Genomic DNA, 57,671 nt, shown 5'->3' on the forward strand with positions numbered 1-57,671 from the left:
GCGTACACAGCCAGGTGCATGGCGCTCTCGCTGGAAGGCGGGCCGCCCAGCAGCACACCCCCTGTGCCCGCGTCCATAAGGCAGCAGTCCGCCGCCGTGAGCCGCCCCTTGGCCGCGCCCGACCGGGTGATGCAGATGCGCCCGACCGGCGCGGCAACAGGCTTGGGGGCCGCCCCGCTTGCGGCGGCTTCATCTGCATCGGATATTTTTGCTCCGGGCTCTTTTCCTTCGGGCGTTTTTGCTCCGCACAGGACCGGGGCCGCTTCCGTCGGCGAGGATGCGACCGCCGCAGCGGGCAAAAGCAGGCTCACATTGCCGTTGCAGCCGCAGAGCAGGCCCAGCAGCCAGGCGTCCCGGCAGACCGCGCGCAGCTGCTCCACGGCGTAGTCCGGCAGACGGACAGGGTTTACGGCGGCGCTCATGCCCGGCCTTCTTGAAGGATGGTGCTGCAGCCCTGGCCGCAGTCTTCCCAGAGACGCTTTATCTTCCTGACAAATGCGTCGCCGATAACGCCCTCGTTGCCGGAACGGGCGTATTCCTTGTTCACAAGTTCCCGCGACAGGCGCAGGGCCCGCGCCACGGGGGCGTATGCCGGGTCTTCGCCCAAGATCACCTCATGGCTGCGGGTAACGTCCAGCACGCGGTAGCGCAGGGGCGTCCGACAGCTGCGGGCGCAGATGTTATAAAGATAGCCGTTCAGGCTGAACAGCCCCACCCCCCCATCTTCTTCCACAAAAAGCCGGCTGTGTTCACGCCCCTTGTCCAGCAGACGGAGGTCATAGTCCCTGGGGTTCGTGCCCTGGTGTTCCATCAACGGCGCGGCATAGTAATAGTACTGCGGAAAGCCCGCACACCGCATGCGCAGCCCGTAGTCCCCGTCCTCAGCGCCGTAAAGGCCGTAGTCCTCGCTCCAATATCCCAGGATGTCCGAAACGGCCCGCGGCACCATCAGGCACTGCCCACACAGATTGCTGACGCAAATGCCCAGCTCCCCGTCCTCACAGCGCAGATGCGGCTGCCTGCGCACCTCTTCCGGCGAAAACGACGGTCCCAGGGTAGACCGGGGCTCCACGCGCGCATAGAGGCGAAAAAGCCGGTCCAGCCAATCCGGGGCCGTAATGTGCATGTCGTTGTCAAACTTTATGTAGAACGGCGCGTCTACTGCCCGCCAGCCCAGATTGCAGGCGCAGGAAATGCCCATGTTGCGCGGCAACAGAAACAGATTGTGGATAAGCCCTTCGCGGTGCAGATCCAGCAGCCTGCGACGCAGTTCCGGTTCGCTGCCGTTGTCCACCACCGTAAGTACATAAGGGATGGACGTGCGGGTTTTGCCGCGCAGGTTCAGAATATTTTTCAGGGTCATGGCCGGACGGTTGTAAACCGGCATGGTGATGTTGCACTGTGTCGTCGTGCTCATGAACGCGCCCCTTTGCCCTCACACGGCCGTAAAGCGTTTTCATCTTGCCGGGCCGCCCGTCAGGGCCGCCGACGGAAAGGCGCTGCCGCGCCCCGCAAGCGGTTTTCAGGCCCCAGAGCCTGCGGCGGCAAAATGGTCAAACCCCTGCCCCAGAGCCTCTACCGGTTCGTTATTACAGAGAATGCGCCCCCCGGAGGTGACCACGCCAATGCTGGTCAGACCGGGGATGGCCGCGTGCAGGGCCGGGAGCATATCCGGCGCGCAGGAGCCCAGCAGGGCATAGTCCTCGCCGCCGTTCAGGGCCTCGTGCACGGGATTTCTGCCCGTTTGTGCGGCGTAGCGCACCACCTCCGGATGGAGCTGGCCCCGGGCCAAAACGATTTCCGCCCCCAGGCAGGCGCAGCGGTCTGTGCAGGTAACGCTCTGCTCGCCCGTGAGCCCCAGCAGACGCGGCAGATCGCGCAGCAAGCCGTCAGAAAGGTCCATAAGGGCCGGAGGCCGGGCGTTATAACCCGCCCGCGCCAGCATGAGCCCCGCGTCCACCTGCGGCCGGGGGCGCAGATGGGCAGCGCAGGCGGCTGGCCAGGCGTCGAGAGCGGCGCGGCCCTGAGCCTCCAGGGCCTGCAGGCCCGTGCGGGCCAGCCCCAGGCGGCCCACCACAAACAGGCTGTCCCCCGGCATGCTGCCCCCGCGCACCAGAAAGCCGCCCGGCTCCACGGCCTCGCCCCAGACCGTGACGGAAATGTGCAGCCGTTCGCAGCGGGAAAGGTCGCCACCGGCCAGCACCATCTGCCGTTCCTGGGCCAGCCCGGCCATGCCCGCAAAAAACGCGTCCAGCCAGGCCGCGTCCGCCCAGGCGGGCAGCCCCAGACACAGGCTGAAGCCCAAAGGTCGGCCGCCGCAGGCGGCTATGTCGCTCACGTTGGCGGCCAGGGCCTTGTAGCCTGTGTCCTCCGGCGTAAAATAAGCACGGCGGAAGTGGATGTCCTCCAGAAACAGATCGCTGCTCACACACAAGGGGCGCCCCGCCCGCAGGATGGCGCAGTCATCGCCGCGCCCCAGCAGCAGGGAAGGATGGGTGGCGGGAAAGTGGCGGGCCAGCAGGCCCAGAATGCCGTCTTCGGAAAGGGAGGCGTGCATCTCAACCCTCCAGCAGCAGATATTCGCGCAAAATAACCTTGAGGCCGAAACCGGGAAAATTGACCTGCACCTTGTCCGGCGGCAGTTCCTTCACGATCTTGCCGCGCCCGAAAATGCGGTGGCGGCAGTAGCAGAGCGCGCCTGCGGCCGCAGAAGCTGTCCCCGAAGCCTCCGGCGCGGCGGCAGGCTCCACGGACGTTGCCGCAGGCGCGGGCGCGCGCTCTTCCGGCGGCAGCTGGCAGTCGTCCCAGGCGGCGGCCGGAGGTTCGGCCCCGTGATTGCGCAGGCCCAAGGCCGCGGCCGGAGCCAACAGCCCCTCGCCGGAGGCCTTGCGCCCAAAACCCGCACCGCCGGCCTCACGGCGGCGCAGTACGCCGCCAAAGCCCTCTACCCATTCCTCCACCAGACCGGGGGCCAGCTCACGCACAAAAGGGCTGGGGCTGGCGTGCTGGTTGCCCCGCTCGGCCCGGCTGTACAGGGCGGCGGGCACGTAGAGGTCCAGACTCTGACGGGCGCGGGTGCAGGCCACGTACATCAGGCGGCGTTCTTCCTCAAAATCTTCGGGCCGGGCCAGGGCATGCCGGGAGGGGAAGCGGTCCTCCACCAAATCAATAATGAGCACGGCATTCCACTCCAGCCCCTTGGCCGAATGCACGGTGGAAAGGGTCACCCGCCCCTCGCCGTCGTCGCCCTCCTCTTCCGGCGATTCCAGGGCCAAATCCGCCACAAAGAGGTCCAGCTCCGTATAGGCTGAGGCCATCTGCACAATTTCTTCCAGGCCTTGTTGCCGCCGGGGCCAGTCTTCGGGGTACAGGGTCTCCAGCCGGGGCCGGTAGTGCTCCAGCACGGCGTTCAGCGTGGCCGCCGGGGTCTGGGGCGCGGCGCGCAGGCTGTCCACAAAGCGCATGTCCTCCAGCAGGGCGGGAAAGCGGGCAAAGGCTTTTTCCACATTCTTGGCGTCGCCGCGGGCCGTTGCCGTATAGAGCTTTTCCACGGTCTTGGGGCCGATGCCGTGGTGCTGGGCCGCCATCCTGGCAAAGGCGGGCAGGTCCAGAGGGTTGAGCAGCAGACGCACATAGGCCATGACGTCCTTGACGTGCGCGGCTTCAGTGTAGCGCAGCCCCCCGTACTTGCGAAAGGCCACCCCGGCCTGGTTCAAGGCCAGCTCCAGCTGATACGAATGGAAGCCCGCCCGGAACAGCACGGCAATCTCGTGGGGCAGATGCTCCTGCAGCAATTCTTCAATGCGCCGCACCACCAGCCGGGCCTGGCTCAGGTCGCTCAGGGGCGTGATCAGGCGCACGGGCGCGCCGCCCTGTCTGCGCGTAAACAGCTTTTTGCGGAAGGATTCCGCCGCGTGGGCCAGCAAGCTGTTGGCCACGTCCAGCACGGGCTTGGTGGAGCGGTAATTCTCTTCCAGGCGGATGACCCGCGCCCCTGGGAACAGCTTGGGAAAATCCAAAATATTACGCACATTGGCGCCGCGAAAGGCGTAAATGGACTGGGCCTCGTCGCCCACGGCCATGACGTTGCCGCTCTCCCCGGCCAGCAACCGCACCAGACGGGCCTGCACCAGGTTGGTATCCTGATACTCGTCCACCAGGATATGCCCGTAACGCTCGCGCAGGGCCGCGGCGGCCAGGGCGTTCTCCCGCAGCAGGGCTTCCAGCTCAAAAAGCAGGTCGTCGTAATCCAGCAGCCCCTTTTCCCGCCGGTAGGCCGTATAGGCCGTGTCCAGCAGCGCCAGGGATTCCGCGTGCGGCAGCAGATGAAAGGCCTCACGCCGCAGCACTTCGTCCAGGGGTTGTTCCTTGTTCCTGGCCTTGCTCAGCAGCCCCACAATACTCTGCGTTTTGGGGAAGGAGCGATCCCCCTTGCCCAGCCGCAGGGCCTCCTTGCACTGCTTTACGGCCGCGGTAATGTCCGCCGCGTCCATGACCGTAAAAGGCCGGTCGCCCAGCCAGGACGGCCGCCAGCGGCGCAAAACCCCGTAGGCAAAGGCGTGGAACGTGCCGCCCTGCACCCCGGCCAGCCCCTGCCCCAGCAGCAGCCCGGCCCGGTGCAGCATTTCCCGTGCGGCCTTGCGCGTAAAGGTAAGCAGCAACATGCTCTCCGGCGATACGCCCCGCTCCGCCAGCCAGGCCAGACGGTACACGATGGTGCGGGTCTTGCCGCTGCCCGCGCCCGCCACCACCAGGGTGGGGCCGTCGCCGCTGGTGGCCGCCGCGTACTGCGCCTCATTGAGGGCTTGTGCGTAATCAATCATGCGGGCACGGTAGCACAGGCGGCCCGCACAGGCCAGAGGCCGAAACCTGGGGAAAAAGAGGGATTTTGTGGAGGAAAGGGAACTGCAAAAAACTTTTTCCTCAAGCGACGCGAGCCTTTTTTGAGGAAAAGCCGACGGCAACCGCGGCAAAGCCTCCCCCAATACCCGGCATTGACACCCACCCCCGCAGCAGTGACAATCTTTCTTTGGCCTTTAATCAGGATTTGCCATGCGCTTTACGGAAGACGAACTGGTAGTGGGGGCGGGGGCCCGGCTCTCCCGCCGGCGGCGGCTGTACCTGGCGGTGCTGCTGGGCATGTTAGCGGCCTTCGGCCCCCTCTGCACCGATACCTATTTGCCCAGCCTGCCCGCCATGGGGGCGGACCTTTCCCTTTCTACGGCAGCCACCCAGCTCACCATCACGGCTTGTCTGCTGGGCATGGCCCTGGGCCAGCTCTTTGTGGGGCCCCTTTCCGACGGCACAGGCCGGCGCGGCCCCCTGCTCTGCGCCCTGGTCTTCTTTACCCTGGCCTCGGCCTGCTGTGTGGCGGCCCGGTCGGGGCACGGCTTCATTGCCCTGCGCTTTGCCCAGGGCCTGGGCGGGGCCGGCGGCATTGTGCTTTCCCGCGCCGTGGCCTGCGACCTGTTTCGCGGACCAGAGCTCACCAGCTTCATGAGCCTGCTCATGGCCGTCAACAGCGTGGCCCCCATTGCCGGGCCCGTGCTGGGCGGCGCGCTGGCCGGGCTGGGCGGTTGGCCCTGGGTGTTCATCTTTCTGACCGGCATGGGCGTGGCGCTGCTGCTCTTCTGCGCTTTCGGCCTGCCCGAAACCCTGCCCCCCAAGTTGCGCCGTCAGGGCGGCACCCGCGCCAGCCTGCAGGCCACCGCCGCTCTCTGCCGCGACCCGGCCTTCATGTGCTATGTGGGCATGCAGGGCTTTACCATGGGCGGCTTCTTCGGCTATGTGGCCGCCTCGCCCTTTGTTTTTCAGGGCATGTACGGCATCTCGCCCACGGGCTACAGCCTTATTTTCGGCGGCAACGCTCTGAGCGTCACCATCATGGCCCTGATCACGGGGCGGCTGGCGCGCAGCCGGGGCGAAATGCGCCTGCTCAACGTGGGCAACTGGCTGCGTCTGGTGGCCTGCCTGGCGGTCCTGGCCGTAACCCTGCTGCGGCCCGCCTCGCCTTTGCCCATCATGGCCAGCCTCTACGCCATGCTGGTGCTGCAGGGCATGACCATGCCTTGCGCCTTTACCCTGGCCATTGAGGCCCAGCGCGTGGGTGCGGGCACGGCTTCGGGGCTGCTGGGCGTGGCCATGTTTCTGGCCGGAGCCGCCTCTTCCCCCCTGGTGGGGCTGGGCGGCCCGGACACCGCTGTGCCCCTGGGCCTGATCTGCGCCGCCAGCGGCCTGCTGGCCCTGATCACGGGTCTTGCGGGCAACCGTCTGCTGGCGCGTCGCCGGGCGCAGGAAACGCCTGCACAGGAACAATCCGCGCTGCGCCCGCATTGACGCAAACGGCCCGCGCGTTTACAACCACAGACGGCCCCAACCCGCGCCGCGCCAGGACGCGACGCACACTGCGAGGAAACGCCATGCCCCAGGAACAGGAACAATTCCAAAAAACCGTGGACCAGGTGCTGGAAGCCGTCATGTTTGAAAACTGGCTGCGCTTCTATTTCATCAGTGAAAAGCCCGACGCCCCCGCCCATGAAGACGGCGAAGCGCCCCTGTTTATGGCCGTGCCGGTCAAAGGCATGGAGCGCATCAGTGAGCTCTACCCCCACCTGCTGCCCCTGGCCGACGCCATGAACGGCAAGGAAGTGGATTTTGAAACCTCGCGCCAGGCCGTCTGCCACTTTGTACTGGAACAGATGGACGGCAAGACCATACCGCGCGACACTGCAGGCATGATCTTCGGCAGCACGGCCTTTCAGGTGCGCCTGCAGCTCTTCAACGCCTGGGTGCAGATGCACGAAAGCCAGCTGGACCAGGCATTTCTGGACTTCGGCGCGTGGCGTAAGCTGTTTACGGAATGGACGGCCACCCCGGCAGCCCGGGAACTGGGCGAAAAACTCTCCATCTCCATCCAGTCCGGCGCGGCAACGCCCCCCAAAACCACCGTACAGTGATCCCGGCCCGGAGCAAGATTTTGTACACGTAGGGCCCCACAAGGCCGGGAGAACGCCTTGCCGGTTAAACAATTTTTACGGAGCGGCATACGGGCGTTATTAACAAAAGTTTGTAAAATCAATATATTAGAAAAAATCATCCGCGTATTTTTCTTGGCACGGCCATTGCAATAGAAAGAGTACCTTCCTTTCTTTTGCTGACAGCCTCCTCCAAACGAAACGGCCTGCCTCCCCAAGCGGGCCGTTTTTTTATCTCCAAACCACGGTGAACAGCATGCACGAGCATTTTCTGGCTTCGGAATATCCGCCCTGCCCGCCGGCACGCGCGGGCTTTCACATCATCCCCGTACCGCTGGAGCGCAGCGTTTCTTACGGCGGGGGCGCGGCCCAAGGCCCGGCGGCCCTGCTGGCCGCCTCACAGCAGCTGGAAGCCTGGGAAAGCGGCCTCGCGCCCGGCGAGACAGGTTTTTATACTGCCCCGCCCGTGGACTGCACCGGCCCGGTGGCAGAGGTGCTGGACCGCATTACGGCCGCCGTTGACACGGCTCTGGACTGTGGGGCCGTGCCCGTGCTGCTGGGCGGCGAGCACACGGTCACCCTGGGGGCCCTGCGCGCCCTGGCGACGCGGGCAAAACAACGCGGTGAGCCTTTGGGCGTGGTGCAGTTTGACGCCCACGCCGACCTGCGCCAGAGTTATGAGGGCGACCCCTATTCCCACGCCTGCGTCATGTACCGGGCTGCGGCGGACCTGGGCCTGCCCTTGGTCCAGTTTGCCGTGCGGGACTTTTGCCGCGAAGAGGCCGCCACGCGCGAGCGCCTGGGCGTGACGCACTACGACGCACGCTTCCTGGCCCGCGTGGGCCTGCCGGAAAAACCCTTTCCCGAAGGATTCCCCCACAATATCTACATCACCTTTGACCTGGACGGACTGGACTCCTCCCTCATGCCGGCCACGGGTACGCCCTCGCCCGGCGGCCTCAACTGGCGCGAGGCCCAGTTCATTCTGGAACGCTGCGTGGCGGGCCGCCGGGTGGCGGGCCTGGACGTGGTGGAGCTGGCCCCCATACCCGGCCTGCACCACGCGGATTTTACGGCGGCCAAGCTGACCCACCTGCTCATGGGCCTGGCCCAGGCCGCCAACGACCAACAACCTGCGGAGGCACGCTCATGAAAAATACGGCAGTCACCTTTCGAGAAGCCAAGGGCGGGGAAAAACTGGTCATGATCACGGCCTATGACTACAGCACGGCCAGGGTCATGGACGCCGCCGGGGTTAACGCCATCCTGGTGGGCGATTCCCTGGGCATGGTCATGCTGGGCTACGAAGACACCCTCTCCGTCACCCTGGACGACATGATCCGCCACTGCGCCGCCGTGGCCCGCGGCACACGCGAAGCCCTGGTGGTCTGCGACATGCCCTTCATGAGCTACCACACGGGCGTGGAAGAAGCGGTGCGCAACGCCGGCCGCCTCATGGTCGAAGGCCGCGCCCAGGCCGTCAAACTGGAAGGCGGGGCGGACTTCTGCCCCGAAGTGCGCGCCCTGGTGCGGGCCTCCATCCCGGTGGTGGGCCATCTGGGCCTCACCCCCCAGTCCGTCAACGCCTTCGGCGGCTACAAGGTACAGGGCAAAACCCCCCTGGCCGCCCAAAAACTCCTGGACGACGCCCGCGCCCTGCAGGACGCCGGGGCCTTCGCCCTGGTGCTCGAATGCGTTCCCGCCCCCCTGGCCGCCAAGATCACCCAGGCCCTGACCATCCCTACCATCGGCATTGGCGCGGGCGCGGACTGCGACGGCCAGGTGCTCGTCTGGCAGGACATGACCGGTATGACCCCCGGCAAACTCCCCCGCTTCGTCAAACGCTTCGGAGAGGTGGGCCAGGCCCTGCGCGGCGCTGTGGAAGCCTACGCCCGCGAAGTGCGCGCCGCGGCCTTCCCCGCTGAAGAACACGCCTATCCCCTGCCCGAAGGCGCCGAAAAGGCTTTTCGAAAGCTGAAGTAGACGGGGAAGAAGGGGGGGGGAAGGAAACTTTTGTGAACAAAAGTTTCCTTCCCCCCACACCCCCTATCCTTCAAAAAACTTTTTCCCTCCCGGCAATATGCCGGGCGTACCCTGAACGGGGTAACAAGGGTGACGTTAGAGAAATTTATTTTTTCAATATACTATTATCAGGGAATATTATCTCCTGGAAAAGCCTGCGTCCGGGCTGTGGGCGACGGCAACGGCACAAAATAGCCACCCCCGTTTTTTCGCCCTCTTCCCCACACAAAAATCCCGACCGCACGTCTGCAACCGCCTCCGGCCCGGCCGGAACATTTGCCATGCGAGGGCGGCTTTGGTATGCTTGACAGCTTGAAGGCATCTTTACACGGAGTACACATATGGCCAGAAAACCGGCCCTCAGTCCTGCGGACGCGCGCGCCGAGGCCTTAGGCACGGCGCTTTCCACTATTGAGCGCAAATACGGCAAGGGTGCGGTCATGAAGCTCTCCGACGAGGCTCATGTCAACATCCCTGTTATTCCCACGGGTTCCATCGGTCTGGACCTGGCCCTGGGGGTGGGAGGCATTCCGCGCGGGCGCATCACGGAGATCTTCGGCCCGGAATCTTCGGGCAAGACCACGCTTACCCTGCACATCATTGCCGAGTGTCAGAAGCAGGGCGGCACCTGCGCCTTTGTGGACGCGGAGCACGCCTTGGACGTGGGCTATGCCAAAAGGCTGGGCGTCAACACGGACGAGCTGCTCATTTCGCAGCCGGACTACGGCGAGCAGGCTTTGGACATTGCGGATATGCTGGTGCGTTCCGGCGCGGTGGATCTGGTGGTGGTGGACTCGGTGGCCGCGCTGATTCCCCAGGCGGAACTGGACGGCGACATGGGCGAAACGCAGGTGGGCGGTCACGCCCGGCTCATGTCCCACGCCATGCGGCGGCTTACGGGCACCATCCACAAGTCGCACACGTCGGTCATCTTCATCAACCAGATCCGCATGAAGATCGGCGTCACAGGCTACGGCAGCCCGGAGACCACCACCGGCGGCAACGCCCTCAAATTTTACGCTTCGGTGCGTATGGACATCCGCCGCATCCAGACCCTCAAGGACAAAGAAGAGTCTTTCGGTTCGCGCACCAAGGTCAAGGTGGTCAAAAACAAGGTGGCCCCGCCCTTCCGCAGCGCCATTTTCGACATTTTGTACGGTCAGGGCATTTCGCGTTCCGGCGAACTCATCGACCTGGGCATTGAGGCCAAGGTCATTGAGCAAAGTGGCTCCTGGTTTGCCTTTGGCGCGGAAAAGCTGGGCCAGGGACGTGAAAAGGTGCGCGCCCTGCTGGACGAAACCCCCGAACTGCGCAACCAGATTGAAGCCAAGGTCGTGGAGTTTCTGGGACTGCACCCGCAGGAAAGCCTTCCTGACGGCGAGGAGCTGGACGAAACGCCGCCCCCCGCCCCCGACTACGACTGATCAGGCCCTTAATTTCGGGCAGAGGACGCCGCGCCGGGGGCGCGGCGCGCCCTGCCGCGCGCAGCCTTGCACTACGGAGCCACTATGCTCACCGCCAAAGAAATCCGCCGCCGCTATCTGGAATTTTTTCAGCGTCACCAGCACGCCATTGTGCCCTCCGGGCCCATCATTCCACCCAACGACCCCACCCTGCTCTTTACCAATGCGGGCATGGTGCAGTTCAAAAAACTTTTTCTGGGCGAGGAAAAGCGCGACTACAGCCGCGCCACCACCTGTCAGAAATGCCTGCGCGTTTCCGGCAAGCACAATGACCTGGAAAACGTGGGCCGCACGGCGCGCCACCACACCTTTTTTGAAATGCTGGGCAACTTTTCCTTTGGCGACTACTTCAAACGCGAGGCCATTGCCTGGGCCTGGGAGTTTGTGACCAAAGAACTGGAACTGCCCAAGGAAAAACTCTGGGTCACGGTCTACCGCGAAGACGATGAGGCCGCCGCCCTGTGGGCCGAGCTGGCCGGTCTGCCGCAAGAACGCATTGTGCGCATGGGCGAGAAGGACAACTTCTGGACCATGGGCGATACGGGCCCTTGCGGCCCCTGCTCCGAAATCTATGTGGACCAGGGCGAAGAAATGTCCTGCGGCTCCCACTGCGGCATCGGCCAGTGCGACTGCGACCGTTTTCTGGAAATCTGGAACCTGGTCTTCACCCAGTTTGACCAGGCCGCCGACGGCACGCGCTCACCCCTGGCCCGGCCCAACATCGATACGGGCATGGGCCTGGAGCGCATGGCCGCCGTCGTGCAGGGCAAGCGCTCCAACTTCGACTGCGACCTGTTTCAGGAGATCATCCAGTACGCAGCGGGCCTGGCGGGCGTAAGCTACAGCTACAGCGCGCCGGACACCAACGACGTGGATACGGCCCTGCGCGTCATTGCCGACCACAGCCGCGCCGCAGCCTTTCTTATTGCCGGGGGCGTGCTGCCCTCCAATGAAAGCCGGGGCTATGTGCTGCGCCGTCTCATCCGCCGGGCTTTACGCTTTGCCACCCTCATGGGCGTGCACGAGCCCTTCATGTACAAAGTGGCCCGCAAGGTCACGGAGGTCATGGGCGACGCCTATCCCGAACTGACGGAACATGCCGATTTTATCGCCCGCGCCGTGTTTGAGGAAGAGCAGCGCTTTTCCCTCACGCTGCAGAAAGGCCTGGAGCTGCTGGACGAAGAGCTGGCCGCCCTCAAGGCCGCGGGCAAAACGCGCATCCCCGGCGACTTCTGCTTCAAACTCTACGACACTTATGGCTTCCCCCTGGACATTGTTACGGACGTGGCCGAAAAACGCGGCTTTACCGCCGACGCGGCGGGCTTTGAAACCCACATGGCCGCGCAGCGCGCCCGCGCCCGCGAGCACCAGAAAAAAGGCGGCCTGCTGGGCCAGGCCGGAGCGGGGGCCAATCCCTTCCAGCCTCTGCTGGACGCGGGCCTGACCAGCGCCTTTGTGGGCTACGAGCGTCTTACGGCCCAAAGCCCGGTCACGGACCTGCGCAACGCGGCGGGCGCGGCCGTGGACCTGCTGGGCGAGGGCGAAACAGGCTATGTGGTGACGGAAAGCACGCCCTTTTACGGCGAGGGCGGCGGGCAGGCCGGAGACGCGGGGCATCTGCGCTCCGCTTCAGGCGCAGCCACGGTGCGCACCACCCTCAAGCCCGCGCCCACCCTGTTGGTGCACGAAATTTATGTGGATTCGGGCGAACTACGCTTGGGCGACACGGTAGAACTGACCGTGGACGCCGACCAGCGCGCGTCCACGGCCCGCAACCACACCTGCACCCATTTGCTGCACGCGGCCCTGCGCCGGGTGCTGGGCAGCCACGTCAAGCAGGCGGGCTCCCTGGTGGACGGCACGCATCTGCGTTTTGACTTTTCCCACATTGCGGCCCTGACCCCTGAAGAGCTGGCTGCTGTAGAGCGCCAGGTCAACCGCGCCATTCTGGCGGACATGCCCGTCAGCACCAAAATCATGCCCGTGGCCGAAGCCATGGCCAGCGGAGCCATGGCCTTGTTCGGCGAAAAATACGGCGATGCCGTGCGCGTGCTGACCGTGGCCGACCCGACGGCAGACGCGCCGGAATCCGTGGAACTGTGCGGCGGCACGCACCTTTCCCGCACGGGCGAGGCCGGTTCCTTCCTGATTGTTTCCGAAAGCGGCGTGGCCGCCGGGGTGCGGCGCATTGAAGCCGTCACCGGCTGGAACGCCTATGCCCGCGCCGTGGAGCAGCGGGCCGAGCTGGCCTCCCTGGCCGACCTGCTCAAAGCCCGGCCGGGCCAGCTGGCCGAGCGGGTGCAAGCCCTGCACGGCGAAATCAAGAAGCTGCGCAAGGCTTCGGAAAAGGCCGCCCCGGCCACGGGCGCGGACCTGGTTTCGCAGGTCAAGGAAGTCAACGGCCGGCGTCTGCTGGCCGCCCGCCTGGACGGCGTGCCCATCAAGGCCCTGCGCGGCCTCATGGACGACGTGCGCGCCCGCCTGCCGGAAAAGGCCGTGGCCTGCCTGGCCACGGTAGAGGACGGCAAGGTGGGTCTGCTTGTCTATGTTTCCAAGGATCTGCACAACACATTTACGGCCCCGGCCCTGATCAAGGAAGTCGCGGCCCCGTGCGGCGGTTCGGGCGGCGGACGCCCGGACATGGCCCAGGCCGGCGGCACCAGGCCCGAAGGCCTGGAAGCCGCGTTCGCCCTGTTACACCAGCGCCTGCTGGACGCATGAGGACATATACGCCATGATCGGCATCTCCAAACTCTACTGCGGCCAGGTGGAACCCTCCGACGCCCTGCGCTACGGGCGGCAATCGGACAAGCTGCCCTCCCATCTGCTGCAATTTTCCAAGGATAAAAAACCCGTTGTGGTCTGGAACATGACCCAGCGCTGCAACCTCAAGTGCGTGCACTGCTATGCCAAGGCCGTGCCCGTGGACGGCGAGGACCAGATCAGCACCACCCAGGCCAAGGCCATGATCGACGATCTGGCCGCCTACGGCGCGCCGGTCATGCTTTTTTCCGGCGGTGAGCCCCTGGTGCGCAAAGACCTGGTGGAGCTGGCCAGCCACGCCACGGCCAAGGGCATGCGGGCGGTCATCTCCACCAACGGCACGCTCATCACCAAGGCCAAGGCCCGCGAACTCAAGTCCGTAGGGCTTTCCTATGTGGGCGTTTCGCTGGACGGCATGGAGCCCGTGCATGACAAGTTCCGCGCCGTGCCGGGGGCCTTTAAAAAGGCCCTGGAGGGCATTGCCAACTGTCAGGCCGAGGGCCTCAAAGTGGGCCTGCGCTTTACCATCAACAAGCGCAACGTGGCTGAAATTCCCGGCATCTTCCGCCTGCTGCGCGAACTGGAAGTGCCCCGCGCTTGCTTCTACCACCTGGTCTATTCCGGGCGCGGCTCAGACCTCATCAAGGAAGACCTGGACCACAGCGAAACCCGCCAGGTGCTGGACCTCATTATGGACGAAACCCGTGCCCTGTTTGACGCGGGCAAGCCCAAAGAAATCCTCACCGTGGACAACCACGCCGACGGCCCCTACGTCTGGATGCGCCTCAAGCGCGAAGACCCCAAACGCGCCGAGGATGTTTTTGAGCTTCTCCAGTACAATGAGGGCAACAACTCCGGCCGGGGCATCGGCTGTATCTCCTGGGACGGCAAGGTGCACGCCGACCAGTTCTGGCGGCAGCACGTCTTCGGCAATGTGCTGGAGCGCCCCTTCTCCCAGATCTGGGACGACCCCGACATTGAACTGCTGCACCAGCTCAAGGACAAAAAAACCCACGTCAAGGGCCGTTGCGCCAAGTGCCGCTATCTCAACATCTGCGGCGGCAACTTCCGCGCCCGCGCCGAAGCCTTCTACGGCGACATCTGGGCCCAGGATCCCGCCTGTTACCTTACGGACGAAGAAATAGGACTGTAAGGGCGCGTTATTGCGGGGAAGGAAGCGTCGGGGCCCGTGCAAAACGGCACGGCCCTGACGTTGCCTCCCCCATCCTGCAAAAAATCCTCTTTCCGCACAGCACAGGGGGCCCCCCCCGGCCGGACACAAAAGCCAGCGCCGGCGCCCCCGCCCGCCCCCAATGCCAGCGCCGCACGCCGTTCCCCCGGCCAGACGATCCAGAAACATGCCAGCCACGCCGCTTTGTCCCGCAGTTTTCGCGGGTCGGAACCGGCAGCAGGGTTTATGATACTCATCCATCTTTACGGTGTCCTGCTCTTCTTCTACGTGACCTTCCGGCTGATCCTGCCCGCGCCTTTGCCGCCCCGGGGCAAGGCTCTTGCCGCAACGCTTGCCCTGCTGGTCTCGCAGTACCATCTGTGTGTCCGTTTCCTGTCCGGTTCGCTCAGCTCGCCGGAGATGCCCTACTTTGTGCTGGCGGCCTTCAGTGCGGCCTTCATCGTCATGACCGTCATTTTCGCCCTCTTGCTGCTGCGCGACGGCCTGCGGCTGGGGCTCCTGCTTGTGCGCAAACTGACGTGCCGGCGCAGCACGCCCTTTTCGCCGGGCAGGCGGGCCGTTGCCCTGGCCGGTCTGGGGCTGACCGTGGGCGCTTACGGCTTTAAAGAGGCGTTGCGGATTCCGGCCGTCAAAACAACGGAAATTTTTTTGCGCCGCCTGCCCGCCGCGCTGCATGGCCTTGTGGTTGTGCAGCTTACGGACCTGCACGCCTCGGCCCTGCTGCACGCGCCCCGCGTGGCGGCCATTGTGGCGGCCGTCAACGCTCTGCGCCCGGACCTCATTGTCTGCACCGGCGACCTGGTGGACGGAACCACCACCAACAGGGACGCCGACGTGGCCCCGCTGGGGCTGCTGCGCGCCCGCTACGGGGTGTATGCCTGCGAGGGCAACCACGAATATTATGCCGACTATGCCGGCTGGATGCGGCATTTTGCCGCCCTGGGCCTGCCCCTCCTGCACAACGCTCATACGGTTGTGGACATTGGGGGAACCCCCCTGGTCATTGCGGGCCTCAATGACCCCATGGCCCCCCTCTTCGGCAGGCCCGGCCCGGACCTGGAAAAAGCCTTGGCCGGAGCTCCGGCCGGGGCCGCCACGCTGTTGCTGGCGCACCAGCCCGTAGGCGCGCGCGAAAACGCCGCCCACGGCATTGACCTGCAGATTTCCGGACACACGCACGGCGGGCAGATGCTGGGCTTTGACCAGATCGTCGCCGCCCGCAACGACGGATTTGTCCGCGGGCTCTATGATGTGGACGCCATGCGGCTTTTTGTCGGCCCCGGCGTGGGTCTGTGGGCGGGCTTTCCCGTAAGGCTCGGCGTGCCCGCCGAAATCAGCCGGCTTGTGCTGCGCACGGCCTGACCCGCCAAAAACCGGCGGGCAAAAACGGCGCAGCAGGACACGCGACACGTCTGCTTGCGCCGTCCCGCCCTTGACAGGGCGCTTTGCCCGCAGGACAATGGCAAAAACTTCTCCTTGGCGCGCCGCCGTTTTTAGCGCGCCCGGCGAACATAACAAGGAAGCACATCATGAACGCATTCCACAGGGGCCGCCGCCTGCGCTGGACCCCGGAGCTCCGCACCCTGGTCCGCGAAACTCCGCCCCTCCTGAGCGAAGACCTGATCATGCCCTATTTTGTGGTGGAAACCGCAGACGCGGGCCTGCGTAAAGAAATTCCCTCCATGCCCGGCCAGTACCAGCTCAGCCTGCAAGAGCTGGAAAAGCAGGTGGCCAAGGCCGTGGATACGGGCCTCACGGCCATGATCCTGTTCGGCATTCCGGCCGTTAAGGACGAACAGGCCAGCGGGGCCTATGCTGAAAACGGCATTGTGCAGCAGGCCGTGCGCCTGCTCAAACAGCGCTGGCCCAAGCTGCTGGTCATCACCGACGTCTGTCTCTGCGAATACATGAGCCACGGCCACTGCGGCGTGCTCATGCCCGACGGCGCGGTACTCAACGACGCCACCCTGCCCCTGCTGGCCAAAACCGCCGTGAGTCACGCCGAAGCCGGAGCCGACATGGTGGCCCCTTCGGACATGATGGACGGCCGCGTGGCCGCCATCCGCGAGGCCCTGGACCAGGGCGGTCTGACGGAAACGCCCGTCCTTTCCTACGCCGTCAAATACGCCTCGGCCTACTACGGCCCCTTCCGCGACGCGGCCGAAAGCGCCCCGGCCTGCGGCGACCGCAAGTCCTACCAGATGGACCCGGCCAACGCCCGCGAGGCCCTCATTGAAGCCCTGGCCGACCTGGAAGAAGGCGCGGACGCCCTGATCGTCAAGCCCGCCGGTCCGTACAGCGACATTATCCGCACGGTGCGCGACCACGTCAGCGTGCCCCTCTGCGCCTACCAGGTCAGCGGCGAATACTCCCTCATCCGCGCCGCCGGGCTTAACGGCTGGGTGGACGAACGCGCCGTCATGCTCGAATCCCTCACCGGCCTCAAGCGCGCAGGCGCGGACATGATCATCACCTATTTTACCGAAACCCTGCTCAAGGAAAGGCTGGTCCGCTGATGTCCCACCACTGCCCCCCCCCAGGCCTGAGCGGCAACCCCACCTGCGGCCTGCCCGATGTTGCGCCCCCCGCTGAGGAAGGGTCTGCGGCTTTGGCCGGGCATCCCGGCGGACACACTGCAGGCGGACATCCCGGAGCGCACAAGGGCGCGCACAAGGGCGGACCCGCCGCCCTGCCGGACGGCAGCCCCGTGTGCCGGCTCATTGCCTGGGAAGTGACCCGCTCCTGCAACCTGGCCTGTAAGCACTGCCGGGCCGAGGCCCATCCGGAGCCCTACCCCGGCGAACTTTCCACAGCCGAGGCCAAGGCCCTTATCGACACCTTCCCCCAGGTGGGCCGTCCCATCATCATCTTCACGGGCGGCGACCCCATGATGCGGGCCGACGTCTACGAGCTGGTAGCTTATGCCCACGCCAAGGGCCTGCCCTGCGCCTTTTCGCCCAACGGCACACTCATCACCCCGGAAACGGCGGCCAGAATCAAGGCCGCCGGGGTCAACCGCTGCTCTATCTCCATCGATGGACCGGACGCGGCCAGCCACGACAGCTTCCGCGGCGTACCCGGCGCTTTTGAAGCCAGCCTGCGGGGTATAGAATACCTCAAAGCCGCGGGCGTGCCCTTTCAGATCAACACCACCGTCACCCGCAACAACCTGAGCAGCTTCAAAAAAATCTTCGAGCTCTGTGAGCGCATCGGCGCGGCGGCCTGGCACATCTTTCTGCTGGTGCCCATGGGCCGCGCCTCTGGTCTGGCCGACCAGGTCATCTCGGCTCAGGAATACGAAGACGTGCTGCACTGGCTCTACGACTTCCGCAAAGGCACCAGCATGCACCTCAAGGCCACCTGCGCGCCGCACTACTACCGCATCATGCGCCAGCGCGCGCGGGAAGAAGGCCTCAGCGTCACGGCCGAAACCTTTGGCATGGACGCCCACACCCGCGGCTGTCTGGGCGGCACGGGTTTCTGCTTCATCAGCCATGTGGGCCAGGTGCAGCCCTGCGGCTACCTGGAACTCAACTGCGGCAACGTGCGCACAACGCCCTTTCCCGAAATCTGGCGCAGCAGCAAGTATTTTCTGCAGTTCCGCGACCAGTCCTGTTACAAGGGCAAATGCGGCGTGTGCGAGTATCACAAGGTCTGCGGCGGCTGCCGCGCCCGCGCTTACAGCATGGACAATGACCATATGGGCGAAGAGCCCCTCTGCACCTATATTCCGGCAAAACTGCGCCCCAAGGGAGAGAAAGCATGACCCAGGCCCGCGAAAAAGCCACGGATACGGCCACGCCCCAGGAGACCCTGGACCGCACGGACAGACAACTGCTGGACATTATCCAGACGGCCTTTCCCCTGGCTCCGCGTCCCTACGCCGTGCTGGGGGAGCAGCTGGGCATCAGCGAAGAGGAAGCCTTTACGCGGGTGCGCGCCCTCAAGGCCCGTAAGATCATCCGCCGCCTGGGGGCCAACTTTCAATCCGCCAGGCTGGGCTATGTTTCCACCCTCTGCGCCGCCAAAGTGCCGGAGGCGCGCATGGCCGCCTTTGTGGAGCGCGTCAATGCCGAACCAGGCGTCACCCACAACTACCAGCGCGAACACGCCTATAACATCTGGTTCACCCTCATCAGTCCCTCGCGGCAGGACGCCCAGGCTACCCTGGACGCCATCAGCCGCGACACGGGCGTGGACATCCTCAACCTGCCCGCCACCAAACTGTTCAAAATCCGCGTAGATTTCCGCATGGACACCTCTGCGGACGAGGCGTAACTACGCCCTGCGCCGCAGCTTTTTTCGCGGCCAAGGGCACGGCGGGCAGGAATCCGGTCAACCTGTTGTTATGCCTGCGGGTAAGGCAGTGCGCCTGCCCTGGGGAAAATGCACCACAAGTCTACGCCGCAATTTTTTCCGTACTGTCGCCATATTTTCACAAAGGAGGCCTATAAGCCGGGCAAAACACAAAAAACGGAGCCCGCGTGATGAACGACAGCGCCAGGATGAACAACCGGGAGCTGAGCTGGTTGTGCTTTAACGAACGCATCTTACAGGAAGCCCGCGATCCGGCCAATCCTCTGGTGCAGCGCTTACGATTTTTGGGGATATTTTCCAGCAATCAGGATGAATTTATCCGAGTGCGGCTGGCCGCGCTGGTGCGCTTATGCCGCGAAAGAGATCCGCGCCGCCCCCTGCTCATGGGTGGCCTCAGCCCACAAGAAGCCCTGCGCCGCGTCAACGAAAGGGCGGCACGGGGGCAGGCGGCCTTCAGCGCCACCTACGCGGAAGTGCTGGCAGCCCTGGCGCGCCAGGGCATTCGCGTACGGGACGAACACCAATTGACCACAGGGCAGGAAATTTTTTGCCGCGCCTACTTTGCCGATGTCATTAAACCCCAGTTGGTGCCCCTGATCCTCAACCGCCGCGCCCGCCTGCCTTTTTTGCAGGACAGCCACATCTACCACGCTGTCCGCATGGCCCCGGAAGGCAACAAAAAAGCGCGCTACGCCATTATCCGCATTCCCGTCAACGCCAGCTGCCCCCGCTTTGTGGAAATGCCCTCCCAGCCCGGCTGTCATGACATCATTTTTGTGGACGACATCGTCCGCCTATGTCTGAACAACATTTTTTTTATGTTCAGCTACGCAAAAATTTCCGCCTATACCTTCAAAGTAATGCGTGACGCCGAGCTTTCACTGGACGATGACGTATCTAAAAGCCTTATTGAAAAAATGGAAGAGGGCTTGGAACACCGTCTGCGCGGTCGACCCGTGCGCCTGATCTACGACCAGGCCATGCCCGCCGATTTGCTGGCGCTGCTGGCCTCTAAGCTCAATCTGAAGTCTGGAGAACTCAACCCCGGCGGCCGCTACCACATGATGCGCAGCCTGATGCATTTTCCGCAGGTGCGGCCGGACCTGGAAAGCAATGTGCCTCCGCCCCTGGCCCATCCGGATCTGACGCCTTTTTCAAGTATTTTAAAGGTAGTGAAAAAGAAAGATATCCTGCTGCACTTTCCCTACCACTCCTTCAACCACATGGTGGACTTTTTAGGAGAAGCGGCCATCGACCCCAAGGTGACGGACATCAGCATCACGCTTTACCGCACGGCGGACCAATCCAGGGTCATTAATGCTCTGGCCAACGCGGCCCAGAACGGCAAGCGCGTCACCGCGTTTGTAGAGCTCATGGCCCGCTTTGATGAAGAACGCAACGTCAAGGCCGTGGATGTGTTGCGCCAGGCCGGAGTCCACATTATCCACGGCGTCAAGGATCTTAAGGTGCACTGCAAACTTGTGCTGGTAGAACGCATGGAGGGCCGACAGAAAAACGGCTATACCTACATCGGCACCGGCAATTTTAACGAGGACACGGCCCGGCTCTACAGTGATGTGGGGCTGCTTACCGCCGCCCCCGGCTTTGCCGAGGACGCACGCCGCATCTTCAGCGTGCTGGACGCTTCGCACAAACCCCTGGAATGTGCCAACCTGGTGGTGGCCCCCTACCACATGCGCACATTTTTCAGCCGGTTGGTAGAAAAAGAAATCAAAAATGCCCGCGCTGGAAAGTCCGCCTATATTTTTGCCAAACTCAACAGCCTCACGGACGAAGGCATGATCCGCCTGCTTTACAAGGCCGGAGCCGCAGGGGTGGAGGTACGGCTTATCGTGCGCGGGGCCTGCTGTCTTAAGCCGCAGGTGCCGGGCCTGAGCGAAAATATCTGGGCCATCAGCATTGTAGACAAATTTTTGGAGCACGCCCGTATTCTGATTTTCTGCAACGCCGATGAAGAAAAAGTCTACATCGCCAGCGCAGACTGGATGCCCCGCAACCTGGACCGACGCATAGAGGTCGCGGCTCCTGTGGACTGCCCCCGTCTGGCCCGTACTTTGCGGGATATTTTCGCCATCCAATGGTCGGACAACGTTAAGGCCAGGGTACTTGATGACGCCTGCTGCAACAGTTACCATACCGGCCTCACGGCGGTGCCCTGCCGATCGCAGCTTCTGCTCTACGACTATTACGCCCGCAAAGCCCTGCGCCAGGGGACGTCCCCCAAGCGAAGACAAAAGACGGACGCCGCCAAAGCCAGGGACAATGCCTCACGCGGAGCGCAGATATGAACTTGCAAACCGTGGCCGCCGTGGATGTGGGCTCCAATGCCGTACGCTGTCTGATCAGCGACGTGAGCCGCTTGCGGCCTGACAGGCCCGCCAAAAAAAGCGCCTATCTGCGCATTCCCCTACGGCTGGGAGCGGACGTATTCGCACGAGGGCGCATCTCGGACGAAAAAAAGGCGCTCTTCCGTGAGGCCATGCAGGCCCTCGCACACCTCATGCGGGCCTACAGCGTGGACCACTACCGCATCTGCGCCACTAGCGCCATGCGTGACGCCGCCAACGGCCTGGACCTCCTGGCCGCCGTCAAGGCCGATACCGGCCTGGATATGTCCATTATTTCCGGCATCGAGGAAGCGGAAATCCTGTTCGAAGCCAATGTCTTTTCCCGCTATATGGAAGATAGCGAGGCGGTCCTTTATGTGGATGTGGGCGGCGGCAGCACGGAGATCGTCCTGGCGCGCGGCGGGCTTCTGGTCGAGGCCTTTTCCTTCCAAGTGGGCACACTGCGGCTACTTGCCGGGGCCGTGGCTCCGGACGAACGCCGACGGCTGGCGCGCGAGTTAGCCAGCCTGACCAAGACCTACCAACCGCGCAAAATTATCGCCACTGGCGGAAACATTAACAAGATAGCAAAACTCTTGGATAAAAAAGAAGGGAAATCCGCCACCCCGCAAGAGCTGCGCAATTTGCACATGGCGCTGCGCGGGCTGAGCCTGGAAGATCGCATGGACAAGTTCCGGCTCAACAGCTACCGTGCGGACGTTATTGTGCCCGCCTTGGAAATCTTTCTGGAAGTGGCGGACACTGTGGGCGCTACACGGATTATCATTCCCAAAATCGGCCTAGTGGACGGCATTGTCAGGCATATGTGCCTGCATACCGACGCCCGCCTGCCGCAACAGCCGCCCGCATAACATTTTTGCGTGGGAAACAGACTGGTTCAGCGCCTCAGGCAGGCCGGTTTCACGTCCGGCTGCATAAGGCTTACGTAACGCCTTGGCGGCCCGTGGCCGCCTCGCACTGCCGCAGGAGAATTGCAACGAAAAGGGCTCTGCCCGACTCCCCGCAAGGGCCCCCTCCGATAAACACGTGCCCGCAACGGCCAAGCCTCTTCCTCCCCCGGCCCGGCCCGCTTGCATTTGCCGAATTTCTCGCGTACAGGCAATAAACTGTCTATTGTTTTTCTAGATTAGAGCTATTTCCGCCCGCACTTCCGTTGTGCACGGCCTGCCCCTTCCAAACGTCAGCTGCCCAGGCGAAACCGCCACGGACCCGGAGCGAACCGAGGGTATACGCATGAACTCACCGTTTTTTGCCGACGCGCCCCGCGCGTCGCGCGTTGCTTTCCTGACCCTGTGCTGCCTGTGCTGGCTTTTAGCCGGACTGCCCGCCACAAGCCGCGCCGCGCCTCCAGTGCCGACGCACGGGGCCGTGGGGGTTTGCGCCGCCATCCTCTACGACCTGGATCAGGACGCCATCCTCTTCGAGCAAAATGCTGATACCCCCATTCCACCAGCTTCACTAACAAAAGTTCTTTCCATGTTTCTGGTTATGGACCAGATCCGCGCCGGCCTCGCCAGCCTGGACAGCCCGGTGACCATCAGTCGTCTGGCCGCGCGCACCGGCGGCTCCCGCATGGGCCTGCGCCAGCGTGAACAACTCACTCTGGAACAACTGCTCACGGGCATGGCCGTTTCTTCAGGCAACGATGCCAGCACCGCTGCAGCCGAATTTGTGGGCGGCTCTGTGCCCGCCTTCGTCAACATGATGAACGCCAAGGCCCGCAGCCTGGGCATGCGCGACAGCGTCTTCGTCAACCCCCACGGCCTGCCCGCCCGCGGCCAAGTGACCACCGCGCGCGACATGCTGGCCCTTGCCCGCGCCTATCTGCGCACCTATCCGGAGGCCCTGCGCTTTCACAGCACCCATGTGCTTAACCACAGGGGCAGCATTACCTGGAACCGTAACCCCCTGCTCGGCCAGTACCCCGGCGCGGACGGCCTCAAAACCGGCTGGACCAACGCTTCAGGCTATAATCTTATTTTTACCGCCGCCCAGGGAAACCACCGCCTCCTGGCCGTGATTATGGGCGCGCCCGATGGCCGCACCCGCAGTATAGAAGCCTTCCGTCTGCTGGACGCAGGCTTCAAGGTCTGCACCAACCAGGCTGTCTCCGTCACCGCCGCTCTTGATACTCTGCCTCCCAACGCCTACCACCCCGACCCCCACCTCCTGGCCCGCGAAGCCAGCCGCCTCTACGCCGGCGCAGACCAGCCCGCACGCAAGCAGCATGTGCGCAAGGCCGCCCGACAGCAGGACAAACAGCTCAAAGCCGCCAAAGCCAAAAAAGCCCCCAGCCAGAAAGCCGCCCGCCACAAGCGCGCCGATGGTCAGGCCGCCCGCCGCGTGGCCGCCGCCAACTCGGCAAGTTAATTTTTTGTGGGGGGAAGGGGGGACTTTTGTGAACAAAAGTCCCCCCTTCCCCCCACGCCCCCCATCCCCTTCAAAAAACTTCTTTTCCTCACTGACAGATGCGGCGTTTTCCCAGGCCGTTGCCCCCAGCGTCAGCTTTTTCTCCGGGCCTGTGCCCTCACAGCCCACCACATTCCCGATCCGCGCATCCGGGCGACTTTTCCCCGGAAGTTGCGCGCGGCATAAAGGGGTGTGGTCGCGCAGCGACACCCCCGCCTTCCGGCGGGACCCCTTAGAGCATTTAACACTTGAAATGCTCGCTTACGGCAGGCAAAAGCCTGCCTTCTCGCATTTCGTGGCAAGGATTTTCAAGAAAATCCTTGCAGAGCAGATAGCTCATTTCATTCGCTAACTGCTCTAGCGCAGCGCCCCGCCCCGCCTCCGGCGACACCCCCCCACTCCGCACTGCGGACCGTGCCCGTCGCAAAGCTGGTAATCGCCGCCGGTAATGCGCAGCCGCAGTCCGTTGACCAGGGCTTCCGCCACCTTGCGGCGCGCGGCGGCATAGATGCTCTGCACTGTGGTGCGGGCAATGCGCATTTTTTCGGCACAGGATTCCTGGTTCAGCCCTTCCAGATCAATCAGGCGCACGGCCTCGTATTCATCTACCGTCATAATCACTTCACCCTGCGGCGCTTGCGGCCCCAGGGGGCCAAAACAGTCGCTTTCCGGCAGACAACAGACCTTGCGCCATTTTCGCGGTCGCGGCATACACAGACCTCATGCTTCAAAATATTTTGGCCGGTACACGGCGCGCCTTCCAAAAAGCCGCGGCCCGCACCCGCACAATTCACATCTGTATCCTGGTTCCGGGGCATTGTAAAAAATCGCAAGCGCCGCCTCCCGGCGCGCCAGGGCAAACTTGATTACGGCGGGGCCGCACCCCATGTGGCCCCGCCGCTGTTTTTCTCAGACGGTCAGGCTTGCCTGACACCCATTGCAAACCCCTGTCCGCTTGCGGCGGACGTGGCGGTCAGGCCTTTTCCACAGTCGCTGCCGACTCATTGACGCTTACTGCAGGCGCGGCAGACGACGTTTTGTCCGGCTGCGCAGCCCCCTGCGCGTTGCCGGCGCGGGCCATACCGCTGCCCCGGCCCTGGCCCATGCCACGCCCCTGGCCCATGCCGTTGCCCTGACCCTGTCCGCCCATGTTGCGGCCCATGCCACAGCCCTGGCCCTGCCCGCGGCCCTTGCCGCGCCCCTGGCCTTGGCCGTTGCCCATGCACAAGCCGCGCCGCTGGCCATAGCGATGGGCCAGCCCCAAGCCCATAGTCTGGGGCTGGTCCATACCCTGTTCCCTATCCTGCACCATATCCTCATTGCTCCGCGCGGCCGTGCCGCAATTACCCAAACCCCGCCCGGTGCGGGAACCCTTGCCCTCAGGACCAGTGTGATCTCTGCCCGGCATATGAACCTCCTTGTGTACGCGGGCCCTGCGGACTATCCTTACAGGCTGGTCCCAGGGCCACGCCTTGCTCTTGCCAGAATTGGCTTGAGTTGTTATTTGACATATGTCGTAAATCCATTTAGGCCCAGTTTTTGACATATGTCAATAAAAATTTTCCGGGCTGTGAAAAAATCTTTTACCTCAAAAAGGCAGTTTCCCATGAGCGAACAGTGCAACCATGCGTGCGGTTCCTGCGGCGAGCAGTGTACAGACCGCCAGGCGGAGCAGACAGACTTTCGCGTCAAACCGCACCCCCAGAGCCGTGTGGGCAAGGTGGTGGCGGTCATGAGCGGCAAGGGCGGCGTGGGCAAGTCCCTGGTCACGGCCCTGCTGGCCACGGGCATGACCCGGCGGGGACGGCAGAGCGCCATTCTGGACGCGGACATCACCGGCCCTTCCATCCCCAAAATCTTTGGCCAGCACGGCAAGGCCAGGGCCAACGAATCCGGCCTGTTGCCTGTGCGCAGCAAAGGCGGGGTGGAAATGATGTCCATGAATCTGCTGCTGCCGGGCGAAAGCGACGCCGTCATCTGGCGCGGGCCCATCATTGGCGGGGTGGTCAAGCAGTTCTGGTCTGAAGTCATCTGGCAGGATGTGGACTACATGTTTGTGGACATGCCTCCAGGAACGGGCGACGTGCCCCTTACGGTCTTCCAGTCCCTGCCCGTGGACGGTATTGTAGTGGTGACTTCGCCTCAGGATCTGGTTTCCATGATTGTGGAAAAAGCCATTGACATGGCCCGGCAGATGGACCTTCCCATCTTGGGCATGGTGGAAAACATGGCCTACTTCCACTGCCCGGACAACGGCAAGGACTACAAAATCTTTGGTGAAAGCCACCTGGACGAAGTAGCCGCGCGCCACCACCTGCCCGTGCTGGGCCGCCTGCCCATTGACCCGGCCCTGGCCGCTGCCTGTGACGCCGGCGGTGTGGAATCCGTCACCGGCCCATGGCTGGACAAGGCCCTGGAAACGATAGAAGCCCTGGCGGACAAACCCGCCGCCTGAGCGCGCCGCAACAATTCCTTGCCGGGCGGTGAGCCTGTGGACCTTTGACGCCACGGACTTGCCGCCCTTCTTTACCTTTTGGGCGAACTGTGGCTATGTGTTGGGAAACCAAGGAGCAGCCTATGCGCACCTATCAGCAGTTCATCAATGGCAAACTTGTTTCCCGCCCCGGTCAGAGCATGATTGAGGTGGAAAACCCCTCCACCGGAAAAATCATGGCCCAGACCCCCAACGGCGGGCGCGAAGACGCCCAGGAAGCTCTGGAGGCCGCCCACAAGGCGCAGGAAGCCTGGGCCGCACAGTCCGCCGCCGCCCGTGGCGCATACCTCAAGCAAATGGCCACCCTGGTCCGCAAACACCGCACGGATCTGGCCCGCCTGCTGGCCGAAGAACAAGCCAAAACCCTGCCCCTGGCCTATGCTGAAATCGACGGCACCGCAGAATATTTTGACTACTATGCCGGCTGGGCCCGCCTCTACGAAGGCGAAATCATCCAGAGCGACCGCCAGCGCGAAAATATCCTGCTCTACCGCCAGCCCATCGGCGTGGTGGCGGGCATCTGCCCCTGGAACTTCCCCTTCTTCGTCATGGCCCGTAAGGTGGCGCCTTCCCTGCTTACCGGCTGCACCGCCGTCATCAAGCCCAGCAGCGTCGCGCCCGTGACCGTCATGGAATTCGCCAGAATGGTGGCGGATCTGGACCTCCCCGCCGGCGTGCTCAACTTCGTCACCGGCGGCGGCTCCACCCTGGGCGAGGCCCTTTCCTCCAGTCCCCTGGTGGATATGGTCACCCTTACCGGCAGCGTGGAGGCAGGCCAGCGCATCATCACCGCCAGCGCGGCCAACGTCACCAAAGTTTCGCTGGAGCTGGGCGGCAAGGCCCCGGTCATCGTCTGCGCCGACGCCGACCTGGATCTGGCCGTGCGCGGCGTCACGGCCTCGCGCACCATCTTCAGCGGCCAGGTCTGCAACTGCGCCGAACGCCTCTATGTGCAGGACAGCATCGCCGAACAGTTCGCCGACAAACTGGCCGAAGCCTTTGCCAAGGTACGCCTGGGCAATCCCTTTGACGAGCCCGCGCCCGATATGTGCAGCCAGATCAACGCCGAACAGCTGGAAAAAATCGACAGCATGGTCAAACGCGCCAAGGCCGACGGCGCGGAAGCCATTACCGGCGGCGCGCCCCTGAACCGTGAAACCGGCTACTTCTACGCCCCCACCCTGCTGGGCAACTGCCGCCAGGACATGGAAATTGTGCGCAAAGAAGTGTTCGGGCCCGTGCTGCCCATGCTCACCTTCCATACCCTGGATGAGGCCATTGCCTTGGCCAACGACTGCGAATACGGGCTCACCTCCTCCATCTTCACCACCAAGCTCACCAATACCATGGAAGCGGTCAACCGCCTCAAGTTCGGCGAAACCTACGTCAACCGTGAGCACTTCGAGGCCATGCAGGGCTTCCACGCCGGTTGGCGCAAGTCCGGCATCGGCGGGGCCGACGGCAAGCACGGGCTGATGGAGTACCTGCAGACCCATGTGGCCTATATTGATTACTAGCGCAATTTCAGAGTGAAATTGCGCTGCGGCGCTTGGAGCCCCCTCCCCCTCTCCTCTGCAAGAGGGGGAGGGGGCTCCCCGTGAGAATGCCGCTGCGCGACCACACCCCTTTATGCCGCGCGCAACTTCCGGGGAAAAATCACTCGGGTATGCGGGCTGGTAAGGGTATGGGGGCAGTAAGGGTAAAGATGCAGATATGCGCAGGTTGGGGCTGAGGGCTGTGAGGAAGGGCCGCGGGTATGCCTTGGTCGGAGATATGAGCAGCTGTACGGGCGACGATGGGGAAAAGGGGCTACCTCAAGAAAAGGCATCGTGGTCCACAAAAAACGCCGCTGGCGGCAACGGCCTGAGAAAAAGCCGTATCGGCCGGTGAAGAAAAGAAGTTTTTTAAGGGGATGGGGGGCGTGGGGGGAAGGGGGAACTTTTGTGAACAAAAGTTCCCCCTTCCCCCCACAAAAAAGCACAGTCTGCGTTTTCCCTATTTACCGGCCTTGGCGGCGGCTTCGCGGGCGGCGGGGCTCATATGGCAGGGCTGGCAGCCCTTGAATTTGGCATAGCGGGCCGGATCCTGCGCCTTTTTCTGTGAGTGGCAGCCGTAGCAGGAGCGGTCGGAATTTTTGGAGTGGAAGGCCATAAACATGCTCATGGGGTCACGTTCACGCGCGCCGGGGGTAGCGTGGCATTCGGTGCAGGAAACATAGCGGTCGTCGCCGGGATTTTCGTGGTGGCAATGAATGCAGCTGATGCCTTTATGCGCCGTATGGGGGAACATAACGCTCATGCGGTCGGAGTTGCCGCCTTCGATTTTGATGGGATTTTTGATAATCTGCGACATTTCCTTGATGGTGCGGGCCTGCGCGTCACCCGCCCACCAACAGGTCAGGGCCAGCATGAGAACAACAGCGTACTTCATTGGTGCTTCCTCCAGTGAGCGGTTGCGCGCGGCGTAACAGCCGTCGTGCGTCCAGTAAGGGTTAAAACGTGTTCCAGAACGAAGGCCGGAGCGGATGCAGTTTTTTGCGCGACGCCACCATGTCCAGATGCAGCATGCCCAGGGCCAGGGCGTCCGGGTCGGGCACGGTATCGCGCTCCCGCAGGTCCACGGTGGGGCAGTAGCCCTTGCACTTGGTGCACCAGTCCAGGCGTTCGCCGTGGGCCGGGCCGCTTTCCCGCAGCAATTCCATAACGTCGTTGCCCTCCGCCCCACAGGCCGGGCAAGCGCCGCGTCGGAACGGCCAGTTGGCCCCGCACAGGCCGCAGTGCAAATGCTTTTTGCCCCCGCCGCCCACCAGGTAGGCATTTTTTTCGTCCACAGCGGGCTTGTCCAGCCAGCCCAGGGTGGGCAGAGCGCCGCACACGGGGCAGCAGCCTTCGCGCCACAGGCCGCCCGCATCCCACGGGGCTGCCGCCCCTTCAGGCGCAGCCTGGGCCGCAAGGCCCCGCAGCACGGCCCCGGCCACAAACTGGCCCACAAACTCCAGCGCCGGCGCTTCCACCCCGTTTTCTTCGGCCAAGCGGGCCAGGGCGGCGTGGTCGTCGGCCGCCACGGCCCGGACCAGCGCTTCCTGCGCGGCGCTGTGGGCCGCGTCTTCGGCCAGCAGCAAAATTTCCAGGGCCGGCAGGGCCGCATCCACGCCTTTAAGCTCGCGCATGTGGGGCAGCAGGGTTGCGGCGGCCAGACGCAGAGGCGCGGCGCTGCCCGCAAACGTGGCGTCGGCCAGCAGGGGCACGCCCTGGCGCAGACGTTCAGGATTCAGCGCGGGCAGAGCAAGCCCGGCCTCTTCCAGGGCGGCGGCCATAGGGGCCGCCAGGTCGGCGCGGGCGCGCAGCAGGGGGGCAAAGGCGTGCAGCACAGGGTCCAGCACGGGCCGCCATTCATGGATTTCGTCCAGGGTGCGGGTCACCTGGGCAGCCGTGTGGGCAGGGGTAAGGGGCATGAGCGCTCCGAAAAAAGTTATGGATGCAAGAGCCGGCGACCGAAACCGCCTGCTTGTGAATAATACCGCCCCAAGGGCATTTTTACAACTACAGACCGCGAGGTTCTTTGCGGGATTTTTGGCAGGGAGAGAAACCTTTTGCGGACAGGGGGGCAGCCGGGGCCGCCCCCCTGTAACGCCGCGCCTACATGAAGGCGGCGTATTCGTAATAATGTTCTTTTTCCTCGGCCAGCAGGTAAATGACGCTCACTTCCGTAAAATCGGCCAGGAAGGCCTTGGGGAAGCGCTTGCGGGCTTCTTCCAGGCGTTTCTGGGCCAGGGGCAGAATTTCCTCCCGTTCGCCGAAGACCATGGTGCCCGTGGGGCAGGTCTTGACGCAGATGGGCTGCATTCCTGCGGAAACCCGGTCGATGCACATGTCGCACTTGGCGAGCATGCCGGTCTTGGGGTCGCGGCGGGGAATATTATACGGACAGGCGTCTATGACGGCCTGGGCGTCTTCTTCACTGAGCTGGGCGGATTTTTCCGTAGTCAGCACCGCGCCGGTCTTGGGATCCTTGATGATGGCGCCGGGCACGCTCATGTCGGCCACGTCCTTGCAGACCGGGGTAAGGCAATGGCGGCACTGGTCGGGAAAGAAGTTCCAGATGACCGTGCCCTTGGCGTCCATATGCTCGTTAAAACGAACGATTTTAAGGTTGTTGGGGTTCAGGTCCGGCGGGTTCTGGTGCGAGCCGCGCTGCTTGGTCTCATTGGCGGGCAGGTTGTGCCACTCTTTACAGGCCAGTTGGCAGCCCCGGCATGCCGTACACCGCGTGGTGTCGATAAGAAAGGTTTTCGGCATTGCTATGCTCCTTGGCGGGCGCGCCCCTTGCCGGGACGCGCCCTCCTGTGGGTCCGATTTGCAGAGAAGCCCTCCCGAAGGGACGGCCGCTCTAGCCTATTTCGGTCAACTTTTCGGCCTTGCGCAGATTGACGCAACACGCCTTGGATTCCGGAATCGTGGTATTGGGGTCAAAGGCCGCCACGGTCAGCCTGTTAGTGGAGTCGCCGCACTTGGGGGTCGTCCAGCCAAAGGCAAAGGGCATACCCACCAGGTGGATGGTCTTGCCCATGACCGTAAAGGGCCGGATACGCACGGTGACCATGGCAATGGCTTCGCAGACGCCGCGCACGCTCTCCAGAATGACGCCGTCGCCGTTTTTGATGCCCTTTTCCTTGGCCAGTTCGTGGCTCATTTCCACATACAGCTGGGGTTCGGCCTCCAGAAGGTTGGGCACGTTGCGGGTTTCGCCGCCGCCGCACCAATGCTCCGTAAGGCTGTAGGTGGTGAGCACAATGGGATAGCGCGGGTCTGCCGGCGGGGCGATCTTGTCCATATCCGAAGTATGGAACTTGTAGACCGGGCTGCTCAGCTGGCTGGAGAAGGGATGGCTCTTGAGCGGGGTTTCCGCGGGCTCATAGTGCTCGGGGAAGGGCCCGTCCGCCGTGCCCACGCCGTAGAACTGAGCGTGGCCGTCCTTCATCATGATGAAGGGCAGTTTGCCCTTTTCCTTGTCGGCCAGGGGCGGCCAGGGGCCGTCGGGCACGTCGCCCACCCATTTGGAGCCGTCCCACTGGATAACCGCCTTTTGGGGGTTCCAGGGCTGGCCGTTGGGGTCCACAGAGGCGCGGTTGTAGAGAATGCGCCGGTTGACCGGCCAGCACCACGACCAATTGGGGAACAGACCGATATTGGCCTGCATGGGCGTCTGGCTGGTGTCGCGACGTTTGGACTTGTTGCCGTCCTCTTCCGTCCAACTGCCGCTGTAAAGCCAGTTGAGCGAAGAGGTGGTGCCGTCGTCCTTAAGAACCCCAAAGGCGGGCACCTGCTGACCGCGTTTGTACTGCTTTTCTCCCACCTTGCTGTCGGCCCAGAACTGGCCGTTGATGCGCTTGGTCCACTCGGCGGCGACGAACTTGTCCGTCCAGTGCATCTTGAGGATGGGATCAGGCAGGGCGCCGCCCTGCGTCTTGTACAGTTCGCGGATCTTATTGAACAGGGGCACTACCATATCGCCGAAGTCGCGGGCCTCGTAGCCGGGCTTCACGCCCATGTCGAACCACTGCAGCCAGCGGCCGCTGTTGCTGATGGTGCCTTCCTTCTCAATACGGTGGGCCGAGGGCAGCAAAAAGACTTCGGTTTTGCAGGCCTTGGGGTCCACGCCGGGGCGCTTCCAGTTATCTGTGGTTTCAGAGTTATGGATTTCCATGCAGACCAGCCAGTCCAGTTTGTCCAGAGCGGCCCGCATCTTGTTGGTATTGGGGAAGCTGTTCATGGGGTTCACGCCCACGATGAAGCCGCCCCGCATCTTGCCCTGGTACATCTTGTCCATGGCGTACATGTAGGAGCAGTCCTCGCCCGGCTCCAGCTTGGCCAGCAGGTCATAGCAGAAGTTGTTTTCGGGCGTGGCCGCGTCGCCAAACCAGCCCTTGAGCAGGCTGACCATGTACTTGGGCCGGTTGCCCCACCAGTTGGCGCTGTTTTTGAGCGTGGTGACAGGGGTGTTGGCTTTCTGGTAGTCGGCCAGGCTCTGCCAGGACGCACGCGGCACAGGCAGATAACCCGGCAGGATGTGGTACAGCAGGGCGTGGTCTGTGGAGCCCTGTACGTTGGGTTCGCCGCGCAGAGCGTTGATGCCGCCGCCCGCCACGCCGATATTGCCCAGCAGAAGCTGGATAAGCGTAGAGGTGCGGATGTTCTGCACGCCCACCGTGTGCTGGGTCCAGCCCAGGGCGTAGAGGATGGTGCCCGCCTTGTCCGGCTTGCCCGTGGCGCAGAAGGCCTTGTAGACCTTAAGCAGGTTTTCCTGTGAAACGCCCGTCACGTCCGAAACGTTTTTGAGCGAATAACGGGAATAGTGCTGGCGCATGAGGTTGAGCACGCAGCGTTCGTTTTTGAGGGTCGGGTCAATAACCGGCCCGCCGTCCGGGCCCTTGGCCAGGCCCCACTTGCTCTTGTCGTAGCTGCGGGTCTTGGGGTCGTAGCCGGTAAACAGGCCGTCCTTGAAGCCGTAGCCTTCGCCCACCACAAAGGCGGCGTTGGTATAGTTGAGTACATAATCCTTGAAATACAGATTGTTTTCAAGGATGTAATTGATCATGCCGCCCAGGAAGGGGATGTCCGTGCCCGAACGCAGGGGCACATGGAAATCGCAACGGGCGGACGTACGCGAGAATTTGGGGTCCACGTGCATAAGCACGGCCCCGTTGTCCCTGGCCCGCATAATCCACTTGAAGGCCACAGGATGGTGTTCAGCGGCATTGCTGCCGATAATAAGCACTGCATCGGTATTTTTGATATCGATCCAGTGGTTGGTCATAGCACCGCGTCCGAACGACTCTGCCAGAGCCGCAACAGTGGGGCTGTGTCAGACCCGGGCCTGGTGGTCCATATGGACAACTCCCAGGCCGCGCATGGCTTGATGGATGGCCGCACATTCCTCATTGGAGGCGTGGCTGGTGCCCATCCAGAAGATGGTGTCCAGACGGTTGACCGTCTGGCCTTTAGCGTTTTTAAGCACCATATCGCGGTCGCGCGTTTCTTTTACGCGCCGGGCGATCTGGTTCAGACACCACTCCCAGTCTTTCTCCACCCAGGCGTCGCTGTGCGGTGCGCGGTAGAGCGGTTTGTGCAGGCGGTGATCGTTGGTGTACATGGAAAACAAGGCCGCGCCCTTGGCGCAAAGGGCCCCTTCGTTCACGGGGAAGTCGGGGTCGCCCTCGGTGGAGACCAGCTTGCCGTCCCGCACATAGGCGATGACCTGACAGCACACGGAACAGAACGGACAGACGCTGATGACTTCCTTGGCGCCCTCGATTTTGAGCTTGCCGGCATAGGCCTGGGCCTCGCCCAGGTCAAAGCCCAACTGCCCCAGCGTGAGACAGAGGACTCCGGCACCGACGCCCTTGAGGAAACTCCGTCGGGTGCTTTTCATTATACCTCTCCTTGGTGTTGACCGATACAGGGCGGACGGAGCCGAGGCAGCTCCGGACGCTCCGCGTTGCGGTCGCGCCACAGCACGACCCCTCCTCTTCCGCAACGGAAGGAATTATTGTCACCCTAATCTAAAAACCGTGACAGCGCAAGGCTGTACCATTTTTTACAAGGAGATCTGCCCCCCTTTTTATGCCCATCCAACCATGCAGAATAGTATACCATTTTATAGACAGACGCTGACGCCCACAGGCGAAAGGGAGATTATTGCGCGGGGAAGCAGGTTAGCCATTGCAACCTTGAAGTGCCCTGGCGGTTGCGTGCGCAGCTGACAGCCTCTTTGTCTCCAAGGCATGCCTGTCATTTATCTCTGGGGGGAAATTTTTTGCAGGAGGGGGAAAGGACACAACGGCGATAGGCCGCGCGGGGGACGCGCCCCGCACGGCCTGGCCATGGGTCAGCGCCTTGTGTCCTGAGGAGTGCGCAGCCCCTTGGGGGGCCGCAGGCGCACAAGGCAGCCGGGCCGCACGGCGGAACGGGCCGCATTCGACGCGGCAAAAGATTGTTGTTCCAGCAGCAGTTCCAGCACGCCACGGGGTTTGGCGGGCTGGGCCTGGGCCAGGGCCTGGACCAGGGGCCGACCTTGCGGGTCCAGCACCGTGCAAGACGTGCCCGGCGGCGGGGGCGGCGCACCCAGCAGCAGACACCACAGGCGCAGGGCTGTCTTTTCCGACTGCACGCGCAGCACTTCACCGCAGCCCAGGGTCGCCAGCAGATTCTGGCAGCGACTGCCCAGGGCAAAGACCAGCACCCCGCCTGCAAGACCGGGCAAAGCCAGGCTTGCGGCCAAAATAAAAGGGTTCCAGCCCAGCAGCCTTTGCAGCAGAGAGAGGGAGGCCGCACGTAGGGAGCGCGCGTCGGCGTACACCTGCACGGTCAGGCGCTGATCAGTGCTGGGGGGCGCGCCGCGGAAGCGCACCAGCAGGTCGTACCGGCCCGGTTCCGTTGAGGGACCAGCGGCCACTGCGGCACGCCACATGCCGTTGCCCATCCAGTAGCCGGTGAAAAAGCCTTCCAGTCGGAAAGTCAGATCTGGGACCGACGGGGTAAAAACCGCCTGCAGGTCACTGTCCACGGGGTTTTTCAAGGCTGCCGGGCCGGAGATCTCCAGGCCCTGGCCGGGCACAAGGTCCAGCACGTCCGCACCAGCACGCATAAGCCCCTGCGCGCCGTCCAGCAGGGCCAGCAAGGCCAGGGCCAGAAACACGGCGCAACACACGCCCAACCGCCGTTGATAACCGCGCAAACGGCCATAGTCCCGCCAGGCGGCGGATGCCGGGGCAGTCAGCGAAGATGCGTCCGGCGAGGTTGACAGGGGGGTGGACGTAGGGGACATGCGGTTTTCCTCCTTGCCGCGGTTATGCCTCGGACACGGGGGCATGGCAAGGCCGCGGCGGCGCATTATGCGGTCCGGCCCCCACGGCTGCGGACGGGCAGCGGCTGCGTGGCCGTCTGGGCCACCTGCCAGCAGACCAGGCAAGGGCCGCGTTTGGGCAGGTCCACCAGGCTTTGCCCAACGGCGGGCCAGCGGCGACGCACCAGGCGGGTCAGCCAAAAGGCCGCCCCCCAGACGGGCAGACTGATGCCGAAAAACCAGACGCTGAACACCAGTTCCGAAGCCGCTGTACTGTGGGCGGACATGTACATGCCTACAAACACGGCCGCCACCATGACCAGGTTGGCCAGAACGCGGATGACGCCCGTATAGAGAGACTGACGGTAGCTGTTCACTGCATCCTCCTGTGTGCCGCATGCGGGCAGCGCCCTCCGGCCGGGGTGCGCAGCGCCCGGTAACGGCCGGACGCGGCGGAGAGTTGTCCTGTCCGGGCCGGGGCCGTACGGCGGCGCTTTTGCCAAAGCCGGAGCGGACCTGTTCCGCTCCGGCCGGCCTGCGCGGCGGAGGGGAGCCGCCGCGTGTCTACGGGCGGGGGCGGCATGATCCCCTGCCCGACGTGGGGGCTACTTCTTGAAGATATTGGTCTTGGTCACATTCATGACGCGGATGGCCTGACCCTTTTCGGCATTGCGGAAGGCCACGCGCATTTCGTGCCCTGCCGTCCAGGCGTAGGGCGGCAGATCCAGGGCCGCAGCCGGCACCTTGAAGGTGATCAGGGCCTTGAGCCTGGCGGAGTATACGGTAACGGAGCTCTGTTCCTTATCCACCACGGGGAAGGTCTTGCCCGCCACCTTGGGGTGGTCCGCGCCAATGTTCTTTTCCACATCCGTAAACTGCACGGGCAGTTCGCGCACGGACTTGGAGGCCTGGTCGTAGAGCAGCACCACAGACTTGTTGATGTCGATCATCAGGCGGCCGCCAACCATGGGCGCGGGGCCCATATCCTTGGCTTCGACGGGCAGTTTAAAGGTATGCACGCCGCCGCTGTAGTGCGGGTTGAACTGGTCGTGGGTCACGTCCACCACGATGGTCATGGTTTTGGCCGCGGGGTCAAAGGCCACACAGCGGCCCTGCTCCACCCCGCCGTCGAAGTTGCAGCCGGCAAGTAGGGCAAGAGAGCCGGCCATTGCCAACGTAAACAGCAGATTGCGTATCTTCATGGCGCGTCTCCTTTAGTTGCCGGCGGGCTGGCGCTTCTTGGCGGCCAATTCCGCCTTGGCTCCCTGCACCATCTTGACGGTGATGTAGAGGGAAATGCCGGTGACCAGGGTGAGCACCACCACTGTGGCCACAGGGCCGAGCAGCCAGTTCCAGGCAGGCAGTTCGGCCTGCAGCAGCTTGAGCAGCACGGAAAGAAGGCAGCCCACCACGGCCAGACCGAACACAAAGCGGATGCCGTAGCCCTTGACGTACTTGGTGGCGACCACGCCGATCTGCGCGCCGATGGCCGCGCCGCAGAGCATGATCAGGGCAGCCAGGAGCTCCACGCGGCCTTTGTAGGCGTAGGAGGCCGCACCATAGAGGCCGGAGATGGCCACTTCAAAGAGGTCTGTGCCCACGGCCAGGTGCGTGGGGCAACCGACCAGGTAGACCAGGGCAGGCATACGGATCAGACCGCCGCCGATGCCCAGGATACCGGCCAGCCAACCGGTGAAGAGGCTGACGATCAGGGGCAGCCAGGCCGAGCAGGTGATGTTGGCGTGCTTGTAGTACACCACGGGCGGAATGCGGATGGCCTGCAGGCGCGAGGCCCAGTCCACGCCGGTGGCGGTGCTGTCCAGCTGCTTGTGCTGGGCAAGAGCCTCACGTTCCTTGCGCTTGCGCGCGGCGATGTCGTGAAAGACCAGCCAGGCCAACAAGAAAAGCAGCACCACATAGAGCCAGCGCACCACTTTGTCCACGGAGCCCAGGCGCTCCAGCCACATGACCATCTGCGCGCCCAGTTCCATGCCGAAGATGGTTCCTATCAGCATGGTCAGGCCCAAGGCATAGTCCACATTGCCGAACTTGCCGTGCCGCATGGTGGAGATGAGCGATTTGCCCGCCATCTGCGCCATGTCCGTACCAATGGCAAATGCCATGGGAAAGCCCAGAATGTTCAGGCCGGGCGTAACCATCCACGCGCCGCCCATGCCGAAGAACCCGCCGATGATCCCCACGCCCAAGCCCAGAATGATCAATCCCGGCCAGAAGATGTGCACGCCGGAAATGGGCATCAACATATACAACCAGTCCATATGCGCCTCCTTCCGGCTACTTTTCCGCCAGTTCGCGGTGCTTGAGGTCAATACCGATGTGCGACATGACCAGGTCGGCCAGCCAGCCGAAGATCACACCCACGATGGGGATGATGATCATGGTCAGAATGGCGAAAAAGAAATGGCTTTCATTATACATTTCCGCCCACCAGTAGAGGATGCCGTCCAGTTTGCGGGTATCCGCCACAATGACCACATCCGCCGACTTCTTGGCCGCCAGGGCCAGGGACGGCAAAACCGTGACCAGCAGGGCGCTGCCGGTGATCCAGGTCCAGAACCTACGCAGCTTGCTCATGATTCCCTCCATATCCAGACAATTTCCGGGCCAGTGTCGCAACGCAGCCCACGGCGCGCCGCACATGCCATGCAATTGTGAAAATTATAGCAACTGCCGTGCCATTGCGCGGCGCCGCCCCAATGCGCAAGGCGCGCAATGGCCGCAATGGCCCCTGGCCTGAGGGGAAAAAGGGATAAAAACCGCCCTGCCACAGGAGGAGACGCCGCGCAAAAAAACTTTCCGGAACCGGCCCGGAGAGCTGGCCGCACAGGCCGTTGCGCGGGTGCAGGGCCGCTGGTCGGGCCTTGCGCTGAAGAAGCTCAGCCCCCAGTCCGTCATGGGGAAGACAGCGCACCCCGCCACAACAGGGGCGGCGGCCTCCGGAACAAAAATCCGGGTGCGCCGCGCTATTTTTGCAAGAAACCACTTGCGTGGCGGAATAAAGGCCCCTATAGTCAAAACAGCTTGCGCTTTTTTGCGCAACAGGGAGGACGGGCGTGCGTTTCCCCAGACCCCTACCGGGCGGCAGCTCGCTGGAGCTGACCGCTTTCTTCCTCAATCGCAGCCTGTGCAGCCGCATGCTCATGCTGGGTCTGCCCCTGCTGGCCCTGGCGCTGCTGCTCATCGTGCTGCTTACCGGCAAGGCCGTGGACACGGTCCTAAATCGCGCAATTGCGCGCAACGCGCAGCTCCAGACCCAGGCCATGCGCCTGGCGCTGGAAGAAACCCTGGCCGAAACCCGCAATCAGCTGCTCATCCTGGCCGCCGGCTCCATGGACCTGCGGGCCATGACCGAACGTTTTCGCTTTCGTGTCCGGACCAAGGGGCTGCGTTACCGGGAGGTGGCCTTCATGGGGATTGCCCCTGAAGACCGCTATGTCCTCATAAACCACGAGGGCAAGGTCATCAGCGTGCCCCCAAAAACCGCGCTGGAAAGCCCCACCGGCCCCTTCCACCACATGTGCGGTGAGCAACGGCCCGGCTACGTCACTGTGGGGCAGCCTCTGGAGGCGGTCTACTCTCTGGTGCCGATGGACGGCGCCATGCAGACCGTGGCACTCTACGTGCTGCGCTTTTCCACGCCGGTTTACGACAGCCAGGGCAAATTCACGGGCTGTCTGCTCCTTTCTCTGGATCTGCGCGAACTGCGCGACACCATCTCGGCCTACTCCGCCCCCGAAGCCCCCATTGCCGCCGAAGCGGAAACGCGCGTGCGCAGCCTGTTTTTTGACCGTGAAGGCTGGATGCTCTTCCAGTCCGAGCCCAAGGACGCCAGCCTGCGCAAAAAAAGTCTGAATACAGACATCGTGCGGGCGGGCTTTGCCGGCGACTTCGGCAGACCGGGCTTTAACCTGGCCTTCCGCCCCGGCCCGGACCACCTCAGCTACTGGAGCATGGTGGCCGACGTGCAGGAGGGCCGTTCGGGCCAGCTGCCCATGCGTGAAAGCGTCACCGTCTGGAGCAACGGACAGATGCGCGTGGAGCGGGTCAGCTATGTGCCCGTCAGTTTTCAGCCTGAGGTGGCGGCCCCCCCCGTGGTGCTGGGTGGCCTGGCCGTGCTGGACACCAGCTTCACCACCACCCGCACGGGCATGCAGATCATGAGCATCTACATCGCCGCCTTCGGCGGAGGATTTTTGCTTCTGGGCCTGAGCCTGTGGTGGCTGGCCCGCCAGATGAGCGGCAGCCTGCACAGCGTGACCAGGCGCCTGCAGGAACGCAATGCCGCAGACAGCGCCGCCCCCCTGGGGCTCCCCCCTTTGCCCGTGGAGCTGGAACGCCTGCGCGCGGGCATAGACGCCCTGCTGGAACGGCTGCGCCTGACCAAAGAGCTCTGCCGCAGCCAGGAGGCGGAACACAACGCCCAGTGGCGGCGCGAACCCGTGCTGGATCTGCCCCATCCGCAGGATCTGCCCGCCCACGGGCTGGTGGGCAATTCCCCGCCCATGCGGGCCCTCTACGAACAGGTGCGCAAGGCCGCCCAGGTCACGGCCGACGTGCTGGTGGTGGGCGAAACGGGCACGGGCAAAGAGCTTGTCTCCGCCGCCATCCACCGCCTGAGCGCCCGGCACGCTGGGCCATTCATTACCATCAACTGCGGCGCACTGGACGAAAGCCTGCTCATGGATACGCTCTTCGGGCATACCAAGGGAGCCTTCACCGAAGCCAAACAAAGCCGCAAGGGCGCATTTCTGGCCGCCTGCGGCGGCACTCTCATGCTGGATGAAGTGGGCAATGCCGCGCCCAAGGTGCAGCAGGCCCTGTTGCGGGCGCTCTCCACCCGCTGCATCCGCCCCCTGGGCAGCGACCAGGACGTGCCCTTTGATACCCGTATTATCGCCGCTACCAACACGCCCCTGCTGGACGCCGCCCGCAGCGGCGGCTTTCGCGAAGACCTCTACTACCGCCTGGCCGTCATTACTATCCATACGCCCCCTTTGCGGAAACGCAGGGAGGACATCCCGGAGCTTACGGTCTGCTTCCTTACCGCCGCCCACGAAGCGGCCGTGCGCAAGGCTCTGGCCGAGGGCAAACCCGCGCCGACCGGACCGCCCCGCCTCAGCCGCGGCGCACTGGCCCGGCTCATGGCCCATTCCTGGCCCGGCAACGTGCGCGAACTCAAAAACACCCTCACCCGCGCCCTGGCCTTCTGCGAAGGCGACCTGCTGCAGGAGGAGAATATCCAATTGCCCCCGCCGGGCAGCCCTGCCCCGCCGCAAACGCCGCCAGGGACACGTCCCCCTACCGCCCCGGCAGACAACCAGGAAACGCCCACTGACGCGCAGGACGCCGGCGCGCCGGCGGGCCCGCTGGTACGCCGCGTCCCCGCACCGCAGGCCCCAGACGCCCCTGATGCCGCAGACGCCGCAGACGCCCCAGACGCCCCTGACAGCGCCCCGCCAACCGCCGCGCCGGAGCCCGACGTCCTCCTGCTGGCGGCCCGCCGGGCCGGGCAAGAAGGCCGCCTCAACAGGCGCATCCTGCGGACCTGGCCCTTACTGACGGCCAAGGGATCTGTCAGCCGCCAGGAGTACCAGGGCCTGGTCGGCGAAGACATTTCCGTGCGCACGGCCCTTTACGATCTGCAGCTGCTGGTGACCCTGGGCCTGCTGCGCCGGGAGGGCCGGGGTCCGGCCCAACGCTATCTGCTTACAGATCTGGGAAAAACCGCTGTTGCCCCTCAGTCCCAAACCCACGGCACGTCACAGAAGGCCGTGGAACCGTAAAGGAGGCCCCCATGCTGCCTCTGCTGCGCAAACTCATAGGCCGCCCGCCCGCGCGCCCCGGACGCGAACAGGCCCTGGCTTCGTTCAACAGCCGCTACAAAGACTTCAAGGAGCTGCTCCAGGCCAACGCGGATCTGGCCGGCGTGCTGGCCGCCCTGGACCAGGCCCAGCGCGGGGACAAAAGCATGGACGTGGGCCAGGTGCGCAAAAACGCGCGCCGGGCCGTGGTCTTCAGCGAGCGCATGGCCACAGCCCTCAACCACCTGGCCAACGGCGGCCAGACGGCCCTGCTGCGCACGGTGCGGGCCCTGGGCGCACGCATTGAAACAGAGCTGAGCCAACATGCCCAGGGCGACGTGGCCCAGCTGGTCCTTTCTCTGGATGAGGTGGACGCCAGCATGGCCTACAGCGTGGGCGGCAAAAACGCCAACCTGGGCGAACTGCGCAACATGCTCGCCATGCCCGTGCCGCGCGGCTTTGCCATCACTATTCAGGCGGGCAACATGTTTCTGCTGCGCACGCCCGGCCTGTTCAAAAGCATTTATGACCTGCTGCGCTCCGTGGATCCGGACAAACCCCAAGACATTGCCCTCATTGCACGCCAGGTGGAGCAACGCCTCCTGGCGGCCCCCATGCCGCCAGAAGTGGAAACGGCCCTGCTGGGAGCCTGGGACGCGGCCTTCGGCACCGGCGCGGACGTGGTGGCCGCCCTGCGCTCCAGCGCCATAGCCGAAGACGGCGTGCAGTCCTTTGCTGGCCAGTACCGCAGCATCCTGGGCGTAACCCGGCAGGATCTGCTCATGGCCTTCCGTCAGGTCATGGCCAGCCTCTTCTCCGCTCGCGCCCTGGCTTACCGCGCCGGGCACGGCTACGCCCTGGACGCCACGGGCATGGGCCTGTGCTGTCTGGAAATGGTCCGGGCCAAGGCGGCGGGCGTGGCTTTTTCACGCCATCCCGTAGACCTGCGCTCTAACTGCGTGGTCGTCAACGGGCTCTGGGGCCTGGGCGAAATGGTGGTGGACGGCTCCGGCACGCCGGACCAATGGCTGGTTTCGCGCGCCACGGGCAAAATCGTCAAGGCCGCCATAGCTCACAAAGAAATGCGCCTGCGCCTTTCCCGCACGCCGGGCGGTCTGGTGGAAGGCCTGCTGGAACCCGTGCCCGACGCCCTGCGCGACGTGCCCTGCCTGAGCGACGACCAGGCCCGCGCCCTGGCCCGCATGGTGCTGGATCTGGAACGCCACTACCAGTACCCCCAGGACATGGAATGGGCTGTGGACGAGGATGATCAGATTGTCCTGCTGCAAACCCGCCCCATGGGCCTGGACAGCACGGCCGAACTGGCCACTGCCCCGGCCCTGGGGCACCTGCGGCCCCTGCTGGCCGACGGCGACGTGGCCGCCAGGGGCGTGGGCTGCGGCCCCGTGACCCCCGTGGCCGAAGGCGAGGATATGACCCACTTTCCCGAAGGCGCGGTCATGCTTCTGGCCCACTCCTCCCCCAACGCCATGACGGCCATGCGCCGGGCCGCCGCCATCGTGGCGGAAACGGGCAGCCTCACCGGGCACATGGCCTCCCTCTGCCGGGAATTCGGCGTGCCCACAGTTATGAATCTGCCCGGAGCCATGAGTCTGCTCGCCCCCGGCCAGGTGGTGACCGTGGACGCCCTGTCCGGCCGGGTCTACGACGGCGAGGTGCCGGAACTCTTGCCCCTGCGTCTGGTGCGCCCCCGCAGCCGGACAGACAGCCCGGCCCTCATGTTGCTCCGGCGCGTAGCCCCCTATATCCTGCCTCTGCACCTGGTGGATCCACAAGCCGCCACCTTCAGCCCGGAGCACTGCACATCCCTGCACGACGTCATGCGCTACGCCCACGAGCTGAGCTACAGTCAGATGTTCCAGATCTCGGACAGCGTCAGCGAAAAAGACGCCGGTCTTGCCTGTCGGCTCACGGCCCCCATCCCCCTGGACCTCTACATCATTGACCTGGGCGGCGGCCTGCATGCCTCCGGCGCGACCACCGTCACCCCCGAAGACGTATGCAGCGCCCCTTTCCGCTGTCTGCTCCGGGGCATGCTCAGCCCGGCGGTACAGGCGCACGGGCCGCGCCCTGTGAACATGCGCGGCTTTCTCTCGGTCATGAGCCAGAGCGTCATCGGCGGCAATCAGGAATCCGGCGCGCGCTTCGGCCAGCGCAGCTACGCCATCATTTCCGACCGCTACCTCAACTTCTCCTCCCGCGTGGGCTACCACTACGCCATCGTGGACAGCTGGTGCGGCGAAACCCTCAGTAAAAACTACGTCCGCTTTGAGTTCGCCGGCGGGGCCGCCGGCAATGCGCAGCGCGAACGGCGCGTGCGCTGCATCGGACTGATCCTCAAAGAACTCGGCTTTACCGTGGAGATTACCGGTGATAGAATACGGGCACGCTTCCAAAAGTACCCGCGCCACGACCTCTGTACGCGTCTGGACCAATTGGGGCGTCTTTTAATCATGACCCGCCAGATGGATATGCTCATGGTGGACGAAGCAGCCGTGCAAACCTACGCCACCAAATTTCTCAACGGCGCATACCACTGACCGGGACAGTTGCGCGCCAGCGCGACGCTCCGCCGGAAGGCCCTCCCCCAGCCCACCCCGGCCCACCTTTTTGCTCCGAGGCCCCATGCCGCCCCACGCTTTCACCGCGCCCAACGCCGCACAAACCCCCAGCCCGACGCCCCCCCCGGACGCCGCGCCCCAACGCCTCCTCAGCCGCGACTTTATCCTGCTATTCTGCATGACCATGTTCTGCAACAGCTTTGTGGCCGTCTTCTACTGCTTTGAACAATGGCTGGAAAGACTCGCCGTCAGCCCCAACTGGCGCGGCGTGCTCATTTCCTCCATGTTCGCCATGGTGCTGCTGTTCCGCCCCCTGTCCAGCATTTTCTTCCTGCGTCGGGGCAAACTGCTGGCCGTGGGCACGGCCATCCTTATTTCCAGCGGCGTCATGCTGGCCTACGCCCACGTGAGCGGCCCGCATATGGTGGCGCTCATCTGGCTGCTGCGCATCGTCCAGGGCATTGCCCTGGCGGTCTTTTCCAGCTGTACCGTGGCCGTGCTGGTGAGCTGCATCCCCAAGGGCCAAAGCGCCCGCGGCTTCGCCCTCTTTTCCCTGACACTGCTGCTGCCCTATTCCGTCATCCCCGCCCTGGGTGAACAAATTCTGCCCCTGCTGGGCGGCGAGCCACACCTCTTCGGCTTCATGGGCCTGCTGGGCCTGCCCTCCCTGCTCATGCTCCTGCCCCTGGCCCCACGCCTGCGCAAACCAGAACTGCAAAACGTCACCGAGGGCGGCGTTTCCGGCCACGAACTCTGGCACGCCGTGCGCCATTCCGGCCTGTTCTTCGTCTACATGGCCTGTATGACCTTCAGCATCATGACCGTACTGGCCATCTTCTTCATGAAAGGCCTCTGCTCCGTTACCGGCGCCCAGCCGGCCTGGTTCTTCAGCACCTACACCCTCACGATCATCTTGGTGCGCCTTTTGGGCAGCCACCGGCTCGATTCCCTGCCCCGCTACCGCGTCACCCTGCTCTGCTGCGTTGTGCTGGCCTGCACCCAGCTGACCCTGGCCTGGGGCCCCCTCTGGACCTTTATCCCCGCCACCGCCCTCTACGGCCTGGGCCTGGGCCTGCTCTACCCCCTGCTGGCCGCCGCCGTCTACGACCGCTCCGCCCCCGACGCCCGCTCCCTCAACTCCAACATCATGATGGCCACCTTCGACGCCAGCGGCATGCTGGCCCCCCTCCTGGGCGGCATGGTCGTGGACGCGGGCTGGGGATACCGCGGCGTGTTCGTCACCACCGCCGTATCCATCGCCCTCTGCGGCTGCTGCATGCTCATCGATGGCCTGCGCCAACGCCAGCGCGCGCAAGAGCACGGGTAAGTGATGCGCTTTTTGTGGGGGGAGGGGGACTTTTGTGAACAAAAGTCCCCCTCCCCCCACACCCCCCACCCCTCAAAAAACTTCTTTTCCTCAAGCAACGCGACAGCCGTACCCTGGCAAGGAAACGGCCCCGCTCGGACGGGGATAGTACTCTTATGGTACAGACCCGGACGAAAAGGGCCGTTGACGCAGCCAGAGGGCAAACGCAAAAACGCCTGCCCGTCATCCGGGAATCCTGTGCGGCGAGGCGCTGCGAATTTTGTTCTCTGGCAAGGAAACGGCCCCGCTCGGACGGGGATAGTACTCTTATGGTACAGACCCGGACGAAAAGGGGCCGTTGACGCAGCCAGAGGGAAAACGCAAAAACGCCTGCCCGTCATCCGGGAATCCTGTGCGGCGAGGCGCTGCGAATTTTGTTCTCTGGCAAGGAAACGGCCCCGCTCGGACGGGGATAGTACTCTTATGGTACAGACCCGGACGAAAAGGGGCCGTTGACGCAGCCAGAGGGAAAACGCAAAAACGCCTGCCCGTCATCCGGGAATCCTGTGCGGCGAGGCGCTGCGAATTTTGTTCTCTGGCAAGGAAACGGCCCCGCTCGGACGGGGATAGTACTCTTATGGTACAGACCCGGACGAAAAGGGGCCGTTGACGCAGCCAGAGGGAAAACGCAAAAACGCCTGCCCGTCATCCGGGAATCCTGTGCGGCGAGGCGCTGCGAATTTTGTTCTCTGGCAAGGAAACGGCCCCGCTCGGACGGGGATAGTACTCTTATGGTACAGACCCGGACGAAAAGAGGCCGTTGACGCAGCCAGAGGGAAAACGCAAAAACGCCTGCCCGTCATCCGGGAATCCTGTGCGGCGAGGCGCTGCGAATTTTGTTCTCTGGCAAGGAAACGGCCCCGCTCGGACGGGGATAGTACTCTTATGGTACAGACCCGGACGAAAAGGGGCCGTTGACGCAGCCAGAGGGCAAAATTCGCGCGCCTCGCCGCACAGGATATGTAATAAGAATGGAGGCGTAACACATTCGCCATACACCCGGCGTAACTCCTGATTACTTGTAAACAAAAAGACTTCAGGAGTCTGCCATGTCCGGGCCGTCCGCTTCCTGCCCGCTCTTGTGCGGGCAGCGTCCCAAGCCGCCCCTGCCAACGGCGTTTTTATGTCACCCTACCCACTGGCAAACAGCCGCCCCCTTGCCCGTGAGCCACGCGGATAGCGCAGCTGAAGCCCGACTGCTGGAAGATGTGCTGCGCTCCAAGGCCGTGCGCACCGTACTGCAGCCCATTGTGTCGCTACGCGATGGATCGGTTTTCGGCTACGAGGCCCTTAGCCGGGGCCCGGCGGGCAGCCTTCTGGAAAAGCCGGACGCGCTTATTGCGGCGGCCCTGCGCCATGGACGCATGCTGGAGCTGGAGCACCTTTTCCGTCACCGCGCCCTGCGCACGGCCCGCCGCCTGCCCGCGGGCCTGCGCCTTTTTCTCAACGTCAACCCCAACATTATTCAGGACGCACGCTTCCGTGAGGGCTTCACCCGCGAATATCTGACGCGCTTTGCCATCTGCGCCGAAGACATCGTTTTTGAGATCACCGAACGTGAATCCGTGGCCAATCTGCGGGATTTTCTGGGCATTATTGAACATTACAAAACGCAGAACTACAAGATCAGCATTGACGACGCCGGGGCGGGCTATTCCGGCCTCAACCTCATTTCCGACGTGCAGCCGCACTTTATCAAGCTGGATATGCGACTGGTGCGCGGGGTGGACAAGGATCTGGTGCGCCAGGCCCTGATCCGCAGCATGCAGGAGTTCGCCTCCCTCACCAACACGCGCATCATCGCCGAAGGCATTGAAACCGAGGCCGAGCTGGCCACCCTGGTGGGCTTTGACGTGCCCTACGGCCAGGGCTTTTACCTGCGCAGACCCCACCCAGACCCGCTCCCGCCCGAAGCCGCCGCCCTGCGGGTCATCCAGCGCGAGAATAAAGTCAAAAACCGCTTTTTCGGCGCGCGGGTCCACAAATTCCACGTCAAAAACATCTGCCGCCCCGGCGTGAGCCTGCCGCCCTCTACCCCCATTGCCGACCTGGTGGAGCTGTTTGACAAGGATCCCGCCCTCCACGGCCTCTGCGTAGTCAGGGACGGCCTGCCCCTGGGCACGGTGACGCGCCACCGACTGCACCGCCAGTTGGGCGGCAGGTTCGGCTTTTCTCTGTTCGCGGGCAAAACTGTGGATGTGGTCATGGACACAAACTTTCTGCGTGTGGAGTACCAGACCACCATTGACCGGGTGGCCCGGCAGGCCATGCTGCGAGAGGACGAAAAGCTCTATGATTTCGTGGTGGTGACCCGTGAAGGCCGCTATCTGGGCGTAGTCACTGTCAAAGAACTGCTGGAAAAAAGCATTGAGTTGGAAGTGGCCAATGCCCGTCAGCTCAATCCGCTTTCCGAACTGCCGGGCAACGCCCTCATCGATATTGAGCTGGAACGCATGGTGCGCCTGGGGCTGTCCGCCTGCGTACTTTATTTCGATATAGACAACTTCAAACCCTACAACGACAAATACGGCTTCAACAATGGCGACAAGGTACTTAAACGCCTTTCGTCCATCATCCGGGAGTGCGTTCCGGAGCAATCCTTTGTGGGCCATATCGGCGGGGACGACTTCATCGCCGTTTGCTCCTGCCAACAGGCCGCATCCATCTGCCAGGCCTGCCTCAAGGCCTTCGGCCAGGCCGTGCCCGCGTTTTACAGCCCCGAAGACGCGGCGCGCGGCCATATGGACGGCAAAAACCGAGCGGGAGAAGAAGAACGCTTTCCGCTCATGTCCCTGAGCATTGTGGGCGTCAACGCCGCCCACCACCAGAGCGTGGCCGACCTGGCCCGCGCCGCCGCAACCCTCAAAAAACAGTGCAAATCCCTGCCAGGCAGCAACTACAGCCTCACCAGCTGAACCGCGGCTGCGTCGCACGCCTGCAACGTCCCCTTACAGGAGATTCCATGCCGCTCAGCCGCAAACTTTTTCTCTCCTTTGCGGGCATCATCGTCCTCATCCTGCTGCAGTTTATTGTTCTGCTCCGCGGCGCCGAAGACCTCAACACCGCAGTGGCCCGCATGGACCAGGAACTGCTGCCCTCGGTGGTGGCTGTGCAGTCCATGAATATGCAGCTCTATTCCGCGCGTTCAGACCTGGCCGCCCTCACCACCCACACGGACAAAGTCACCATTACGGAATACCACAGTCGCATCAAGCGCACCCTGCGCCAGATGGAACGCCAGGCCGCCGCCTATGACGCGCTCCTCGCGCAACGCCAGGGCCGCGTGGCCGACGCGACCGCCAAACTCTGGACCAACATCACGGAGCAGCTGCGCCTGGCCGAAAAACCGCGCCTGGAGGTTGTGCGCCTGGCTTCTGAGGGCGATACGGACGGGGCCATTGCCCTGTTTACCCGCGACCGCGCCGACTTTTTGCGCCTGGCGCGCTATTTTGACCAGCTGGTGACGGCGGACGTGGCGGCGGGCCGCGCAGAAGCCGCCCAGGCGCATCAGGATGTACGCCGCCTGCTGCGCCGCGCGGGCGCGTTGAGCCTGGCCGTGATCTGCGTCAGCCTGCTGGTGGCCTGCGCCATTACCATCTCTGTGCAGCGGCAGCTGGGGGCGGACCCGGCCCGCCTCTGCCGCATCGCCGCCCAGGTGGCCGATGGCGCCTACACCCTGGAGCACCGCCGCCCGCCCCACGGCGTCTACGCCGCCATTGTGCGTATGGTGGAGGCACTCAAAACCCATATCGAAAATGCCCGCCGCGAATCCCAGCGGGCCCGTCAGGAAGCCCTGCGCGCCGCCGCGGCTCTGGAACAGGCCCAGCAGGCCGAAGAGGCGGCCAAAACCAAAAGCGCTGCGCTGCTGCAGGCCGCCACATCCCTGGAAGACGTGGCCCAGGTGGTTGCCGAAGCATCCGGGCAACTGGCCCACAGTACAGAGCAGACCGGCCACGCCGCCGCTCTCACCGCCAGCCGGCTCACGGCCGCAGCCGACGCCACCCAGTCCATGCACGACGCCGCCCGCCAGGTAGCCCAAAGCGCCGCCACAGCCGCAGCCTCCTCCGCCCGGACCAGAGCTGAAGCCGAAGCCGGTGCAACCATCGTCCGTCAATCCCTGCAAGGCATGGAAAAGGTGCAGCAGGCTTCCCTGCGCCTCAAGGAAGACATGGCCCAGCTGCACGGCCGCGCCCAGGGCGTCGCCCGCGTCGTGGACGTCATTGCGGACATTGCGGACCAGACCAACCTCCTGGCCCTCAACGCCGCCATTGAAGCCGCCCGCGCCGGAGAGGCTGGCCGGGGCTTCGCCGTGGTGGCGCAGGAAGTGCGCAACCTGGCCGAAAAAACCGTCGTCTCCACCCGCGACGTGCACGCCGCCGTGGCCGCCATGCAGCAAAGCGCCGGGCAAAGCATGACCTCTCTGGACGCCGCCCTGAAAACCATTGCCGCAACCACCGGCCTCGCCCGCCAGTCCGGCACGGCCCTGGAAACCATCGTCGCCACCGTGGACGCCACGGCAGACCAGGTGCGCCGCATCGCCGAAACCGGCGCAGGCCAGGCCCAAAACGCCGCCGCCGTGGCCGAGCATATCCACAACGTCAGCCAAAACGCCGCCGAAACCGCCAGCCATATGAAAGCCGCTGTTGCCGCCGTGGACGGTATGGCCGCCCAGGCCAGACATTTGGCCGGTCTGGTGGAAAAAATGAAGCAATAAAAAACTTCTTTCCCTCAGGGGACGCGCCGGGCATACCCTGGTCAAAATGTTTTTCCAGCACAAAAGGCTGTGGAAGCTGTGCACAAAAAGCAATGCGTCGACAATTACAACAAAACATCAACCATACCATATAATTTTAAAGCATCTATTCATTGCCCTCAATTTTTCACATAGCCAACTTGATTTCTTTCCATTTCTCTCCTGGATACAGCATAATTGCAGCAAAAAAGCGCACCTTTCCCATTGGACAAGGTACGCTCTGCGCTGTTCTGTAAGAAAGTAACGTTTTTTGAAGGATGGGGAGCATGGGGGGAAGGGAACTTTTGTGAACAAAAGTTCCCTTCCCCCCACTGTAAAAAAGTTCCGAATTCCGAGTTCCGGGTCCGGGCTGCGGCGCGTCCTTACTGGTTTTTGCCCAGTTCCAGGGCTGCCAGATTGGCGGGGTGGAGTTTGGGCGGCAGGTATTTTTTGATGGCGGCGGCCAGGGCGTCGGGGCCGAAGGGCAGCAGGCCGGAGGCGCAGACGGCGCCCAGCAGCACGGTATTGCCGCTCTGCACGGAGCCGGCCTGGCGGCCCAGGGTACGGCAGGGCAAAAAGCGGCAGTGACCGGCCACGTCTTTGGCCTTGGCTTCGATATGGGCCAGGTCCGGGTAGGGAGTTTGGCCCAGGGAAACGCTCAGGGGCGGCAGGGGGTCACTGTTGGAAAAGATGGCGCCGCCGGGCCGCAGATAGGGCAGGCCGCGCAGGGTTTCCAGGGGTTCAAAGCCCAGCAGCAGGTCGGCTTCGCCCAGGTCCAGTTTGGGCGAACGCCAGCCGCCCAGAAGTAGTACGGATTCCACCACGCCGCCACGTTGAGCCATGCCGTGCACTTCGCCGGCCACCACGTCCAGACCGGCGTCCAGGGCCGTACGGGCCAGCAGGGTGGTGGCCGTCAGCGTGCCCTGACCACCCACACCGGTAAAATAGATGCGTATTTTTTTCTGCGTGTCGTGTGTGCTCATGGTATTCTCCCTTACCGCTTGCGCGCTTTAAAGGCCGAGGGCGCGATTTGCAGGCAGACCATGCAGCCCGTGCAGAGGCTGGGGTCCACCGCCAAGTCATCGCCCTGGCGGTAAAAGGCCGGGCAGGCCAGTTCGCGCAGGCAGGTCATGGCCGCCTCGCCCTGCTCCACCACTTCGGCCACCTGCGGCTGGGCTTTTTTGAGCTGCCGCCGGGCGTAGAGCACGCAGGGTTCTTCGGTAATGAGCACGCGCACGCCGTGCTGGGTCTTCATTTCTTCCAGGGCGCGGATGACGGCCCTGACGTTGAAAGAGCGCACCTTGGCGCACTGGGTCACGCCCAGGGCGCGCACGATGGTTTCAATGTCCAGGTGCTGGCTCATGGAGCCCAGCATATCCTGTACCATGCCGGGGTTGGGCTGGTGGCCGGTCATGGCCGTGGTGCCGTTGTCCAGCACCACCAGGATGAGGTCGTGCCGGTTGAACACGGCGTTGGCCAGGCCCGTCATGCCGGAGTGAAAGAAGGTGGAATCGCCGATAAAGGCCACCACCGGCTTGCCCGAGGCGCGGGCAAAACCGCTGCCCGCCGAAACAGACGAGCCCATACAGACCAGAAAATCCGCCGTGCGCAGGGGCGGCAGCATACCCAGGGTGTAGCAACCGATGTCCGTGGAGTAGTAGGCCTCGTCGCCAAAGACTTTGCGGGCCGCATAGTACACGGCCCGGTGCGAACAGCCGGGGCAGAGGTTGGGCGGCCGGCCGGGCAGATCTTTTTCCACAGCGCGGGCGGGTTTGGCCGGACAGGGCATGTCCAGCCAGGCGGCCAGGCGACGCATGACCAGCGTGGTGGAGTATTCGCCCCGGCCGGTGAGATCTTGATTTTTGCCCTCGATGCGCACGGCAAGGCCCAAGCGCTGAACCAGGGCGCGCACGTCCTGCTCCAGCAGGTCCGCGCCTTCTTCCAGCACCAGCACGCGGTCGCAGCGGCGCAGAAAGTCGCCCAGGAGTTCCGTGGGCAGGGGCCAGGTCATGCCCAGTTCCAGGGTGCGGATGCGGCCTTCCCAGCCGCCGGAGGCCAGAGCGTCCGCCAGGTAGGCGCGGGCCACGCCGCTGGTGATGATGCCCAGGCGGGTGGGGGCTTCGGGTTCGCGCACCTGGTTAAAGCGGCTGCCTTCGGCAAACTGGCGGGCCTTTTCCATCACTGCGTCCAGGGCCGCGTGGCGCGCGCGGGCCACGGCGGGCACGGGCACAAAACGGCCGGGGTTGCGGGCAAAAGGCACCTTGGGTTGCGGGGCGGGCAGGTCGTCAAAATCCACGGGGCCGCGCATGTGGCTGATGCGCGTGGTGGTGCGCAGCATGACCGGCTGCTGCAGCTCCCGGGCCAGGCGAAAGGCCTCGCGCGTCATGTCCTTGGCTTCTTGAGCCGCAGCGGGCTCAAAGCAGGGCAGTTGGGCAAAGCGGGCGTAGGTGCGGTTGTCCTGCTCGTTCTGGCTGGAGTGACAGCCGGGATCGTCCGCCGTAAGCACCACCATGCCGCCGGGCAGGCCCGTATAGACACAGGTGAACAGGGGGTCTGCCGCCACGTTGAGGCCCACATGCTTCATGGTCACCAAGCTCATGGCTCCGGCCAGGGCCGCGCCCGCCGCCACCTCCAGGGCCACCTTCTCGTTGACGGAATATTCCATGCGGTAGCGGCCTTCGCCGCCCAGGGCGTGGAAGGTGTCCGGCACTTCAGAAGAGGGCGTGCCCGGATAACAGCTCACCATATGCACGCCCGCTTCCAGCGCGCCGCGCACGATGGCCTCGTTGCCCAACAGCAGATGGCGCTCCCCGCGGACGCCGCGCAACAAAGGATGTTCGCTCATGCTTCCTCCCGGCCCCGGCGCATGGCGCGCGGACCGTCATTGGATACTGACCCGTCCGGCGGCGCAAGCCTGAGGCCGCGCCGCCGGAACGTATGGAAAAAATCGGACGCTGCCCGTGTTACGGGGCCTCCGGTGGCGACAAGACCCCCGCCCCAGGAGCATTGCTGCCGCAGGGGACCGCACGGGACGTTCCCGACGCAAAGGGAAGAACCGGCGCAACCCGGAAAAACTGTTATTGCTTCTGCTCTCCGGCGGGCGCGTCCGTGGCGGCGGAGGCCGCCCTGGCGGCTTCTTCCTTCACCACCTGGGGGGCCAGGCGTTCCGCGCAGGCGCGGAAATAGTCGCCGCCCGCGCCCTGCGTTTCACGCGCCAGGGCCAGATAGACCTTGGCGGCCTCCTGCGGCTGTCCGGCCACGGCGGCGGCCTCGGCCAGCATCTGCCTGAGCTGCGGCGCGCGCACCTCACCCGGCAGGCTGCTTTGAAGCCTTTGCAGCAGGGCCAGCGCTTCGGCGGCCTTACCGGCCTTGAGCAGCGCCCCGGCTTCATTGAAGCCGGCAGCCAGGCCCAACGCGCCCTTGGGGTCTTCGGCGGCGGCAGCGGCATAGGCCTGGGCCGCCACGTCGGGCTGATTCTGGGCCAGGGCGCTTTGCCCCAAGGTCATGCGCACGGCAAAGCGAACCGAACCGTGGGCTTTTTCAGCCAGGGACTGCAAAGAAGCCACCTGCTGCGCCCCGCTCTCAAGCAGGGCAACGCGGGCCAGGTCGTCACGCGAGGCTTCGCCGCGTGAGCTGTGGTACCAACGCCAGACGCCCGTACCGCCCAGCACCAGCAAAAGCAGCACCACCACCCCGGCGATGACGCCGGCGTGACGCAGCATGAATTGCAGCAAAGGCGCACTTTCGGCGCTCACTTCGGATTGGAGGTCGCGCAGCAGGGGCGATTCCGGCGCGCCTTGATTCTTTTGCGGATTCATGTATCAAAACTCCTTGGGGGGGGGCCGATGCGCCAGGGAAGCGCGTCGGCGCGGACATGGGCGCAAGCCCTTTTTATAGGCACAAGCCGCCCCCCTGTCAAAATAAATATCCCTGCAATATCCGCCCCCGCCGGGACCACGCGGCTGCATCCCTTTGCCCGGCGCACGGCGTTTGCCTGCCGTTGCCGCGTCGCGGGCCACGGCAAACCAAGGAGATGCCATGACTCTGGCGGAAGAAATGCAAACTCTGGGCCTGCGGGCGCGGGCTGCGGCCCGCTTGCTGGCCAAGGCCAGCCCCGAAGCCAAATCGCGCGCCCTGCTGCACTTGGCCGACCTGCTGCAAACCCACCAGCAGGCCATACTGGCGGCCAATACCGCAGATGTGGAGGCGGCCCGCCAGGCCGGGCAGGACGCCCCGCGCCTGGACCGGCTGACCCTGACCCCGGCCATTATGGAAGAAATGCGCGCCGCCTGCCGCCATGTGGCCGCCCTGCCCGACCCCGTGGGGGCCACCGAGCGCCAGTGGCAGCGGCCCAACGGCCTGCTGGTGGGCCGCATGCGCGTCCCTCTGGGCGTCATTGCCATGGTCTACGAGGCCCGGCCCAACGTCACCATCGACGCGGCCATCCTTTGCCTCAAGGCGGGCAACGCCGTGATCCTGCGCGGGGGCAGCGAAGCTCTGGGCTCCAATAAAGCCTTGGCCGCCCTGCTGCAGCAGGCCCTCCTTGCGGCGGGGCTTCCCGCCGACGCAGTCCAGCTGGTGGCCGTGCCCGGACACGAGGCCGTCACCGCCCTCTGCAAGCTGGACGCCTATATTGACGTAATGATCCCGCGCGGGGGCGAGGGCCTGGTGCGGGCCGTTACCGCAGCGGCCACCATGCCGGTGCTCAAGCACTTCAAGGGCGTCTGTCACGCCTTTGTGGACGTGGATGCGGATATTACGCAGGCATTGGACATTGTTTACAATGGTAAAGTGCAGCGCCCCGGCGTGTGCAATGCGTTGGAATGCCTGCTGGTGCACAAGGGCGCGGCCGCGGCCTTTCTGCCCCTGGTGGGGGCGCGTCTGGGCGCGGCCGGGGTGGAATTTCGCGCCTGCCCGGCGTCCTTTCCCCTGTTGGCCGCCGCGCCTGAAGCGCGGGTCACGGCCCAGAGCCCCGACGATTTCGGTCAGGAGTTTCACGCCTTAATTCTGGCCGTGCGCGTAGTGGAAGACCTGGACGCGGCGCTGGACCACATTGCCCGCTACGGTTCCAACCATACGGAAATCATCTGCACCCGCAACCTGGACCACGCCCGCCGCTTCCTGCGTGAGGCGGACGCCTCCATGGTGGCGGTCAACGCCTCCAGCCGCTTTAACGATGGCGGCCAGTTGGGTCTGGGCGCGGAAATTGGCATTTCCACCTCCAAGCTGCACGCCTACGGCCCCATGGGCGTAGAAGAGCTCACCACCACCAAGTTTGTGGTTCTGGGGCAAGGGCAGGTACGGCCCTAGATGCCTGCAAAACCCCGTCCGGCGGGCACTGCTCCGGCGGACGCCACACCCGCCGCGGACAAAACCGCCAGCCGCGCCCACAAGGGCCCGTCGGCGGGCCTGGCCATTCTGGGCGGCAGCTTCAATCCGCCCCATGTGGGGCATTTGCGCCTGGCCATTGAGGTGCGCGAACTTCTGGGCCCGCGCGTGCGCGGGGTGGACCTGGTGCCCTGCGCCGTGCCGCCGCACAAACGCGCGGCAAGCCTGCTGCCCTTTGCGCTGCGCGCCGCCATGCTGGAGGCGGCCACGGCCGACCTGCCCGACCTGCACTGCAACCGGCTGGAGGGCCGACGGCCCGGCCCTTCCTACACCTGGGACACGCTCTGCGCCTATCGGCACGCCCTGCCGGACACGACGCTGTATTTTGTGCTCGGCAGCCCCAACCTGCCCTTGCTTCCCTCCTGGCGCAACGGCCTGGCCCTGCCGGAGCTCTGCCATTTGCTGGTAGTGCCGCGTGAAGGACAGGACGCGGCATTTTTTGCTTCCACCGTACGTCGGCTCTGGCCCACCGCGCGTGAGCGCGCACCTTTACTGCCGGGCTGTCCCTGCCTGGATCTGCCGGGCGGAGGGAGTGCCGTTTTTGCGCCCCTGCCCTGGCTGGACGTGAGCGCCTCGCGGCTGCGGCAGCTCTGGCTCGCCGGCCGGCGAACGGACTTTCTGACGCCCCCCGTGGTGCTGCGGATGCTGGAGGCCGCGCGCCCGGTCGTCATGCAGCACTGGCAAAAAAAGGATTGATCATGCTCACCACCGCGCCCAAGGAAATCCGTGAAAACGTGGCCCGCGCCACAGGCTATCTGCGCCGCGACGACGTGGAACGTTCTCTGCTGACCATGGCCGAAGCCTTGCGGCGCTACGCGGGCGTCCGCCTGGTGCGTTCCGCCAGGGCCGAACTGGACATTCAGATTGACGAATTCCTCTCCACCCTCATCCGCCACCACGTCATGCAGCCTTTGCTGGACCCGGACCGCACGGGCAAGCCGCGCGCCATCCCATTTCAGCCCGGCAAAGAAGCCGCCTTGAGTACGGTGCTGGAAGGGCTGGCAAAAATCCTGCAAAAAGAGGCCGCCCACTCGGAAGCGCAGGAGGCCGCTGCCCGGCAGGAACGCAAAAAACGCCTCATTGAAACGGGCCTGCAGTTTTTGCAGGAGGGACAAACGGCCAAGGGCCGCGCTTTTCTGAAACGCGTGGCCGAGGAATACAGCGACGAAAAAGACATCCGCCTGCAGCTGGGGCACATTTTTGCCGCCGCCGGGCAGGATGTGGAAGCCGCGGCCATGTACGAAGAAGCCATGGAAGCCCAGCCCCGCGAAGCCGCCGCCTACACCGGGGCCGTGGCCGCCTGGCTGCGGTTGCGCGAATACGAAAAAGCCGAAAACGTCTACAAGGCCGTGCTGCGCACCTTTGGCGGGCATCCCTCCACCTTTGGCAAAATGGCCAAAATGTATTTGGAATGGCATAAAAAACAGGCGGCGGAGGATGCCGCCCTGCGCGCCCTGCAAAGCGACCCCGACCAGCCCGACGCCCTGGAAGTCATGGCGGCCCTGGAGCGGCGCTAGGACATTGCAGCGTTGCAATGTCCTAGCGGCTGCGTAAGCAGCCGCCCACCGTGGGGCGCAGGCGCCGCTTCAGCCGTGGAGGCGCAAGGACCTTGGCCCGTTACGACAAAGGAAGTTACGGGCTAAGACAGCAGCGCCAGTTACGTATGCAGACCGCACCGCTATGTATTTGCGCGCTTGAGCGCCGGAACAAACCTGCCGGACACGCTGCGAATACCTATTCTCAAAGGCAATCTGCTCTAAGCCAGGACCGGCCCCGCAAGACTGCATGCACAGCTTTGCGGGGCCGGTCTTCTGTATGGGACATGTCGCTATGGGAATCTGCGGTCCGCAATGGCCCGCTGCAAACGCGCCGCCCCCACCACAAGAAATCCGGCAAGGGCGGCGCTCCTCCGTGAAGGACTAGCTCTCCTGCTTGACCTTGGACTTGGTCATGGCCAGGCCAATGCCCTCAAAGAGCTCAAAAATGGCGAAGCCATACCACAGGGTGTAAAGCACATAGAAAATAAGCATGGCGCTCATAAGCCAGACGTGGTCCGCCACCTTGGCCGGGGGCACACTGTAAAAGTTGTTGCCCGGCTCCACGGCGCGACGCACCACATGGTCCACCACCTGGGCGGCGGTCACCATCTTCTGCTTCTGCAATTCCTTGATGGTGGGCGAAAGCACATACCACCAGGCGGCGGCGGTCTTAAGGGCCGGCGCGCCGTCGTACTTCAGGGATACCGCCTCGGCCTTGTTGTGGTACAGGGCGTCGGCATCGTCCGTGGCGGAAGAGAGAATCACGCCAAGGTCGCCGCTGAAGCTCACCCTGCCGTCGGCGGCGCTTACATTGGAGGCCCCGGCCTTTTGCAGCACCTGCACGGCCACGGGGGCCAGGTCGGGTTTCTTCAGTTTGACGCTGACGGTCACCTGCTTGCCGGCCACGGTCTTAATGTTGTCACGCACGCCGGGAATAAAATACGACGAGCCTTTGGAAAGCTCATTGAACACGCTGTCCGCGTACTGCAGACCGGTAAGGTGGTTGCCGCTCTCGTCGCGCATTATGGGCGTGAGCAGCACGCCAAAAAGCACCAGAAACGAAATGAGCAGAAAGCTGCCCCGCAAAAAAGGGCCTTTTTCATGGATAAGCATAATCAGGCCTCCCCTCTGAGCTTGCCCAGATTAAGGAAAAACTTGCTGAACACCCACAAGCCGAAAAAGGCCACCACCACCCAGAAAACCACGTTGCCCACGTCTTCGATGATGTTCACCACACTGGGCGACCAGTGCAGCACCTCCATTTCCACCAGCTTCTTGGGCAGTGTGGTGGCGCGGTTGATAAAGCCCGCAATGATAGAGATGGCGTAGAAGCCGCGGATGTGGATGCCCTTGACCACCTTGGTGGTCAGCGCGCCGATCTGGATGCCCAGCAGGG

The 57,671-nt window shown here is 64.0% G+C and carries 44 protein-coding genes (2 of these 44 running past the window's edge); 24 read left to right on the plus strand and 20 right to left on the minus strand.

Translation table 11 applies throughout. The features are described from left to right. The 4 genes from J7I12_RS08150 to J7I12_RS08165 all read right to left on the minus strand — a co-directional run. On the minus strand, positions 1 to 422 hold the 5' portion of the coding sequence (locus J7I12_RS08150; RefSeq protein ID WP_118230125.1) for a class II aldolase/adducin family protein. Its footprint begins 325 nt before the window's first position; 422 of the gene's 747 nt are visible here — the first part of the coding sequence; it begins with the start codon at positions 420 to 422; its stop codon lies off the left edge, out of view. After that, complete coding sequence (locus J7I12_RS08155; RefSeq protein WP_118230124.1) at positions 419 to 1,417, minus strand: glycosyltransferase; 999 nt, start codon at positions 1,415 to 1,417, stop codon at positions 419 to 421. The genes J7I12_RS08150 and J7I12_RS08155 overlap by 4 nt, the downstream gene beginning before the upstream one ends. A gap of 105 nt (positions 1,418 to 1,522) precedes the next feature. Next, positions 1,523 to 2,557 carry a thiamine-phosphate kinase gene (gene thiL, locus J7I12_RS08160; protein ID WP_208360744.1) on the minus strand — a complete coding sequence of 345 codons (1,035 nt, stop codon included), beginning with the start codon at positions 2,555 to 2,557 and terminating at the stop codon, positions 1,523 to 1,525. Position 2,558: 1 nt separating this feature from the next. Then, positions 2,559 to 4,823: an ATP-dependent helicase gene (locus J7I12_RS08165; protein WP_208360742.1), complete on the minus strand. Its 2,265-nt coding sequence runs from the start codon at positions 4,821 to 4,823 to the stop codon at positions 2,559 to 2,561. Between the two features lie 229 nt (positions 4,824 to 5,052). On the opposite strand from J7I12_RS08165, the gene J7I12_RS08170 reads away from it, so the two are divergent. From J7I12_RS08170 to J7I12_RS08235, 14 genes are all read left to right on the plus strand, one after another. Beyond that, complete coding sequence (locus J7I12_RS08170; protein WP_208360739.1) at positions 5,053 to 6,336, plus strand: multidrug effflux MFS transporter; 1,284 nt, start codon at positions 5,053 to 5,055, stop codon at positions 6,334 to 6,336. 83 nt (positions 6,337 to 6,419) lie between these two features. Further along, positions 6,420 to 6,956: a hypothetical protein gene (locus J7I12_RS08175; protein ID WP_118230121.1), complete on the plus strand. Its 537-nt coding sequence runs from the start codon at positions 6,420 to 6,422 to the stop codon at positions 6,954 to 6,956. Between the two features lie 274 nt (positions 6,957 to 7,230). Next, positions 7,231 to 8,127 (plus strand): agmatinase family protein, encoded by an 897-nt coding sequence (locus tag J7I12_RS08180; RefSeq protein WP_118230120.1) that lies wholly within the window; start codon positions 7,231 to 7,233, stop codon positions 8,125 to 8,127. Beyond that, complete coding sequence (gene panB / locus J7I12_RS08185; protein WP_208360737.1) at positions 8,124 to 8,957, plus strand: 3-methyl-2-oxobutanoate hydroxymethyltransferase; 834 nt, start codon at positions 8,124 to 8,126, stop codon at positions 8,955 to 8,957. Before J7I12_RS08180 ends, panB begins: the two co-directional genes overlap by 4 nt. Before the next feature lie 380 nt (positions 8,958 to 9,337). After that, positions 9,338 to 10,420 (plus strand): recombinase RecA, encoded by a 1,083-nt coding sequence (recA, locus tag J7I12_RS08190; RefSeq protein ID WP_118230118.1) that lies wholly within the window; start codon positions 9,338 to 9,340, stop codon positions 10,418 to 10,420. 84 nt (positions 10,421 to 10,504) lie between these two features. Next, the gene (gene alaS / locus J7I12_RS08195) at positions 10,505 to 13,180 is read left to right on the plus strand and encodes an alanine--tRNA ligase (RefSeq protein WP_208360735.1); all 2,676 of its coding nucleotides are present in this window, start codon (positions 10,505 to 10,507) and stop codon (positions 13,178 to 13,180) included. 13 nt (positions 13,181 to 13,193) lie between these two features. Continuing rightward, positions 13,194 to 14,375: a 12,18-didecarboxysiroheme deacetylase gene (gene ahbC, locus J7I12_RS08200; protein WP_208360733.1), complete on the plus strand. Its 1,182-nt coding sequence runs from the start codon at positions 13,194 to 13,196 to the stop codon at positions 14,373 to 14,375. A 264-nt stretch (positions 14,376 to 14,639) separates the two neighbouring features. After that, entirely contained in the window at positions 14,640 to 15,776 is a 1,137-nt protein-coding gene (locus tag J7I12_RS08205) for a metallophosphoesterase (protein ID WP_118230115.1), read from the plus strand. Positions 15,777 to 15,943: 167 nt separating this feature from the next. Continuing rightward, on the plus strand, positions 15,944 to 16,930 hold the full coding sequence (gene hemB, locus J7I12_RS08210) for a porphobilinogen synthase (RefSeq protein WP_208360732.1): 987 nt from the start codon (positions 15,944 to 15,946) through the stop codon (positions 16,928 to 16,930). Continuing rightward, complete coding sequence (ahbD, locus tag J7I12_RS08215) at positions 16,930 to 18,180, plus strand: heme b synthase (protein ID WP_165450932.1); 1,251 nt, start codon at positions 16,930 to 16,932, stop codon at positions 18,178 to 18,180. The genes hemB and ahbD overlap by 1 nt, the downstream gene beginning before the upstream one ends. After that, on the plus strand, positions 18,177 to 18,692 hold the full coding sequence (gene ahbA, locus J7I12_RS08220; protein ID WP_118230113.1) for a siroheme decarboxylase subunit alpha: 516 nt from the start codon (positions 18,177 to 18,179) through the stop codon (positions 18,690 to 18,692). The genes ahbD and ahbA overlap by 4 nt, the downstream gene beginning before the upstream one ends. Before the next feature lie 209 nt (positions 18,693 to 18,901). Next, positions 18,902 to 21,040 (plus strand): polyphosphate kinase 1, encoded by a 2,139-nt coding sequence (gene ppk1 / locus J7I12_RS08225; RefSeq protein ID WP_208360730.1) that lies wholly within the window; start codon positions 18,902 to 18,904, stop codon positions 21,038 to 21,040. Continuing rightward, on the plus strand, positions 21,037 to 21,951 hold the full coding sequence (locus J7I12_RS08230) for a Ppx/GppA phosphatase family protein (RefSeq protein ID WP_118230112.1): 915 nt from the start codon (positions 21,037 to 21,039) through the stop codon (positions 21,949 to 21,951). Before ppk1 ends, J7I12_RS08230 begins: the two co-directional genes overlap by 4 nt. Before the next feature lie 382 nt (positions 21,952 to 22,333). Then, the gene (locus J7I12_RS08235) at positions 22,334 to 23,470 is read left to right on the plus strand and encodes a D-alanyl-D-alanine carboxypeptidase family protein (protein WP_208360728.1); all 1,137 of its coding nucleotides are present in this window, start codon (positions 22,334 to 22,336) and stop codon (positions 23,468 to 23,470) included. Positions 23,471 to 23,866: 396 nt separating this feature from the next. On the opposite strand, the gene J7I12_RS08240 is transcribed toward J7I12_RS08235, so the two are convergent. Together J7I12_RS08240 and J7I12_RS08245 are read right to left on the minus strand one after the other, a co-directional pair. Beyond that, the gene (locus tag J7I12_RS08240; protein WP_118230865.1) at positions 23,867 to 24,220 is read right to left on the minus strand and encodes a DUF134 domain-containing protein; all 354 of its coding nucleotides are present in this window, start codon (positions 24,218 to 24,220) and stop codon (positions 23,867 to 23,869) included. 262 nt (positions 24,221 to 24,482) lie between these two features. Then, positions 24,483 to 24,917 carry a DUF5320 domain-containing protein gene (locus J7I12_RS08245; protein WP_208360726.1) on the minus strand — a complete coding sequence of 145 codons (435 nt, stop codon included), beginning with the start codon at positions 24,915 to 24,917 and terminating at the stop codon, positions 24,483 to 24,485. A 198-nt stretch (positions 24,918 to 25,115) separates the two neighbouring features. On the opposite strand from J7I12_RS08245, the gene J7I12_RS08250 reads away from it, so the two are divergent. Together J7I12_RS08250 and aldA are read left to right on the plus strand one after the other, a co-directional pair. Continuing rightward, entirely contained in the window at positions 25,116 to 25,964 is an 849-nt protein-coding gene (locus tag J7I12_RS08250) for an Mrp/NBP35 family ATP-binding protein (protein WP_208360724.1), read from the plus strand. 122 nt (positions 25,965 to 26,086) lie between these two features. Then, positions 26,087 to 27,520, plus strand: a complete 1,434-nt coding sequence (aldA, locus tag J7I12_RS08255) for an aldehyde dehydrogenase (protein WP_208360722.1) — start codon at positions 26,087 to 26,089, stop codon at positions 27,518 to 27,520. Positions 27,521 to 27,998: 478 nt separating this feature from the next. Here the strand turns inward: aldA and J7I12_RS08260 are convergent, their stop codons facing one another. The 9 genes from J7I12_RS08260 to J7I12_RS08300 all read right to left on the minus strand — a co-directional run bounded on the left by J7I12_RS08260 (position 27,999) and on the right by J7I12_RS08300 (position 37,442). Continuing rightward, positions 27,999 to 28,433 (minus strand): cytochrome c3 family protein, encoded by a 435-nt coding sequence (locus J7I12_RS08260; RefSeq protein WP_118230785.1) that lies wholly within the window; start codon positions 28,431 to 28,433, stop codon positions 27,999 to 28,001. Positions 28,434 to 28,494: 61 nt separating this feature from the next. Continuing rightward, positions 28,495 to 29,457, minus strand: a complete 963-nt coding sequence (locus J7I12_RS08265) for a formate dehydrogenase accessory protein FdhE (protein WP_118230786.1) — start codon at positions 29,455 to 29,457, stop codon at positions 28,495 to 28,497. A 184-nt stretch (positions 29,458 to 29,641) separates the two neighbouring features. Next, on the minus strand, positions 29,642 to 30,301 hold the full coding sequence (locus tag J7I12_RS08270) for a 4Fe-4S dicluster domain-containing protein (RefSeq protein ID WP_118230787.1): 660 nt from the start codon (positions 30,299 to 30,301) through the stop codon (positions 29,642 to 29,644). A gap of 91 nt (positions 30,302 to 30,392) precedes the next feature. Continuing rightward, positions 30,393 to 33,434 carry a formate dehydrogenase-N subunit alpha gene (gene fdnG / locus J7I12_RS08275; RefSeq protein WP_118230788.1) on the minus strand — a complete coding sequence of 1,014 codons (3,042 nt, stop codon included), beginning with the start codon at positions 33,432 to 33,434 and terminating at the stop codon, positions 30,393 to 30,395. 456 nt (positions 33,435 to 33,890) lie between these two features. Beyond that, entirely contained in the window at positions 33,891 to 34,829 is a 939-nt protein-coding gene (locus J7I12_RS08280) for a hypothetical protein (protein ID WP_208360721.1), read from the minus strand. Positions 34,830 to 34,894: 65 nt separating this feature from the next. Beyond that, positions 34,895 to 35,224 (minus strand): hypothetical protein, encoded by a 330-nt coding sequence (locus J7I12_RS08285; protein WP_130958124.1) that lies wholly within the window; start codon positions 35,222 to 35,224, stop codon positions 34,895 to 34,897. Positions 35,225 to 35,452: 228 nt separating this feature from the next. Beyond that, positions 35,453 to 36,049: a DUF4881 domain-containing protein gene (locus J7I12_RS08290; protein WP_118230791.1), complete on the minus strand. Its 597-nt coding sequence runs from the start codon at positions 36,047 to 36,049 to the stop codon at positions 35,453 to 35,455. Positions 36,050 to 36,061: 12 nt separating this feature from the next. Beyond that, the gene (locus J7I12_RS08295) at positions 36,062 to 37,126 is read right to left on the minus strand and encodes a sulfite exporter TauE/SafE family protein (protein ID WP_208360720.1); all 1,065 of its coding nucleotides are present in this window, start codon (positions 37,124 to 37,126) and stop codon (positions 36,062 to 36,064) included. A 16-nt stretch (positions 37,127 to 37,142) separates the two neighbouring features. Continuing rightward, complete coding sequence (locus tag J7I12_RS08300; protein ID WP_118230793.1) at positions 37,143 to 37,442, minus strand: DVU0150 family protein; 300 nt, start codon at positions 37,440 to 37,442, stop codon at positions 37,143 to 37,145. Between the two features lie 479 nt (positions 37,443 to 37,921). Between J7I12_RS08300 and J7I12_RS08305 the strand changes: the two genes are divergently transcribed. The 5 genes from J7I12_RS08305 (at position 37,922) to J7I12_RS08325 (ending at position 49,331) form a co-directional block, all read left to right on the plus strand. Next, entirely contained in the window at positions 37,922 to 40,651 is a 2,730-nt protein-coding gene (locus J7I12_RS08305) for a sigma 54-interacting transcriptional regulator (RefSeq protein ID WP_236031383.1), read from the plus strand. Between the two features lie 11 nt (positions 40,652 to 40,662). Continuing rightward, complete coding sequence (locus J7I12_RS08310; RefSeq protein WP_208360719.1) at positions 40,663 to 43,230, plus strand: PEP/pyruvate-binding domain-containing protein; 2,568 nt, start codon at positions 40,663 to 40,665, stop codon at positions 43,228 to 43,230. A gap of 85 nt (positions 43,231 to 43,315) precedes the next feature. Next, on the plus strand, positions 43,316 to 44,578 hold the full coding sequence (locus J7I12_RS08315) for an MFS transporter (RefSeq protein ID WP_118230795.1): 1,263 nt from the start codon (positions 43,316 to 43,318) through the stop codon (positions 44,576 to 44,578). A gap of 1,088 nt (positions 44,579 to 45,666) precedes the next feature. After that, positions 45,667 to 47,532: a bifunctional diguanylate cyclase/phosphodiesterase gene (locus J7I12_RS08320; protein WP_208360718.1), complete on the plus strand. Its 1,866-nt coding sequence runs from the start codon at positions 45,667 to 45,669 to the stop codon at positions 47,530 to 47,532. A gap of 47 nt (positions 47,533 to 47,579) precedes the next feature. After that, positions 47,580 to 49,331: a HAMP domain-containing methyl-accepting chemotaxis protein gene (locus tag J7I12_RS08325; protein WP_208360717.1), complete on the plus strand. Its 1,752-nt coding sequence runs from the start codon at positions 47,580 to 47,582 to the stop codon at positions 49,329 to 49,331. Positions 49,332 to 49,732: 401 nt separating this feature from the next. Here the strand turns inward: J7I12_RS08325 and J7I12_RS08330 are convergent, their stop codons facing one another. The 3 genes from J7I12_RS08330 to J7I12_RS08340 form a co-directional block, all read right to left on the minus strand. After that, a complete protein-coding gene (locus J7I12_RS08330; protein ID WP_118230755.1) occupies positions 49,733 to 50,332 on the minus strand; it encodes an indolepyruvate oxidoreductase subunit beta in 600 nt (199 codons plus the stop codon). A gap of 11 nt (positions 50,333 to 50,343) precedes the next feature. Beyond that, positions 50,344 to 52,194 carry an indolepyruvate ferredoxin oxidoreductase subunit alpha gene (gene iorA / locus J7I12_RS08335; RefSeq protein WP_208360716.1) on the minus strand — a complete coding sequence of 617 codons (1,851 nt, stop codon included), beginning with the start codon at positions 52,192 to 52,194 and terminating at the stop codon, positions 50,344 to 50,346. 232 nt (positions 52,195 to 52,426) lie between these two features. Then, on the minus strand, positions 52,427 to 53,167 hold the full coding sequence (locus J7I12_RS08340; protein ID WP_208360715.1) for a tetratricopeptide repeat protein: 741 nt from the start codon (positions 53,165 to 53,167) through the stop codon (positions 52,427 to 52,429). 220 nt (positions 53,168 to 53,387) lie between these two features. On the opposite strand from J7I12_RS08340, the gene J7I12_RS08345 reads away from it, so the two are divergent. The 3 genes from J7I12_RS08345 to J7I12_RS08355 are packed head-to-tail and all read left to right on the plus strand — an operon-like array spanning position 53,388 to position 56,254. Then, complete coding sequence (locus J7I12_RS08345; protein WP_208360713.1) at positions 53,388 to 54,659, plus strand: glutamate-5-semialdehyde dehydrogenase; 1,272 nt, start codon at positions 53,388 to 53,390, stop codon at positions 54,657 to 54,659. Continuing rightward, positions 54,660 to 55,433, plus strand: a complete 774-nt coding sequence (locus J7I12_RS08350) for a nicotinate-nicotinamide nucleotide adenylyltransferase (protein ID WP_118230759.1) — start codon at positions 54,660 to 54,662, stop codon at positions 55,431 to 55,433. Positions 55,434 to 55,435: 2 nt separating this feature from the next. After that, complete coding sequence (locus J7I12_RS08355; RefSeq protein WP_118230760.1) at positions 55,436 to 56,254, plus strand: tetratricopeptide repeat protein; 819 nt, start codon at positions 55,436 to 55,438, stop codon at positions 56,252 to 56,254. Positions 56,255 to 56,656: 402 nt separating this feature from the next. Here the strand turns inward: J7I12_RS08355 and J7I12_RS08360 are convergent, their stop codons facing one another. Both J7I12_RS08360 and J7I12_RS08365 read right to left on the minus strand, forming a co-directional pair. Beyond that, the gene (locus J7I12_RS08360; protein WP_118230761.1) at positions 56,657 to 57,388 is read right to left on the minus strand and encodes a hypothetical protein; all 732 of its coding nucleotides are present in this window, start codon (positions 57,386 to 57,388) and stop codon (positions 56,657 to 56,659) included. Between the two features lie 2 nt (positions 57,389 to 57,390). Continuing rightward, a protein-coding gene (locus J7I12_RS08365) for a sulfite exporter TauE/SafE family protein (protein ID WP_118230762.1) crosses the window boundary here: on the minus strand, positions 57,391 to 57,671 show its end. 985 nt of this gene lie beyond the right edge of the window; the window shows 281 of its 1,266 coding nt (coding positions 986–1,266); its start codon lies off the right edge, out of view; the stop codon is at positions 57,391 to 57,393.

The sequence above is a fragment of the Desulfovibrio diazotrophicus genome, assembly GCF_902498985.2.
Lineage (GTDB): Bacteria > Desulfobacterota > Desulfovibrionia > Desulfovibrionales > Desulfovibrionaceae > Desulfovibrio > Desulfovibrio legallii.

Excerpts from the sequence above, each read along its gene's own strand:
- ahbD (WP_165450932.1), top strand. The coding sequence starts at position 16,930 with ATGTCCCACCACTGCCCCCCCCCAGGCCTGAGCGGCAACCCCACCTGC.
- J7I12_RS08355 (WP_118230760.1), top strand. The coding sequence starts at position 55,436 with ATGCTCACCACCGCGCCCAAGGAAATCCGTGAAAACGTGGCCCGCGCC.
- J7I12_RS08155 (WP_118230124.1), bottom strand. The coding sequence starts at position 1,417 with ATGAGCACGACGACACAGTGCAACATCACCATGCCGGTTTACAACCGT.
- aldA (WP_208360722.1), top strand. The coding sequence starts at position 26,087 with ATGCGCACCTATCAGCAGTTCATCAATGGCAAACTTGTTTCCCGCCCC.
- J7I12_RS08330 (WP_118230755.1), bottom strand. The coding sequence starts at position 50,332 with ATGAGCACACACGACACGCAGAAAAAAATACGCATCTATTTTACCGGT.
- J7I12_RS08360 (WP_118230761.1), bottom strand. The coding sequence starts at position 57,388 with ATGCTTATCCATGAAAAAGGCCCTTTTTTGCGGGGCAGCTTTCTGCTC.
- J7I12_RS08235 (WP_208360728.1), top strand. The coding sequence starts at position 22,334 with ATGAACTCACCGTTTTTTGCCGACGCGCCCCGCGCGTCGCGCGTTGCT.
- J7I12_RS08175 (WP_118230121.1), top strand. The coding sequence starts at position 6,420 with ATGCCCCAGGAACAGGAACAATTCCAAAAAACCGTGGACCAGGTGCTG.
- J7I12_RS08265 (WP_118230786.1), bottom strand. The coding sequence starts at position 29,457 with ATGCCCCTTACCCCTGCCCACACGGCTGCCCAGGTGACCCGCACCCTG.
- J7I12_RS08280 (WP_208360721.1), bottom strand. The coding sequence starts at position 34,829 with ATGTCCCCTACGTCCACCCCCCTGTCAACCTCGCCGGACGCATCTTCG.
- recA (WP_118230118.1), top strand. The coding sequence starts at position 9,338 with ATGGCCAGAAAACCGGCCCTCAGTCCTGCGGACGCGCGCGCCGAGGCC.
- J7I12_RS08170 (WP_208360739.1), top strand. The coding sequence starts at position 5,053 with ATGCGCTTTACGGAAGACGAACTGGTAGTGGGGGCGGGGGCCCGGCTC.
- J7I12_RS08290 (WP_118230791.1), bottom strand. The coding sequence starts at position 36,049 with ATGAAGATACGCAATCTGCTGTTTACGTTGGCAATGGCCGGCTCTCTT.
- J7I12_RS08340 (WP_208360715.1), bottom strand. The coding sequence starts at position 53,167 with ATGAATCCGCAAAAGAATCAAGGCGCGCCGGAATCGCCCCTGCTGCGC.
- J7I12_RS08245 (WP_208360726.1), bottom strand. The coding sequence starts at position 24,917 with ATGCCGGGCAGAGATCACACTGGTCCTGAGGGCAAGGGTTCCCGCACC.
- ahbA (WP_118230113.1), top strand. The coding sequence starts at position 18,177 with ATGACCCAGGCCCGCGAAAAAGCCACGGATACGGCCACGCCCCAGGAG.
- alaS (WP_208360735.1), top strand. The coding sequence starts at position 10,505 with ATGCTCACCGCCAAAGAAATCCGCCGCCGCTATCTGGAATTTTTTCAG.
- J7I12_RS08250 (WP_208360724.1), top strand. The coding sequence starts at position 25,116 with ATGAGCGAACAGTGCAACCATGCGTGCGGTTCCTGCGGCGAGCAGTGT.
- J7I12_RS08315 (WP_118230795.1), top strand. The coding sequence starts at position 43,316 with ATGCCGCCCCACGCTTTCACCGCGCCCAACGCCGCACAAACCCCCAGC.
- iorA (WP_208360716.1), bottom strand. The coding sequence starts at position 52,194 with ATGAGCGAACATCCTTTGTTGCGCGGCGTCCGCGGGGAGCGCCATCTG.
- ppk1 (WP_208360730.1), top strand. The coding sequence starts at position 18,902 with ATGAACGACAGCGCCAGGATGAACAACCGGGAGCTGAGCTGGTTGTGC.
- J7I12_RS08260 (WP_118230785.1), bottom strand. The coding sequence starts at position 28,433 with ATGAAGTACGCTGTTGTTCTCATGCTGGCCCTGACCTGTTGGTGGGCG.
- J7I12_RS08180 (WP_118230120.1), top strand. The coding sequence starts at position 7,231 with ATGCACGAGCATTTTCTGGCTTCGGAATATCCGCCCTGCCCGCCGGCA.
- J7I12_RS08240 (WP_118230865.1), bottom strand. The coding sequence starts at position 24,220 with ATGCCGCGACCGCGAAAATGGCGCAAGGTCTGTTGTCTGCCGGAAAGC.
- ahbC (WP_208360733.1), top strand. The coding sequence starts at position 13,194 with ATGATCGGCATCTCCAAACTCTACTGCGGCCAGGTGGAACCCTCCGAC.
- J7I12_RS08300 (WP_118230793.1), bottom strand. The coding sequence starts at position 37,442 with ATGAGCAAGCTGCGTAGGTTCTGGACCTGGATCACCGGCAGCGCCCTG.
- J7I12_RS08320 (WP_208360718.1), top strand. The coding sequence starts at position 45,667 with ATGTCCGGGCCGTCCGCTTCCTGCCCGCTCTTGTGCGGGCAGCGTCCC.
- thiL (WP_208360744.1), bottom strand. The coding sequence starts at position 2,557 with ATGCACGCCTCCCTTTCCGAAGACGGCATTCTGGGCCTGCTGGCCCGC.
- J7I12_RS08230 (WP_118230112.1), top strand. The coding sequence starts at position 21,037 with ATGAACTTGCAAACCGTGGCCGCCGTGGATGTGGGCTCCAATGCCGTA.
- J7I12_RS08310 (WP_208360719.1), top strand. The coding sequence starts at position 40,663 with ATGCTGCCTCTGCTGCGCAAACTCATAGGCCGCCCGCCCGCGCGCCCC.
- J7I12_RS08345 (WP_208360713.1), top strand. The coding sequence starts at position 53,388 with ATGACTCTGGCGGAAGAAATGCAAACTCTGGGCCTGCGGGCGCGGGCT.
- J7I12_RS08270 (WP_118230787.1), bottom strand. The coding sequence starts at position 30,301 with ATGCCGAAAACCTTTCTTATCGACACCACGCGGTGTACGGCATGCCGG.
- J7I12_RS08165 (WP_208360742.1), bottom strand. The coding sequence starts at position 4,823 with ATGATTGATTACGCACAAGCCCTCAATGAGGCGCAGTACGCGGCGGCC.
- J7I12_RS08295 (WP_208360720.1), bottom strand. The coding sequence starts at position 37,126 with ATGGACTGGTTGTATATGTTGATGCCCATTTCCGGCGTGCACATCTTC.
- J7I12_RS08205 (WP_118230115.1), top strand. The coding sequence starts at position 14,640 with ATGATACTCATCCATCTTTACGGTGTCCTGCTCTTCTTCTACGTGACC.
- J7I12_RS08325 (WP_208360717.1), top strand. The coding sequence starts at position 47,580 with ATGCCGCTCAGCCGCAAACTTTTTCTCTCCTTTGCGGGCATCATCGTC.
- hemB (WP_208360732.1), top strand. The coding sequence starts at position 15,944 with ATGAACGCATTCCACAGGGGCCGCCGCCTGCGCTGGACCCCGGAGCTC.
- panB (WP_208360737.1), top strand. The coding sequence starts at position 8,124 with ATGAAAAATACGGCAGTCACCTTTCGAGAAGCCAAGGGCGGGGAAAAA.
- J7I12_RS08350 (WP_118230759.1), top strand. The coding sequence starts at position 54,660 with ATGCCTGCAAAACCCCGTCCGGCGGGCACTGCTCCGGCGGACGCCACA.